Below are 57671 nucleotides of genomic sequence, written 5' to 3' on the forward strand. Positions count from 1 at the left end.
AACTAGAGCGTGATGGCTTTGATGTTACTGGTGCAAAAGTTCGTATTCATGCATTACACAACAGCGCCAAACAAGCAGTACAAATTGAAGAGCTGTTTATGGACACAAAGAAAATGCTACACCGATTGAAAGATAACTTTGATATTGGCTCAAGACTGGGAGGTGCAAACGTAGTATTTGAAGGTAAAGACAAAGGAGTGATGATTAGTGGTAACAAAAAAAGAAATATCGGATGTCATTAAAACAGAAAAGCCAACAGTTCGCACCTGTTGGCCAATCCCAAACTAAACCAGAAGGAAAAGTTTCATGAGTCAAATTACATTAACAAATTATAATTCAGTTGTCACGCAGAACTCTTTTCAGGTGCCGGAGGTTTACTACCGTCAACAGAAGGTGATCACTACTGAATCATTAGCCATTGGTTACGGTGCAACAACCCAGCAGTTAATTAATAACTTCAATCGCAATAAAATGCGTTTTGATGAAGGTAAACACTATTATCTTATTGATGGTGAAGAACTAAAGCAAATGAAGAACCTAAACTCTTTAAGAGATGTGGTTAGTAAACATACAAGTCAATTAATTCTATGGACTGAGCGCGGAGCATCACGTCACGCTAAAATGTTAGAGACAGATCAGGCTTGGGATTATTTCGAACTGCTGGAAGAAACCTATTTTTCATCACGTAAAAATTCTGGCTTACCTGTTAACTATATCGAAGCTTTGGAAAACCTACTTCAATCTGAAAAAGAAAAAGCGTTAATTGCCGCCGAGCGTGACCGCGCAGTAGAAACCAAAGCGTGGATTGGTGATAAGCGCCAAGCAACAGCAATGGCTACTGCATCAAAGGCTGTTCGTGAAAAGAATGCGCTAGCTGAAAAAATTGGCGAAAGTAAAAAGCATGCCACTGTCTTATCTGTAGAGAAGAAGCTCGATAAAAAGTTTAAATGGCAACCACTACGTAAATGGTGCAAGGAAAATGACGTTACACCAATGGAAGTACATGACGATAGGTACGGATCAGTAAAATCATGGCCTGCCGAAGCTTGGAAAGCTGTTCATGATGTTAACTTAGCTAAGTTATTCTAGTCTCACATAGCCCAAGGATGGGCTTGTAATCCAGATCACACATTGCGCCTCTTGATTGAGGTTTTTACCGTTCATATAACAAGGCAAGTTATTATAAATAATAATGAAGTGATATAGTGATTTCATTGCATGGTGCGATGATGGGTTTTTGCCAAGGACTTAATTATTGTGATTTATAGCTAAAGGGCTTATTATTTGGCTAACTATATTTTCATTTAATTCTATATTTTCCATTTATGAGGCTCGTATGGTCAATCCTGTGCCGTTGAAGTCTAGCAGCAAAGTGATCAAAATAATCAATAAGGCCATAGAAGAAGGTCGGATGCTTTCTGAGTTTGAGATGGCGCAGACTATTCAATTGATTGATTCTATGAATAAATCTCATGATGATAGAAGTGATATAGTGTTAACATGTTATTACTCAATCATGTCAGATATTGATGGCTTGCTTTATCATGCTAATAAAGCCATAAAAGATTTAATGAGCTACCAAGACAGCGTGCCTTTGCCTTTGGTAGGAAATATAATTACGGCTTTAGGAAACTCACTTAGGTTTGGAGAAATTCATAACTTATTGGAGAAGTATGACATTCCTTTATTTAACGAAATTATGATTTCGTTAGGTATTAAATCGTACTTATTTTCTGGTGATTTAAAAGGCTACGAAAGAATCAAAGAAGAGTACAGCAAAAACAGTATCATAGAAGATAATGTGGAAAAAACATTTAGGTTCTTGTGCAATAATAAAAATGATTTAACCAGCATATCATCATACATCATTGATTCGCTGGATATTATCTCAAGAAAAATATCAAAAAGATTAATTGAAGATTTTGGTGTGCTTCCGATATCTGTATTTGATGTTGAGAATTATATTGATGATGGTCATGAGTTCATTTCATTTGTTTTCTTTTTGTCAGAAAATATTAGTGTAGATGATGCTATTTGTCTTGAGGATGAGTTAATAGAGGAGATATCTAACCTTAATTATCCGTCAAGAATAAAAACTCTAGTCACATATAGCTTATTCGTAGATGAAGGTGATCAGTAATGATAACTCCTTTTGAGATATTAAATTTTGCATCCATATTGCATGATGGAAATTCTGATGTTGCATGTATAAATGGAAATCCTGAATTAGCTTATAGAAATTGCGCAAGGATGGCATATTACTCTATGCTGCATCTATCAAAAGAAATAGTAGATGATGAGCATGTTGACATTGACTGCTCTGGGATCGTTGGTACGCATGAAATTATTATACAAAAACTATTAGCTATAGATTCTGAGTTATCAAAATCTCTAGCAGATTACCTTATATCTTCAAGAAGCATCAGGGTGAAGGCTGATTATTTTATTAACAAAAAATTCACGAAGCAAGAAGCGTATAAGGTATTAAGAAAAGCAGAAAAAGCATTTAGTAAAATAAATGACAATCAAAAAGTTAAAGAAAATTAACCTGCCACGGCAGGTTTTTTTACACCTAATGTTTGCTAGGAATTGCAACGCTGATTAGCTACCATGAATTAAACGAACTAATCGATAGGTAACATAGTGAAAAGAACATTAGCAGCAATAGCGCTGGCTGTATTGATTACAGGCTGTGACAGCAAGCCAGAAGCCCCGTTCGGCTTGAAGTGGGGGCAGAGCATGGAGAGTGTCAGTTTTATTAATGATGGTGATTGTGAGAAGAAGCGAGACGAAACAGTTTGTGTATTCGGTGGTGAACAACCATTTAGTGAGCTTTCTTATTACAATTCATTAAAGTTTAACAAAGATGGGTTATTTGAAGTGGAGTCGATGTTTGTTGGTGGGCAGGATTATCTGCCTGATTTTAAAGACTTTGAAAATAAGCTTAATCAAGAAATAAATTATTTAAAATCTATAGGTTTTAACCAAGATGTACTAACTAGTATCTCCGATAAATGTAAATCATCAGATAGTTGCAATAGTATAAAAGAAGAATCAGAAAGTAGTCATGGAAAATCAGAAGTATGGATATGGGTAGAACCTAGTAGAAATATTCACCAACTAACAGTTATTTTTAATAAATAACCAACCAACAAACAAATCAAATAAACCCTGCCAATTGGCGGGGTTTTTTCGTTCTAGGAGATAGTAAATGGCAGAGCAGACATCAAGGCTAGCAATAATTTTAGATAGCACAGGCGCAAAGCGTAGTGCAGACACACTCGCAACATCGTTAGAGCGACTGACCACTCAAGGTGAAAAAGCCACTGGCTCTACTGATGAACTAGGGTTCTCATTTAAACGATTAGCAACATCAGCCGCAGGGGCTTTATCGGTTGGAATAGTGATTAAAACAGTTGATGAGTGGGGGCAGGTTGCGGCTCGTATGAAAAACGCCTTGAGATCAGTTGAAGGCGATATTAAAAACTACTCAGCTATCCAAGAGCGATTTTTAACGATAAGCAATCGCAATGGTAAAAATATTGCTGATACGCAATTGTTATATATTGGCGCGGCTTCTTCAATGCAGGAGCTGGGATATAGTACAACACAAACAGTTGATTATATTGAATCACTTTCATCTGCAATGACTGCCAATGCGTCTAGTGTAAATGAAGTTTTATCGATGCAGAACGCATTAAATAAAGCTCAAATTGCGGGTAAAGTTGCTGGCGAAAACTGGAATTCTATAATGAACGCTACGCCTACCTTGTTGGGTGACATTGCTAAACAGTTAGAAAAGCAAAACGGCGGCATTAAAGTAACCGAGATGGAAGTCAAGAAGCTTGCAGCAGACGGTAAAATCTCATTTAAGTTATTTGCTGATGCTGTTATGGCAGCTAAAGATGCCAACAATGCACTAGCTGATTCAATGGATAACACCGTTGCTGATGGTCTTACTCGTGTTACAAACTCGGCAAAAGCTTATTATGGTGAGCTTAATCAGAGCTTAGGAATAACTCGTGCCATATCGGCTAGTCTGGCAACGGTCAGTGATAACTTTGGTTCGGTTTCTACGGTATTAACTGGCATTGTTGGTATTGGCGCAGCTCGTTACTTTGGTAATCTGTCTAACAGTATTTATGATTCAACCAAAAAAGCCGCTGAGAATGCATTAACGAATCGTAAGCTGGCTGTTGATAAAGTTAATACCGCAAGAGCCACACTGATACAGGCGCAAAATGAAAGAGCGGCAGCGATTGCAGCAGTTGAATCTACAAAAGCGCAACAATCGGCCGCGACTACAGAAGTTCAGCGAATTTCACTGAAAACTCAATTAGCTAATCAAACAGCAGCGCTTACAGCAGCAACCAAAGCAGAAACAGTTGCAACTACTGAGTTAGCAGCAGCGCAGGGCAGGTTGAGTGTTGCCAATAATCTAGTTAAGGGCGGTTTGGCGTTAGTTGGTGGCCCTGTTGGATTAGCTATGTTGGCGGCAGGTGGCATGTATGCATTTGCAACAAGCATGCAGCAGGCAAAAGCTGATGCAATAGATTTATCGCGTGGGCTTAGTGGGTTAATTGAAAAGCTCAAGGAGATGACTCGTGAGCAAAAGCTTATCAAGATTGGTGATCTTGAAAACTCCTATGTCGCTTTAGAGTCTGCAATAAGAAAGGCAGAGCAAGCAAAGGCGGAGGCTTTCAGGGGAACTTTTGGTAAGGCTCAAGCGATAGAGAAAGAGACCGCTGGCACTAGAGAGCACACAAAGGCTGTTGAGGAAGCCGAACGAGCGCAAAGGAAATATGAGGCCGCATCTGCAAGTCTTTCTGTGGCTAAGGATGATCTAAGCCGAGCACAAAATACAGCAAAAGTAATCCAAGCTGATTTGAATGGCACGCTACAACAAGGTGCTGACCTATTAAGAGCCCATACACAAACAACTCTCCCAAATGGCGCTGCAGCATTCAAAAGCTTTGGTTTCGATGTAAATACAGCCGCTAATGCTTTAGGCAAATTCAATGCTGCATCATTACAGATTAATTTTAGTGATGGGGGTGCAAGGCTTAAGAAGCAATTAGAACGTGATTTAGCACTAGCGAAGAAAACAGGTGAAGAACGCGCTAGGTTACAAGCGAAGTATGCGGCAGAAGATGCAGGCGAAACAGACGAAAGAGCTATAGGCAATTTACAGGATTTAGCCGCATTAGTTTATAGCCAGAATGAAGCTCAAAAAGAGCTAAACAAAACCACTACTTACTCAGAATCAGCCGCTCAGAAAATGCTTTCAAGCCTCAAAGAACAGCAGGTGGTATTAATTCAGCAGAGAGATACCAGCGGCAGTCTAGGTAGCCAGCAACAAGCATTAGTTAAATGGGAGCAGCAACTCGCCGATATAAAGTCTAAGAAAACCCTCACCGCAGATCAGAAATCGCTACTTGCGAATGCCGAACTGATCACCCTTGAGATGAAGCGCAATGCGGAAATTGAGAAAACAATTCAGCATCGTGAAGCCGAAGTCAAAATTGCCGCTTATAACAAGCAACTTATGGAAGAAACCGCGCAAGCACAAAAAGCTTATAACATGGAGCTTCAAGGTGCCGGTATGGGTAATTTGGCACGTAGTAGGATGCAGGAAAAGTTACGAGTAGAGGATGAGTTTCAGAAAAAACAAGCAGCACTTACAGCTCAATATAATGATGCCTCATCTGGCATCACAAAAGAAATGTACGCAAAAGAAACTCAGACTATTAAGAATGAACTTGATAAGCGCATTCTCATGATGCAGGGCTATCACGCAGAACAGGATACTTTGCGTGAAAACTGGCAAATGGGCATGAAGGAATCTTTATTAAATTATATTGATGAGGCGACTAACTACAACCAAATTGCCGCTGATTCAGTAACCAATATTCTGAACAGTACCACGAGTACAATTAGTGCTGGCTTTGCAGATATGATTAATGGCACCAAGTCGGTCGGTGACGCATTCCGGGATATGGCGACTGGCATGGGACAGGCAGTTATTCAACAATTAACCCAGATGGCGGCTCAGTGGCTTGTCTATCAAGCGGTTCAGCTACTAGTATCAAAAACCACGCAATCAAGTGAGACGACAGCTATTGGAGCCAATGCTCAGGCTGCGAGTCAAATGGCTGGGCTTAATGCTTACGCATCCACCGCCGCAATTCCACTAATAGGACCTGCTCTAGCTCCAACGGCTATGGCAACTGCACTGGCAGCAACTCAACCTATTGCCATGTCAATAATGGCAACGTCAGCGGCCGGAATGGCGGGGTTTGCAACGGGTGGTTACACGGGAAATGGCAGTAAATATGATCCGCGAGGAATTGTTCATGCTGGCGAATTCGTTTTCACCAAAGAAGCAACAAGCAGAATTGGCGTTGAAAATCTCAATAGAATGATGAGCGAAGGAGAGATCCCTCAGAATGCATTAAAAAGTGACCAGATAGCCATGAAGTATATAAACCCTGCAAACAGCACTAGCGGTGGCTTAAATAAGGTCACAATTACTAATACATTTATTATTGGCGGCAAAGAGCAGACAGAAAGCTCAACGCATGACGCAACAAGCGGCGCTAATGCTATTAAGAATGAAATTATTCAAATTGTATCTGAGCAACTGGATAAAGCCCTTCGGCAATCTGGCAAAATCTCAAATTTTGTAACTGCTAAAATCGGACGTTAATCACAATGAAAACATTTATATGGGCGGCGCTCACTGAAGCCCCAGCTGACGTATCGTTTCGCGTGCGTAAAGCTCAATTCGGTGACGGATACACGCAAGTATCTGGCGATGGCCTTAATAATCGGTCGCAGAACTGGAGCTTGTCATTTGAGGGAACAGAAGCAGAAATGAAGCCGATTAAGGATTTTTTTGACGAGCACGAAGGCTGGAAGTCATTTATCTGGAAGCCCCCGCTAGAGGAAAACGGATTATGGCGATGCGAGGAATATAAGGTGATAGCTCAAGCAGCAGCGAGATTTTCGATAAATGCAACATTTGTACAGGCCTTTAATTCATGAGTTTACATTCAGATTATCAAAAACTAGAAGCAGGCAGCGGGGTACGACTGATCGAGGTGGACGGCTCGTCGTTTGGGGTGCCTGAAATTCTGAGATTTCATGCTTACAATATCCCTCACTCGCACGAAGAAATAACGGCAGCAAATGGTGATGACTCAAAGTTGTTGGCTAAGTCTATTTGGTGGCAAGGCGTTGAATATAAAGCATGGCCATATCAAGTTACCGGCATTGACACCTCAACGGATGGCAGTAGTGCAGCGCCAAAGTTATCAGTTGCTAATATCGACTCATCTATCACGGCATTATGCTTAGCTTATGATGACTTACTAAAAGCAAAGGTAACGATACATGACACGCTAGCTCACTATCTAGACGCTAGAAACTTTATCGAAGGGAATCAGAAGGCCGATCCTCTGCAAGAGAAGATCAAGGTTTACTACATCGATGCTAAGAGCGCGGAAAGTAACACTGAAATCGAGTTCACCTTATCCTCGCCGATGAATCTTGATGGACTTAAATTACCAACAAGACAAATGCACTCAATGTGCACTTGGTGTATTCGCGGCAAATATCGATCTGGTGATGGCTGTGATTATGCCGGTGACAAATACTTCGATAAATTCGGTAACCCAGTCGATGATCCATCAAAGGATGAGTGCTCCGGCTTACTATCAACCGGATGCAAAGTACGATTTGGTGAAAATGAGCAGCTGCCATTCGGTGGTTTTCCCGGAACAAGCTTAATCAGGAGTTAACCATGAGACAAAAAACACTTGATGCAATTATGCGTCATGCTGAATCGGAATATCCTAACGAATCATGCGGTGTTATCGCCCAAAAATCACGAGTAGAAAAGTATTTCCCTTGTCGAAACTTATCATTAAACCCAACTGAGCAATTTAGCTTATCCCCTGAAGATTACGCACTTGCTGAAGACTGGGGAACTGTTATAGGGATTGTTCATAGCCATCCTGACGCGACAACTCAGCCCAGTGAATTAGATTTAGCTCAATGTGATACTACCTCAGTACCTTGGCATATTGTTAGCTGGCCTGATGGCGACATAAGAACAATTCAGCCGCGCGGTGATCTGCCACTTATAGGGCGCCCTTTTGTGCTCGGACATACTGACTGCTGGGGCTTGGTGATGACTTACTTTAAGCAAAAGCACAATATTGAGCTGAAAGATTATCGAGTTGATTATAAGTGGTGGGAGTCCGGCGAAGAAAATTTCTATTTTGACAATTGGTATGAGTGCGGTTTTCGTGAGTTCAACGGCAATTCTAAGTCTGGCGATATGGTCATTATGCAAGTATCCGCGCCCGTAGCTAATCACGCCGGAATCATCCTTGAGGGAAACATGTTACTTCATCACATGTATGGTCAGCTTAGTAATAGGGTTCCATATGGTGGGTACTGGCGCGACCGAACAATAAAAATACTTAGACATAAGGATCTACCATGACTGAAATAATGACTCGCATTGAGCTTGGCGGTGTACTAGGTCGCACATTCGGCAAAGTCCATCATAGGCAAATAAGTAAAACAAGCGAAGCCGCACACGCATTAAGCAAGACGATTAAAGGTTTTGAGCAATATCTAAATACGAGCAAGCAACGCGGGCTAACGTATGCTGTATTTAGAGGTAAAAAGAATATAGGGCTAGAGGAACTTGGTTTTCCCGTGAGTGGCGAAGTGGTGCGCATTGTTCCTGTAATAATTGGAAGCAAAGCTGGAGTGCTACAAACGATTCTCGGCGCTGTTCTCGTTTCGGTCGGGGCTATCGCAATGCTTGGCTTTGGTCAGTCATGGGGGGCGTATGCAATGCTTGCTGGCGGAACTATGATGCTCGGTGGTGTTATTCAGATGCTTTCGCCGCAACCCGCTGGCCTCGCTATGAATCAAGACCCTGATAATAAACCATCTTATGCATTTGGCGGGGTAACTAATACAACTGCACAGGGATTACCTGTTCCCTTGCTGTATGGGAAAAGGCGAATAGGCGGCGCTGTCATCTCAGCAGGAATATACGTAGAAGATCAGCAATAAATCCAAATAAATGACTATGCCGCTTAATTGCGGTTTTTTTGTGGGTGAAAAATGGCAAAGATTAAAGGCGGTAAAGGCGGAAGCTCGAAGCCACGGACACCGGTCGAGCAGAGAGACAACTTACTATCAACAGCTAAAGCTAAAATTTTACTGGCTTTGGGGGAGGGAGAGTTCGCGGGTGAGGTTAACGCAAGAAACATCTTTTTAGACGGAACGCCACTTGAGAATGATGATGGGTCGTCTAACTTTGAGGGCGTGAAATTTGAGTTCAGATCGGGCACTCAGTCACAAGATTATATTCAAGGAATGCCAAGTAGTGAGAATGAAATAACGGTAGGAAATGAGATAAAAAGCGGGTCACCATGGACGCGTACAATTACAAACACTCAGTTGTCAGCTATTCGCCTGCGCTTGAAGTTTCCATCGCTATTTAAGCAAGAGGATAACGGTGATCTAAACGGCTACGTAGTTAAGTATAAAATTGAACTGCAAACTAATGGCGGGCGATGGGAAGTCGCAGTCGATGATGATGCACCCGGAAAGTCAACAGCAGGCTATGAAAAAAGCCACAGAATAAACTTACCGCAAGATGGTAAGGTCTGGAATGTTCGAGTTACAAAGATAACACCAGATGCCAACAGCGCTAAAATCGGCGATAAGATGGTTATTGAGAGCTTCGCTGAAGTTATCGACGCAAAGTTACGTTATCCACATACCGCATTGCTTTATATTGAATTTGACTCTAGTCAGTTCGGTGGCTCCATTCCTCAGATCTCATGTGAGCCAAAAGGCCGCGTTATTCGCGTACCATCAAATTACAATCCAGAAACACGTATATATTCTGGCGTATGGGATGGATCATTTAAATGGGCTTGGACTGATAATCCCGCGTGGATATTTTACGATATTAACATAGAGGACAGATTTGGGCTGGGTGATAGAATCAAGCCGTTCAATATCGACAAATGGACGCTATATGAAATATCACAATACTGTGATCAGCTAGTTCCTGATGGAAAGGGAGGGGATGAGTTAGAGCCACGCTATATTTGCAATATCTACGTGCAAGATAGAAATGATGCATTTGCCGTTCTTCGTGATTTTGCGGCAATTTTCAGAGGAATGACATATTGGGGAGGGGATCAGTTAGTCGCTTTAGCTGATATGCCGCGTGATGTTGATTACGCATACACTGCTGCAAATGTCATTGATGGTAAGTTCGTCTATTCAAACAGTGGCAGTAAGAGTCGCTACACTACTGCATTGGTCTCTTATTCAGATCCAGACAATGCCTACTCTGACGCGATGGAGCCTGTTTTTGAACATGATTTAGTGTCTAGACATGGCTTTAATCAGCTAGAGATAACGGCTATCGGCTGCACTCGGCAATCTGAGGCAAATAGAAAAGGGCGTTGGGGGATACTGACTAACAGTAAAGATAGAATGGTCTCTTTTAGTGTAGGGCTGGATGGCAATATACCTCAACCGGGGTACATAGTTTCTGTAGCTGATGAGCTGATATCAGGCCGAATCATGGGTGGAAGAATTAGCTCTGTAAGTGGTCGAGTGTTGACTCTAGATAGAAAGCCTAACGCCAAAGAAGGCGATCGACTGGTTATTAACTTACCATCTGGCAAGTCACAAAGTCGAACAATTCAGGCTATCAATGACAATAAAGTCACAGTTACAACTGAGTATAAAGAGACTCCTCAAGCTGAATTAGTGTGGGTTATTGATGCTGATGAACTATACGCACAGCAATATCGGGTAATCGGCATCACGGAAAATGACGACGGCAGTTTTTCTATAACGGGAGCTCAGCATGATCCGGATAAGTACGCTCGAATAGACACGGGCGCGATGATAGAGCAGCGTCCAATCAGCGTTGTACCTCCAAGCGTACAAGGCACGCCTAAAGATGTTGTTATTAGCTCTTATTCATCAGTTAATCAAGGGATTAGCGTAGAAACCCTATTGTGTCAGTGGGAGCCCACAGACAATGCAATATCATATGAATCACAATGGAGAAGAAACGATGGCAACTGGGTTAATGTGCCCCGGTCATCAGTAACCTCATTTGAAATTCAGGGCGTTTATACCGGGCGTTATCTTAGTCGAGTTAGAGCCATTAATGCTGCTGAAATATCAAGCGGATGGGCGTACTCACAAGAAACTGCGTTAACAGGAAAGCAAGGCAACCCTCCTAAGCCATTAAATTTACGTGCAACCACAGAAATTTGGGGCATTACATTAGACTGGGGCTTTGCTGCAAATACGAGCGACACGTTAAAAACTGAGCTGCAATATTCGTCCGAAAGTACGCCTGACTCCATGCAGCTGCTAGCTGATGTTCCTTATCCTCTTAAGTCATACCGCATGTCTGGATTGAAGGCAGGGATCCGTTTTTACTTTAGAGCTAGGCTTGTTGATAAAACCGGAAATCAGTCACCTTGGTCGGATATTATTCTTGGTGAATCAAGCGCTGATACTCAGGCGATTTTAGATGCCGTGGGCGATAAGTTTTTATCAACCGAAGCCGGCAAGGAGATGCAAAAAGACATCGATTTCAGTCGCGATAAAGTTGATGCGCTTGAAATTGAGCAGCAGGAAACTAGTCAGAAAGTTATTGATATTGATAGCAAAACGGTTGAGTTAGATAATCGAGTGGTTCAAATCAATACCGATGTTGGCATAGCTAATGAAGCTATTTTGCAGAATACGCTTTTTACCACGCAATTAAGTTACAAAATTAGCGAAGAAAAGGCCGATCGCAAAGCTGAAATATTTGAACTTAAGCAAGTGCAGGTCACTGATAGAGAAGCTGCTGCGCGTTGGCAGACGCAAACGAGCGCGGTTATTGCATCAAATACCTCATCAATACTCGCAGTGAAAGAAGCACAAGCAACATATGAAGAAGCCAGTGCGAAGCAAATTAATCAAGTAAAAGCGGATGTTGAGGGCGTCACTGGGCGTGTCACCGAAGTTGAATCCGCAACAGCAACGCTAACTGAGGCACAAGCTAAGTTTGAACGCAGCACTGTCGCGCAATTTGAAGAGCACATGGGTTACATCACTCGCATTGAAACCGCAGTGTCTAATGACTTATTTTCTTTGTCTGAATCTGTGATGCAAACCGCCGCGCAGTTTACATCACAGAGTGATAAACAGCTTAAGTCAGAAGCTAGGATCACCAAGAATGAGAAGGCTGTTGCGACTGAGACCGAAGCCCGTGCTGTGATGGGGGTGCAGATTGATGCGCGATTGAATGATACAGAAAGTGCGATTACTGATATCAAAGAAGTTCAGTCCGAGCAAGATAAAGCCCTCGCTAAAACGACGGAGCAACTCCGCGCTGAAATCAAAATCGGTGACGATAAGCTACAAGAAAATATAGACGAGAAAGGACGTGAATTATCGAAAGTCAGTAGCAGCATAGGCGAGCAAAAAATTGCTATTGCTGAGCTCGATAAAACACAAACGGAGATAAAGCAAACCCAGCAAAGTCAGTATAAAGACACTCAAGCATCGATTGCAGACTTGAAGCAAACCCAAGCGTCAGATAACGCTGTGTTATCTGAGTCTATCCTCCAGAATACTGCCAGTATTAATCAGCAAGGTGCTGAATTAACTAAGACCAATGCGGAAGTTAAGCGCATATCAACAGCAACAGCGAATAATGAGAAATCTACGGCGGCATTAGCTGAAAGCGTGAAAACGCAATTTGAAGATTCGGAAGCCGCGATTGTTGATGTTCGTAAATCTGTTGCTGAAGTTGATAAAGCACAGTCCGAACGCACGGAGCAAGTCCGTGCCGAGCTAGGAAAAGGTATTACCGATAACAAAGGAGAAATTGATAAAACCAAGGGGGATTTAGCCAATGTTAGCGCTGCCGTCACGTCGAACGCGAAAGCGATTGCAGCGACAGATAAAACACTGACTGAAAAGACAGAGCAAGCTGCATCTCGCTTTGAAGATAATGAAGCATCAATTAGTAATATTCAGCAATCGCAAAGCAACATTGAATCGTCTCAGGCTGAAACTTCAATGCAGATAACCGCTCAGCAGAATAAGCTGAACTCTGAGCTATTACATGCGAAAGCATCCATTACCGAAACTAACAAAGTTGTTGCTGATAATCATCAGGCCTTTGTACAAAAAGGCGTTCAGCTCGATGCACAGTTTGAGAATGTTAATTCGCGATTAGTACGGGTTGATACCGCGATTGCTGATAATGAAAAGGCGCTCACTCAGACGCAAGAGCAATTACGTGCCGAGTTCAAATCTGACTTTGACGACACAAATTCACTGATTAATGAGAATAAATCTGCGATTGCAGAGACAAATAAGTCGATTGCAAAAGTGGATAGGGATCTCAATGCACGAGTAGGGAAAGCCGAGGGCTCAATCGGTGAAACGCAAAAAGCGGTGGCGGACAATGAGCGGGCACAGGCGGAAACTAATGCGCTGATAAAATCAGAACTCGGTGAAAATAAAGCGGCGATTGAGAAGCGCGCGGAAACATCGGTTGATCAGCTGGGTAACTCACGTTCTTATTTTAGTATTAAATCCGGAGTGTTACATAACGGTCAATATTATGATGCAAAATTCATCATTGGCGCGGAGGTTAAAAATGGCCAAGTCACAACGCAAATCGGTTTTAGCGCGGATACCTTTGGTATTTTAAATCCATCCAGCGGTAAGCTAGAACCTGTTTTCTTTGTCGAAAATGGACAGGTGTTTATCAATGAGGCGTTTATTAATCAAGCGACAATTGAAAAGCTATTGATTGGCTCGACTATCAAGTCGAAGCATTGGGATCCGGTGACTAAAAAGGGGCTAATGCTGGATTTTGAGAGCGGGAAAATTATTGCGAGCGATGCAGAAATAACGGGGGAGATTAACGCGACAAGCGGAACATTTAGCAATGTAACAATTGATGAGAACTGTGATGTAAAGGGGACTATTTACGCGAACAAAATCGTGGGTGATGTGATTAGAGTGCATTCTATTCCCTTCGATGGCTCAATCACACTACCTGCCGAAGCGTTCGATCGTACCTTAGTTATTCCCGCATTAACTGTATCAACAATGGAATCCGCTGATTTCATGAACATAACTTGGCATGTAGAGGTGAAAATAAACGATAGAATTATAATCTCGTTCTCTCCGTTATCTTCAGTCACAGGTTCAAGAAGTGCAGGCGGGGATAAGTATGACGTTTACGCTATAACATCTGGGTCAACTTCTGGCGCGGGTGTTCTTTATGCCAACGAGACTGCCACAATTTCATATAAAATTGTCGGTCATGTAAGTAGTTATAAACTTATCCATAAAATCCCCGCGCAATGTCTAGTATTCAAAAGTTAATGCAATCAATTCAATCAATGCCGCTTAATTGCGGTTTTTTTTCGTCTAAATTTAAGGAAATAGCATGTACAGCACAGGTAAAATCACAACCACAGCAAATACGGCGAAAGTAGTCGGCACTAATACAAAGTGGAAAGATAACAACTCACTCATTTCGCCTGAGCAAGTTATCTTAATTCAGAACGGTGCCACAATTTACATTAACAGTATTGCCTCTATTCAAAGCAACACAGAAATGACGCTGAGCTTTCCGGTACCGGCAACCGTCAAAGAGGCGACATATAACATCTTAACTACGATGGTGCACTCCGTATCAGATGCAGCAAACAAGATTGTGGCAATGAACAATGCTAACGTCCAGTTTAGCGACATATTGAATCGCTGGGCTACGGAAACCGGCACAATTACCGTCACGTTACCCGACGGCACCAAGCAGCAACTGCGGACAGCGAAAGAAATGGATAAGCAGTTGGATGGGAAGTTTGATAAGGCGGGGGGGGTTATTGGGGGAAATTCCAATGTGTTAACTTTGCAAAATACAATCGATTTGGGTGCTGTATATTTAAGCTTCGCCAGAAAAAATGGCGTTTCACGTGGTTGGGTTGGTGCGGGCGGCGCAGGAGATGACGTATCTTTAGCGAACACAAAAACGGGGAAATCGCTTGCTTTAAAGTCTGATGGTTCATTATGTCATAATGATAAAGAATTAATGCACTTGGGTGATTTTGGCTGGGGCGGTAGTGGCAGCTTTATAGCAATGAATGAAATTGAGCTTTCTAGTTTTATGAGAAGTCAAAGTACTGTAACAAGGGTAATTAGAAACTCGACATTAACGCCAATGTCGGAAACGAATGCAACTATTGCATATTTTCGTGCTGGCGATACGTTTACCGCAATTTCTGCGGCGCATAATGGAACATCTGTCACTGTCACTGGTGGGAATCCCGGGAATGTTTACGAACACAAATTGTATACAAATAGGAATACCACAAAAGACTCAAACGGCAACTTAAAGGCCGCATCGCCGATCGTTAAGGTGTTTGCTGACTACATCGAGCTTAACGAAGAATCCGAAGGCGTCGAGCTTAAATGCTTACACACGGGTATTTATCAACTGAAACACGTTCTTGGGCTCAACTCGGACGCGAGCTGGGGCGGGATTAATGGCGGCATTACTATTCCGTCGGGCATCAATCAATTACCGCTTATTTATGTTGACTACGATGTATTAGTCGCCGGCGAACAACATCCGTTTAACGGCGAGCCGGTACCGCAAGAAGAACACGGCGATATCGTTATCTATACTTCCTATCGCAAGCACTTTGATTTACCGCAGAATGTTCAACGTGCGCGTTTAAAAACCTATCCTGAGTTCACTAAATTAGTCGGTGATGAACGTGTTGAACTAGAAAACGGTGCGCCGGTAGATATCCCAGCAGGTCACTGGATCGATGTGCGGGTAAATATGCCGAGTAACTCTATCTATAATCAAAAGCAAGCAGAAGCCGAGGCGTATGCGAAAGAAGAGGCGGAACGAGTGGCAAGAGAGGAGGCGGGTAAGTCGGAAGGTGAGATTGCTGTATTGGAAAGTCAGAAGGATTTGGCCTAGTTTTTATATATTCAGCTTCGGATATAGTTAAGTTTATTGCTATATCCGAGGTTGATATATTCCAAGAAACATACAAGCATTAAAAAATCAATTAAGATTCATGTTGTATATATTGCTTTCTGGCGCTGGCTTTTATTAATGATAGATGAAGATAAGTTTCAATGAAGTGAAGCACTTTTTGAGTATCATGCCCATCAGTAAGTGGCCAGTCTTGGTTAAGTATAAATTCATTAATCGAAATGTTTTTATTTTCTATCTCAGCTCTATAAAAAACATAAATTTTTGATAGCTCAGTGTGAGATGGTTCTCTATTTTCATTGATGGAATTTAAGGCAATTAAAAATAATTGAGTGGCATTCATGTGACCTCCTATTATGAGGCTGCATGATATTTGAGATATGTAGCTGATGATATCAATATTGGTCGACTTTATATTAATAATTGCCAGCAAGGTGACTGTGACAAACTGTGCCGAAATTGTGACACAAAAATGAGAGGAATAAGTAAAAATAGGCAAAAATTAGCAAATCGCAAAAATGCTGGCTGGCTTGTAGTGCGGCTTTGCAAGCTATAAATCGTTAATCAATATTTGCACATCCTGTGATTCATAATCCAATGCGGAAGTCGCTTCATCGAGAATTAAAATATCTGGCTTGGTTAGTAAGGCTCGAGCTAGAGCAATCCGCTGACGTTGACCACCCGATAAATTTAATCCTCGCTCAGAAAGTTGATAATTAAAACCGCCCTTCAACTCCTCGATAAAAGGCAATGCACCAGCCAGTGTTGCCGCATGAATCACCTCTTCATCACTGGCATCAGGTTGGCTTAATCGAATATTTTCACTTACTGAGCCGACAAACAAGATACTCTCTTGTAGAACCACGCTCATGCGCCGACGTAATGTCACAGTATCTGCGACAGCTAAATCCATGCCATCAACAATCACTTGACCATGTTGTGGGATATATAATCGCTGTAGCAATTTGGTGAGGGTACTTTTCCCTGAGCCAGAAGGGCCGGTAATTCCAATAAACTCGCCGGCTTTTATCGATAAGGAGAGATTTTTTAGTACTTCGGGAGTATCCGGTTGATAGCGAAAACGAATATTCTGAAAATCAATTTTACCTTGTACAGCAGCTGCGCTGACAATACCTTGACGTTCATTTTCTATAGGTTCATCTAGAATATCACCGACGCGTCGAAGAGAAATTAAGGTATGCTGAAAATCTTGCCAAATTTGAGCTAATCGTAATATAGGCTGAGTAACATGTGCACTGAGCATATTATAAGCAATTAACTCACCGGCGGTCATTCTATTTTCCAATACCTCTTTCACACCGACCCATAATAAAAGAGCCACGGTAATTTTGCTGATCAACATCATAAGTTGAGAAGCGGTAATCCCGCGTGTTGAGACTTTAAAGTTTTGGACTAGTTGGTGGCTTAATAGTTTTTCCCAACGGCGAATAAAATATTTTTCTGTAGCTGTGGTCTTGATTGTTTCTATACCGGTAATAGATTCGGTTAAAAACGAGGTAGTATTTTCATCAGATTGATAGGCTTTTTCTGTTTGCTGGCGAATAATAGGCCCTAGGATTAGCCATAATATAAAAAATATTACCAATGAACCGACTAATATTCCTGACATGACAACGCTGTAGGAAAATAAAATGGCCACAAATAAAATCACAAAAATTAAATCAATAAATAGCATTAATGTCGAACCCGTCAGGAATTGACGAATTTGAGCCATTTCTCGGATGCGCGAAATAATTTTACCCGTTTGACGCTGAGCAAAATAGGATATAGGTAATGCCATTAAATGTTGATATAAGCGACCAGAAAGCTCTGCATTAATTTGTACACTCATGTAACCGAAAATTTTATTACGAATAAAACTGTATAATGGCTCGGCAATAGCAATACCTACCATGGCAATAGCAAGAACATGTAGGCTAGAAATACTTCGCCCAACCAGTACTTTATCGATAATATTTTCGAATAGTAGTGGGTTTATTAAGGCAAAAACTTGAACTACAGCTGCAAGAATAAAAATATCTCGTAATTGAAAGCGCTGACGAAATATTGAGGGGATAAACCAAGATAAACCAAAAGGTTGTTTTTTAGGTTTCTCTATTTTGTCTTTAATTAATAAAACAGAATAATCTTCATTATTTGGATTAAATAGGTTCGTTTCTGGTTGGTTATTGCTAGTAAATTTAATCAGAATTAATTGCGCGGCATCATTCTTAATTAAGATCTGCCAGCTATGATCAATTTTTATTACGGCTGGAAGCGGTAAATGTTCAAATTGATGTTGATTAATAAGCGCATATTCTGTTTCTAAACCGATGAGATCTGCACATTCGCGTAATTGCCAGTCAGTCGGAATATCACTATTCATACCGAGAGCATGTATCAACTGATCTTCAGTGATACTTTTTTTATAATAGTCAGCAACCCAGATAAGTACTTTAAGTCCCTGATTATGAATCAATGTATCATCCATGTTACTCATTGATTATTTCTCCCTCATGGCTTCGGACATATATTCTCTGACGGGGCTTAATACATAATCGATCACTCGACGCTGATCGGTCTTTATTTCTGCCACAATCGATAGCCCTGGAGTTAATTCTACCTTTGTACCTTCAACATTTAAGCTATTTTTATCCAAACTGATTTGACCAATAAAAACTAAGCCTAATTTTTCATCGTGGGTACTATCTCGAGAAATAGACAGTATTTTTCCATCAATGGTGCCATAACGGGTATAAGGGAAGGTATCTACTTTTACTGTTACGGTTTGTCCTTCACGAATAAAACCAATATCTTTATTTAGAATTTTCACTTCGGCGATTTGAACATCGTTATCGGGGACAATAACCATGAGTTTTTGCGCCGGTTGTAATACGGCACCAATGGTATAAATGGATAACTCTTGAATCGTTCCGGTAACCGGAGAACGTATAATTTCTAGTTGTTCTCTTTCTTCAGTTTTATAAAACTCTTGCTCTAGCTTAATAATCTGAAATTCAGATTGTTTATGTTTTTCATACCATTCTTGGGCTTTCTGAATGCGTATTGAATTAAGTTTTTCGATTAAACCTTCTTTTTGTGCATTTAAAATCATTTTTTCAGATTTTTTCTGGGTGATCTCTTTTTGAGTTAGCAATAGCTCCTTTTCTTTTTCCAGATATTCATTTTGACTAATAATTTTCTTTTGACTTAATTGCTTATGTGCATCCAAGCGCTGTTGGATATTATGCAGTAATGAGGACAGAATTTTAAGTTCATTATTTTTAGTATTAATATTTGTATCGGCTATATTTATTTCAATATCAATACCAGTTATGGCTGAATCAAACTCATTTTTTATACTTTGATAATTACTTGATAGTTTTTGCTGTTGCTCTAATGATAATATATTAAATGCAGATTGAGTTTCAGGTGGCGATTTTTGTAATAATGCCGAATACAATAGACTTTCGTTAGTATAAAAATCAATTTGATGACCTAAACTTAATATGTCCTGACTAACACCCAGGACATTCATGCCTAATAAAGGTTCGCCTTGTTCGACATGCTGTCCTTCTTTTATATATAAATGTATCAAACGACTCTGTTCGACAGCTTGAATAACTTGAGAATGGCCGGAAACAATTAATCGACCCATTGTGGTGGCTTGTACATCCAATTTACCAATATACGCCCATAATAATGTGGCAATAATTCCAACGCTTAATGTAACAGCGGTGATAATAGCAAAAAGAGATGGTGGGCTTTTTATCAGCGCTAAATGAGAGGGTAGAAACTCATAATGTTTAGCATGATTTATCTTCTTTAATTTAGCTTTAATACGTTGTAACCATGATGTAGATTTAATATCCATTATTTATTTCCATATTTTTATTTCAGCGACTGCTGAAGAGTCCATAAATGTTTATATTGTTTATTCAGCATGAGTAATTCATCATGACTTCCTTGTTCTATTATTTTACCCTGCTGCATGACAATAATGCGTTGATGGTTACGGATAGTCGATAATCGATGGGCGATAGTAATAATGGTTCGACCTTGCGCTATCTGGTGCATATTGGCTTGAATAATAGCCTGAGATTCATCATCTAATGCGCTGGTGGCTTCATCAAAAATAATAATTTTAGGATTAGATAATAAGGTACGAGCAATCGCAACTCTTTGTCGTTGTCCACCGGATAAAGACGAGCCGCCTTCAGAAATTAAGGTGTCGTAACCTAACGGTAATTTAAGAATAAAATCGTGAGCTCCTGCCATTTTTGCTGCATTAATGACCTCATCTAACGACGCATTTGGTTTAGATTGCGCGATATTGTCAAACACCGATTGATGAAATAAAAAGTTCTCTTGCAAAACAATGCCAATTTGTTGGCGCAATGTGGTCATATTAATGGTTGAAAGAGGCTGATTATCAATTGTAATTTGCCCTTGTTCTGGCGCATAAAGTCTTAATAACAATCGTGCCAAGGTGCTTTTCCCTGATCCCGAAGTACCGACAATGCCTAGGGTTTCTCCTTGTGGAATAGATAAATTAAAATTTTGTAGAATATAGGGCATATCAGGTTGATAACGGAATGACAGATTATTAAATAAAATATCTCCATTCGATGGATTTTTGAGTCCCGATTGATGTTGCTCAGTCGGTAAGTTAATAATTTGAGCCAGTTTTTCGATGGCTACACGGGTACGAATATAATCACCCCATAATTGAACCATTTTTACTAACGGCTGGCTGGCATGATTGGCCATCATTTGAAAAGCAATTAACTGTCCAATGGTCATATTTAACGCCAGTACTTCAGATGCGCCCATCCATAAAATAATTGCCAATACTATTTTCTGAATAAACATGACCCAATGTTCAGAGCGCGAATGAATTTGCTGAGCAACAAAAGAACTTTGGCTCATGTCAGAGGTTTGTTGCTCCCAACGACGTTTAAAATGTGGCTCAATAGATAAGCTTTTAACTGTTTCAACACCATTGAGACTCTCAGTTAAAAATGAAGTATTAATCGCCGTATGCATAAATTGTTGATGTGCCGCGGCTTCTATTTTGGGGGTAAGTAACCATGCGACCAATAAATAAGCTGGAATTGATAGGATAAATACTAGGGTTAATACACCTGATAGCAGATTCATAACGTAAATAAATACGAATAAGAATAAGACATCTACACACAGAGTAAATAAACTGCCAGTTAAAAACTCTCGAATGGTTTCAAGCTCTTTAACTCGAGTAACTATAGCTCCTATTTGTCGTGATTTAAAAAATGATACCGGTAAATACAATAAATGAGAGACTAATTTTAATCCAAGAATAATATCAATTCGGTTGGCGGTATGATGATAAATATATTCTCGGAAGCCCTTTAAAATAACCTCGGCAAAAGCAGCAACAACCAATGCGATGATTAAAACATCGAGAGTCGTTAGGCTGTTATGGACCATTACTTTATCCATAATAACTTGCATAACGATAGGAGATATTAAGGCTAATATTTGTAAAATAAATGAAAATAATAAAATGAGTCCAATTATTTTTTTATGTTTAACAAATTCAGGATAAAACCAACTAATATCAAATTTACTTTGTTGTTGTTTTACATAAAGCCACTTTCCGCTCCAACGTGATTTAAATTCTTGCATCTCCCAAATCTCTGGGGGAGCATTACCTGCGGGCTGAATAAGTACCTGTTCATTATTAAAATTAGCTAATAACCATGAGGTTCCATCAGTATCGTAAATAATACATGGAGCTGATAATTTTTTTATATCCTTATTGGTACTTTGTTTGGTTTGGCACTTAACGTGATAATGATGATTAATGTTTTTTAAATTAAAATTGAAATTTTCACTCTCTGATATCACTGAATTAAACTGATTTATATCAATATCTTTAGTGAGTTTTATAATTATCCCGATTAAGCTAAGGGTATCTGACTGTTGTTTATCTATCATATTGTATGCCGATGAGTTATTTATAATTAATAACAATATATATAATAATTAATTAGGAGCCTCATGCTACAATAGTTATTGTTTTTAAATATATTGAATTTTATCCTATTTTATTGTTTTTTATGCTTAGATTAATAATATATTTAATATTAAATTGGTTATATATTCGAAATTTATATTTATGAAGTTTTATTTATGTAATTAGTCATATAAAATAATAGACAAATATCATCATATATTTGTCTATTGTTAGTTTTTATCAGAGAAAAATTTTATAGACTAATTAAGCGGCTAAAAAACGGTGGATCGCGCGTAAAACGGTCTCAGGTTTTTCAGCATGTACCCAGTGATCGGCTCCAGCAACAACCCAAGCCGATGCATTAGGAAATTGTTCGGCAATAATATCGCGATATTCTGGTTTAACATAAGACGAATTTCCCCCGGGAATAAATAAAATTTTGCCTGACCAAGAGGGTAATTGCTGCCAACCAATAATATTGTCGTATTGTTGAATTAACACGGGAAGATTGAATTTCCATTCACCCTGACGAAACGATTTTAATAAGAATTGAATAACGCCTTCTTCGGATAAATATTCGCGCATGATGACGGCCGCAGTTTGCCTACTGGTGGCATGATTATCTAGTACTGCTTGCAGAGCAGAAAATATATGCTGATGGCGATGCTGCTGATATGCCACAGGAGCCATATCGATAACGACAATATTTTCAATCAGTTCAGGCTTAATTGCGCTAGCCGCCATGGCAATTTTTCCCCCCATGGAATGGCCAATAAGTATAACTTTTGAATAGCCCAATCCAGTGACTAAATCGATAATATCTTGAGCCATTTCAGCATAATTCATGCTTTCTGAGCGAAATGAATCGCCATGATTACGGACATCAACCTGCAAAGTGATATAGTGATTTTTAAGATCCCGCGCTAGTACGCCAAGATTATTAAGATCACCAAACAGTCCATGGATTAGAATAATTGGTGTCGAGGAGGCAGGGGAAGTAGGCTGATGAATAATATAATTTAATAATGTCTTCATAAATGAGTGCTTCAATCAATTAATGAAATATGGGATATCATGACATGGGCAAGCTCAGAAACCAAATAGCTGCTTGTTGTATAATGTCTTATTGCGGTGGATTATTTGCAATCTAATCTGCCAGTTAGCATGATAGCGCAATTTAATATGCGCTATAGAATCAATAGATTCTGGCTAAAATATCAATAATTTATAACGGATTGTTTTTTTAATACTCAAAAAATTCATGGGTACTATTGATCTAAATCACTTTAAGTTATTGAAATTTTAATTGTTTTGTTTTATTTAAAACTATCCTATAATTCGTAAGAAAATTTTAGTCAAATACAGTACTGGAACGAAATGAAAATTATTGAGGTTGATGAAGAGCTTTACCGCTATATTGCCAGTCATACACAACATATCGGTGAAAGTGCATCGGATATTTTACGTCGTATGCTAGATTTTAAATCCGGGCAGCCGGTTAAAGCACTGGCTCCTGAGACTGAATCAGTAGTTTTGGCTGCACCAGTGATCTCTACGTCGGCTGAGTCGTTAAATCCCGTTCGAGTGATCCGTGAATTATTACTTTCAGACGCTTATGCAGAAAAAAATAAAGCAATAGATCGCTTTATGCTAATTTTATCGACGTTATATCGCTTAGATGCTGCCAGCTTTGCTGCTGCAACCGAATCGATGCATGGTCGTACACGAATTTATTTTGCTGGTGATGAGCAGACATTATTGTCAGCGGGTAAGCAGTCTAAACCGCGCCATATTCCTGGAACCCCCTATTGGGTGATTACCAATACTAATACGGGTCGTAAGCGTAATATGGTGGAGCTGATCATGCAAGAAATGCGGTTTCCAACTAATGTAATCGAAAAAGTCTGTAGTACTATCTAACCGGCTTATGCAGCTCTGTATTTGACAGTAGCTGTCATTCTCAGGAGAGAACCAGTGACAATACATGAACGTGCGGGCCAGCGTCCGCATCAGAGCGATTTGATCAATGTTGCTCAATTAACTGCTCAATATTATGCTTTACAGCCCGATGCTAATAATCCTGCGCATAGCGTAAAATTTGGTACTTCTGGGCACCGTGGTAGCGCCGAACGTAAAAGCTTTAATCAAAATCATATTTTGGCGATTGCCCAAGCTATTGCAGAAGTGCGTCAGCAGCAAGGTAATACTGGCCCATGTTATATCGGTAAAGATACTCATGCATTGTCAGAAGCTGCGTTTATTTCTGTCGTTGAAGTTTTAGCTGCGAATCAAGTTGCTGTTATTATTCAAGAAAATAATGGCTTCACACCAACACCATCAATTTCACATGCTATTTTAACTCACAATCGTTCTCATAATGAGCAGGCCGACGGTATTGTTATTACCCCTTCTCATAATCCTCCAGAGGATGGTGGGATTAAATATAACCCATCCAATGGCGGGCCTGCCGATGCGGATTTAACCCAAGTGATTGAACAACGTGCTAATGAATTATTAGCGAATAACTTGCTTGGTGTTAATCGTATTAGTTATGAGCAAGCGTTAGAGAGTGGTTATGTGAGCGCACACGATCTGATTACACCATATATTGCTGCTTTAGCTGAAGTAGTTGATATGAAAGCTATCCAGAAAGCGGGATTAAAAATAGGTGTCGATCCATTAGGTGGTTCGGGTATTGAATACTGGAAACGTATTGCTGAATATTATCAGTTAGATATTGAATTAGTAAATGAACAGCTTGATCAAACATTTCGTTTTATGCCACTCGATCATGATGGTGTGATCCGTATGGACTGCTCTTCGCCTTGGGCAATGGCTGGTCTATTAGAAATGAAAGAAAAATTTGATTTAGCATTTGCCAATGATCCTGATTATGACCGTCACGGAATTGTTACTCCTGCGGGCCTGATGAACCCTAATCATTATTTAGCGGTTGCGATTGATTATTTATTCCGCCATCGTCCACAGTGGAATGAGAAAGTCGCTGTCGGTAAAACGTTAGTTTCCAGTGCTATGATTGATCGCGTCGTAAATGATTTGGGGCGTGATTTAGTTGAAGTTCCTGTCGGTTTTAAATGGTTTGTTGATGGCTTATTCACCGGTTCGCTTGGTTTTGGCGGTGAAGAAAGCGCTGGAGCATCTTTCTTAAAATTTGATGGTACACCGTGGTCAACGGATAAAGACGGCATTATCTTATGCTTACTTGCGGCGGAAATCACAGCAGTGACAGGGGAAGATCCTCAACAGCGTTATAATAAATTAGCCGAAAAATTTGGCGCACCATGCTATAGCCGTATTCAAGCTAAGGCATCGCATCCGCAAAAAGCTCGTCTTAGTAAACTGTCTCCTGAAATGGTTGCTGCTGACACCTTAGCGGGTGATAAAATTACTCAACGATTAACTAAAGCTTCAGGTAATGGGGCAGCGATTGGTGGATTAAAAATCATGACAGATTTTGGTTGGTTTGCTGCTCGTCCATCTGGAACAGAAGAAGCCTATAAAATTTATTGCGAAAGTTTTCGTGGGCCAGAGCATTTAAAACAAATTGAAAGCGAAGCTATTGATATTGTTAATAGTGTTATTGCTGATTAATTATTTTCACGGTCAACTCATAGGTAGGCGAAAGCCTACCTATTGCATATTTTAAAAACTGAAGTCTGCATTAAAACATCCACCTTTATTAAATAAATTTAGCTTTTATTGTAAGATATAATTAATCAATTTATTTCTTTAATTGAAATTTATATTTATTTAAAATATCTATTGTTATTTCTAAATCATATTAAATTAAAAGCATTTAATGTATTAATCATATTTTTATTGGTATGGATTAAATATGTACATATGTTTTAATTTATATATATAAACTAATGAATTAATAATGTTATCTAAATAATTAATAGAAATTAGATTAAAAGTTGATTTATTTTATCTTTTCAATAAAAATTAAAATAAACATTGAAAGCATGCTAATTATTATCTAGGATAATAATCGCTATCAGGGAGTCTTCATTAATTACGATTAATTGATAGAACGATAGCCATAAATAATATTAAATATACATGTAGTAAATACAAGGATGTAATAATGAATAAGTCAAAAGTGATCTTAACGGCAGTCATCGCATCGATAATATCTGTTTCAGCCATGGCCAATCAGCTGACAGGAACAGTAAATTTTACTGGAACCTTAATTGCTGCGCCATGTAATATTACCGCAGGAACAAAAGATATCCAGATTGATTTTGGTGATATATCTATGGGACATGAGAGTATGGACCAGATTAAATCAGCAAAAATCAGTTTAGAAAATTGTAATTTTGCGGATTATTCAAAATTACCAAAGCAAGTATCGCGTGCTGTCGTAGAATTTAAGGGAACTTCTGACCAAGATAAACCCGAATTGTTAGCGGTAAGAGGTGCTGCTTCAGGTATTGGTATTAGATTATTAGATAGTTTAAAAAATGATTTAGATATTCGTACGGGAGTGATTGCAGCAGCTGTTAATAGCGCAACAACCAATAATATTGATATTAATTTTAATACTAAAATTGAATTAACGGGTAAAGAATTAACTTATGGTAACTTTACCTCTACAGCCACTTATGAAATAGCCTACAAGTAACACTCTAGGTGGCAAATATTGCCACCTTTTTTATTTCTTGCTTATTCTGAAATTATGAAAAAAATAAAAAACTATTTGCTGTTTTTTCCGAGTCTATTTATATCAATTAATAGTTATTCTCTTGAGTTTAATATTGAGCATTTGAATTTGAAAGAAAAAAATAATATTGACTTAAGTTTGTTTTCTAATAAGGAATATAATCAACCAGGTGATTATTATTTAACAGTGAAAATTAATGGGGATATTATAAATAAAAAAGAATTTATTAAATATAAAGAGAAATCAAATGGAAACACTTATCCATGTATTACTGAAGAATTAATTAATAAACTTAGGTTGAAAGATGATATTATTACATCACTACTAAAGATGAAAATCAAGCATTGCTATGATTTATCGATGCACCATGAAATAAAAATAAATTTTGATAAATTATTACATCAATTAGATATTACAGTTCCTCAAGCATGGTTAATTAATCAAGAAAAAAATTGGATTAATTATCATCAGTGGGATAATGGAATACCAGGCATCATGATTGATTATGATTGGCATTTTAATTATCTAGATACTAAATCAGCTAATGAACAGTATAAATTAAGTAATTTTGGTACATTAGGGGCTAATTTTTCTGCTTGGCGTCTGCGTGGAGATTATCAATTTTATTATTCACGGCAATATTATAAACAAGGTGAGAGTGATAGATATAATCTGCAGTTAACACAAGTATATGCTTATCGAGCTATTCCTGAGATAAGTGCCAAATTAATTCTAGGAGAGAGTCATCTTAGCAGTGAATTATTAGATTCATTTCGTTTTACGGGAATGAGTATATCTAGTGATGAGAGAATGTTACCGCCTTCAGGACGTGGTTATGCCCCTAAAATAGAGGGAATAGCATCGACAAATTCAATCATTACAATTGAAAAAAATAATATTATTATTCAACGTATTCAAGTGCCTGCGGGACCCTTTAGTCTTGATAGCCTGCCGGCGAATATTAACGGCAACATTAAAGTAATTATTGAAGCTGAAAATGGTAGCAAAGATGTTCGTGATATTTATATCTCTGGGGTAACTACTATGCTGAGGCCCGGGCAATGGCGCTATTCGTTATCTTCAGGAAAAACAAATTTATTTAATAAAACCTCCGAAAGAAATATTTATTTTTTAAACGGAGAAATATTTTTTGGCTTAAATAATAGAACAACCTTATATTCCGGGATTTTGTCTTCGATTAGTATCCAAAAATATGAGCATTTAACCTTAGGTATTAATCAAAGCTTAGATAGATTAGGTGGATTAAGCTTTGATGTGACAAATTTACAACATCAATTAAACGATGAAAAAAAATATAGTGGCAATCGCTATCGAGTTGGATATTTAAATCATTTAGATGTGACAAAAACAGATATTATTTTTAATGCTCAAATTTTTAGTGATCAAGATTATATCAATATGCATCAATATTTACAGGAGAGAACTAAAAATGGCGATAAAGAAAAACGAGTTTATTCAGCATCTGTTCGCCAATATCTAGAGTTTTTATCTTTATCAATGGCATTAACAGCATCACGTACTCAGTATTGGCAAAAAGATGAACAGCAGCGATATTCATTGAGCCTTAATAAAAGTTTTATATTAGGAAAAATAAAAAACATTTCAACTACGCTTAATTTTAATCATACCGAAGGGACAAAAAATAATCAGCAGCAACTATTTTTATCACTTTCATTACCATTAAGACAGCAAGAAAGAGTGAGTTATAACCAATATTATGATTTAACGAAAAATACACATACCAATAGTATTAATTACAGTAAAAATATAAATAATCATAGTAACTTTGGATTATCAATAAATAATACCAAGATTACCAAGAGAACATTAGAGCCATCAGTCAGTGGATATATCAATTATAACTCAGCTTATGGTGATATTTATACTAGCCTTTCAGAGAAACCAGAACAATATCGTTCATTTACAGCTAGCCTGAAAGGGGGATTAACTATAACTGGTCATGGTCTAGCATTACATCGTTATTCAGCCGGTCATTACCCACGATTGATGATAGATGCTAATGGTATACAGGGAATATCTGTCAATAACAATCAAACAGTAACTAATAAAAAAGGTTTTGGAGTAATAACATCAGCAAATAATTTCATGCCTTCTCAATTCAAAGTGGATATTAATAAACTTCCCAAGAATACTAATGTTAACGAAAGTATATTTTCAAAAACATTAACTGAGGGGGCTATTGGTTATTATAAATTAGATTCAGTAAGTGGCGAAAATATATTTTCTATGATTAAATTTATTTCTAATAAATCACCTCCATTAGGTAGTTTAGTTCTTGATGCTATCACTGGGCGTGAAGTAGGTATGATCGGAGATGAAGGAATGGTTTATTTAACAGGAATAAATAAAAACAAAAGATATATTATTAATTTAAACAAAAAGTCATGCCAATTGAAATTCACAGAAGATAACTCCTCTATAGTTTATTGCCAATGAGATTTTTATGATAATAAGAACTGTTATTTTATTTTTATTTTCTAGTATAGTCAGTTATTGCTATGCATCAATTAATGTCGATCGAACTCGGATTGTTTTTGAACAGAAGACAGATGCTATAAGCATGACATTAAGTAATAATGCTGAACATCCATATTTGGCTCAGGCTTGGATTGAAAATGAAAAAGGAGAAAAATCATCAGAATACTTTGTAGTTATTCCGCCTATTCAAAGAATTGAAGCTAATAGTAAAAATCAAATTAAAATACTAAAGTCAGTTAGTCATAAATTACTTTCAGAAGATCAAGAATCTTTATTTTATTTAAAAATAAAGGAAATCCCCCCTAAACCTATAGAAGGTAATATTATTCAAATTGCATTACAGAGCCAATTGAAAATTTTTTATCGACCGACAAACATCTTAACTCAACAAGAACAGTCATGGTTAAAAGAAATAACTGTTATTTATGCGAATAAAACACTTACACTGATTAACCCTACTGCGTACTATATTAATATTGCTGATGTTATAGATAAAAATGGAGAGATTATTATCGATGTTGGCTATAACATGCTCGCACCATTCTCTAGTAAGGAATTTATTCTTTCATCTCAATTAAGTGATAAATTTCAAATTGGCTATATTGATGATTATGGTGCACTAAGGTTATTTACTTATTTATATGAAAATAAAAGATACTCCTTACAAAATGAAGGCTAAGTAAATGAAACTTACAATGTATTTATGCCATATGAATAAGATAAAGAAAATATTATTTATATTTTTATTATTATTTTCTTCTTTCTCTCAGGCATTAACTTGCACCAGTCAAGAAGGGCAAAATATTTTAAAGCGTGATGTATTTACTAGTTTTTTTTATCCAGATACTTTAATTGGCAGAGATCTCTTTCGTTCAGATAAAGTTAATATCAGCATCATATGTACCAATAATTCAACTGTGCCTAAAAATGTTTACATAAGATATGATAAAAATATTATTGATAACTATAATCCTAATGTAGATAAAGTCGATTTTATATTACAGATGAAAAATCAACAATATATAGCAGGTATGGATAGTTTGATTCCTCAAGCATCTATTTTACCCGGAGAAACACACACTATTGATTTAAACTATCTCTATATCATGCGTATGACAAATTTCCCTCACCAAATACTGAGTAACCATCCATCGATGGTGGAAATTAAATTATCTATTGGTGAATTAGATGATATTAGTGCGGGAGTAACGGAAAAAATAGTCGTTATTCGTAATATGAAATTGATTAGTTTTCCACATTGTGAACTTGGTTTAAGTATGAGGATATTACCGGCAAACATTGATTTTGGAGTGATTACTTTTAGTGGAGATCACCCGATTGAAAAAATAAAAAACTTTTCGCTGGAATTTACTCGCGATATTACATCGGGTTGTTCACTGAACCAGTTGCCAGATTATAATGTTGATATCTATTTTTCTACGCCGAATAGGTTGGATTATGATAATGCGTTTAGCCTTGATAACGGTTTAAGTATCGCATTAACACCGATGGATGGTTATGCTCAATCGGTTAAATTTAATCAACCGCATAAAGTTCATCGAATTATTATGAATAGAAACGGAAAATATAAGAGTTTCGCTTCATTTAGTGCTCGACTATATAATAATAATGCGGTTATTCGACCGGGGGCTTTTTCTGCACCAGTTACAATTAATGTTTATTATCATTAAGTTTATCAGTATTAATCTAAATCTTTGACGATAGGCTTACGATGATAGTTTAGAGAGCATGCTTCGAATACATCTCGGGAACATAACAGTGGGAAATTAGTAAGAAAAGAAACTTTAATCTGAGCCGATATAACCATTGCAGCAAATTGCGCCTGATGATACAACTTTAATGACATGAGTTAAATTTAACGAACATTGTGAAGATAGGGTGAGGTCAATGAGTCAGGTATTTAATTTCAGTGCAGGTCCCGCCATGCTACCGATAGAGGTTATGCGTCGTGCAGAACAAGAACTTTGTAACTGGAATAGTTTAGGTGTTTCAGTCATGGAAATTAGTCATCGTAGTAAAGAATTTATTGCGGTGGCAGAAACAGCAGAACAAGATTTGCGCCATCTTTTAGCTATACCCGATAACTATAAAGTATTGTTTTGTCATGGAGGTGCGCGTGGGCATTTTTCAGCGTTACCTCTAAATTTATTGGGAGATAAAACCACTGCGGATTATATTGTTGGTGGATATTGGGCAGAGTGTGCAGCAGAAGAAGCAAAAAAATATTGCACGCCGAATATTATCCAAGTTAAAACTGAGAAAGATGGCGTTGTTGGTATCAAGCCAATGAGTGAATGGCAATTAAGTGATGATGCAGCTTACGTGCATTATTGTCCAAATGAGACCATTGATGGTATCGCGATTCATGAAGAACCTAATTTCCCTGAAGATAAGATTGTAGTCGCCGATTATTCTTCATCTATCTTATCTAAACCTATCGATATTACTCGCTATGGTATGATTTATGCGGGTGCACAGAAGAATATTGGCCCGGCCGGTTTAACATTGGTGATTATTCGCGAAGACTTATTAGGCAAAGCTGCTAAACAGACACCGTCGATTCTTGATTATACTGTATTAGCTAAATATGACTCTATGTTTAATACTCCCCCAACATTTGCTTGGTATTTGTCAGGCATGGTATTTAAATGGCTAAAAGAGCAGGGGGGAATGCAAGAAATGGCGCAACGTAATTTTGAGAAATCAGAATTATTATATCGTGCTATTGATAATAGCGATTTCTATATTAACCGTGTTACTGGCGAAAATCGTTCTTGGATGAATATTCCTTTCCAAATGACTGATCCATCATTGGATGCTAAATTTTTGGAAGAAGCTAAAGCACTTGGTTTATTATCCTTAAAAGGCCACCGTGTTTCTGGTGGGATGCGCGCCTCGATTTATAATGCTATGCCATTAGCTGGCGTACAAGCATTGGTTGATTTTATGGCAGATTTCGAGCGCCGTAATAGTTAAATCGTTATTATATAGCGTATTAATGTTACGCTTTTGATAAATTACTATTAGCCAGAAACATCTCTGGCTAATTTTTACTTTTTATTTTTCGGCTATTAATTATTAATTTTAAAACAATAAATAACTATTTTTTAAATATAATCCGAGTTGGTTCCAAAATAGCTAGTTCTAAAATAGTTGGCTCCAAATATTGAGTCATTCGAGCTTATTTACAGAAAATTAACTCACTGATGTATTGTTTGTAATAGCTATAATTTATTGGGCTTATTACACCGAGTATTAGGATTATTGAGATCTAAAAAATTAGGTATATAAATAACAATTTGGAGAGACTGCTTTTTATGCAATCGCTGACACTACAACCCATTACTTATATTAATGGCTGCGTTAACTTACCCGGCTCTAAAAGTGTTTCTAACCGTGCGTTATTATTAGCGGCGATGGCACAGGGTACTACGCATCTAACTAACTTATTAGATAGTGATGATATTCGCCATATGCTGAATGCATTAACTCAATTAGGCGTTAGTTATCAACTCTCTGAAGATAGAACGCGCTGTACCGTTGAGGGTATTGGACATGCTTTAGTGGCTGAAAATATGCTTGAAATCTTTTTGGGCAACGCTGGCACTGCAATGCGCCCATTAGCTGCTGCATTATCCTTAGGAAATAACCAGATTATTTTAACCGGCGAGCCACGAATGAAAGAGCGACCTATTGGACATTTGGTTGATTCTTTACGCGAAGGTGGTGCTAAGATTAATTATCTTGAGCAGGAAGGTTATCCCCCATTACAAATTTCTGGAGGATTTACTGGCGGTAATATCCAAGTTGATGGTTCAGTATCCAGTCAGTTTTTAACCGCGTTATTAATGGCTGCGCCATTGGCGAACAACGATAGCAAAATTACGATCAATGGCGATTTAGTTTCTAAGCCTTATATTGATATTACATTGGCCCTGATGAAAACATTTGGAGTGAATGTTAAAAATCAAAATTATCAATCTTTTGAAATTAGAGGCCAGCAGCAATATCAATCACCAGGCGAATATTTAGTTGAAGGCGATGCATCTTCTGCCTCCTATTTTCTGGCAGCTGCAGCGATTAAGGGCGGAACTGTTCGTGTTACAGGTATCGGTAAAAATAGCTTACAAGGCGACACTAAATTTGCCAATGTGTTAGAAAAAATGGGCGCAATTATTCGTTGGGGCGAGGATTATATCGAATGTGAGCGCGGTAAATTGGTAGGTATTGATATGGATATGAATACTATTCCTGATGCAGCGATGACTATTGGTACGGTTGCACTGTTTGCTCAAGGCGAAACTATTATTCGGAATATTTATAACTGGCGAGTAAAAGAGACGGATCGTTTATATGCAATGGCGACAGAATTGCGTAAAGTCGGGGCCGAGGTAGAAGAAGGGCATGATTATATTCGTATAACTCCACCATTAAAGCTGCGGCATGCAGAGATAGAAACTTATAACGATCACCGAATTGCAATGTGTTTTTCATTAGTTGCACTATCAGATACGCCGGTAACTATCTTAGATCCAGGTTGTACAGCTAAAACGTTTCCGACTTATTTCCAACAACTGGAAAAATTAACGCATTAATGAAGTCAGTCAAGTGGTATGATTAACAGATAAATTCCGGTTTTTCGTTATCGATATATTGTTGATATAACTATAAGCCGGTTTTTTATTTTATAGCTAATAAATAGCGCTAACTTACAGTTAGTTAAATAGAAAATATTAAATTTTTTTGTCTCATTAAAACCTCTAGGTTTCACAAAATCTTGCAGTGAGTATAATACGGGGCACAGTATTGTTCGACGGAGAATAGATAAACTATTCTGCGTACAAAAGGAGACCCCTATGGCGGCGATAGCCCCTGTAATTACTGTAGATGGGCCAAGTGGAGCGGGTAAAGGGACACTTTGTCAGGCGCTGGCAAAAGAACTGGAGTGGCAACTTTTAGATTCCGGTGCAATTTATCGCGTTTTAGCGTTAGCTGCCCTCCATCATCATGTTGATATCCAGTCCGAGGATGCTTTAGTTCCATTAGCGGCAAATTTAGATGTACGTTTTGTGCCTGAAGGTGACCAACTGAAAGTTATCCTCGAAGGGGAGGATGTCAGTAACCAAATTAGAACCGAAACAGTCGGTAATACCGCGTCACAAGCCGCGACTTTTCCGCGAGTTAGAGAAGCTTTATTACGTCGTCAACGGGCTTTTCGTATTCTACCGGGATTGATTGCAGATGGTCGAGATATGGGCACAGTAGTTTTTCCTGATGCACCCGTAAAAATATTTTTGGATGCTTCAGCAGAAGAACGTGCTCATCGCCGGATGAGACAGTTGCAGGATAAAGGGTTTAATGTTAACTTTGAGCGTCTTTTAGTCGAAATTCAGGAACGTGATTACCGTGATAGGAATCGTGCTGTCGCGCCGTTAGTGGCGGCTAAAGATGCACTCATTCTGGATTCGACCAGTATGTCAATTGATGAAGTTATCGAAAAAACGCTGACATACGCAAAAAAAATTCTTAATTTATCTAAGTAATTGGCTTTGTTTTAGCTTATAATTAGATAATATACAACTCTATTAGTGCGTTCTCGAAATAGGAACCCGCTATAAATAACCCTTTGACAAGGAATGTTGCAGGGTATGTGAAACAACCCCATCTGGCAGGATGCTAAATGGACGTTAAAATATAAACTCTTGAAGATCATTAATATGACAGAATCTTTTGCTCAACTCTTTGAAGAATCCCTGCAGAATATTGAAACCCGTCCGGGTTCTATCGTACGCGGCACCGTTGTTGCTATCGATAAAGACGTTGTTCTGGTTGACGCAGGTCTGAAGTCTGAATCTGCAATTCCAGTAGAACAATTCAAAAATGCTCAGGGTGAGCTAGAAATCCAGGTTGGTGATGAGATTGACGTTGCTCTGGATGCAGTCGAAGACGGTTTCGGTGAAACTGTTCTGTCTCGTGAGAAAGCTAAACGCCATGAAGCATGGTTAATGCTGGAAAAAGCTTACGAAGAAGCAGAAACTGTAACTGGTGTTATCAACGGTAAAGTTAAAGGCGGTTTCACCGTAGAACTTAACGGTATCCGTGCGTTCTTACCTGGTTCTCTGGTTGATGTTCGTCCAGTGCGTGATACTACTCACCTGGAAGGCAAAGAGCTAGAGTTCAAAGTTATCAAGCTTGATCAGAAACGCAACAACGTCGTTGTTTCTCGTCGTGCTGTAATCGAGTCTGAAAACAGTGCAGAGCGCGATCAACTGCTAGAAAACCTGCAAGAAGGCATGGAAGTTAAAGGTATCGTTAAGAACCTTACTGACTACGGCGCATTCGTTGATCTTGGCGGTGTTGACGGCCTACTGCATATCACTGATATGGCTTGGAAACGTGTTAAACATCCAAGCGAAATCGTCAATGTTGGCGATGAAATCAACGTTAAAGTTCTGAAATTTGACCGTGAGCGCACTCGTGTTTCTCTGGGTCTGAAACAACTGGGCGAAGATCCTTGGGTCGCAATCGCTAAACGTTACCCAGAAAGCACTCGTCTGACTGGTCGCGTTACTAACCTGACTGATTACGGCTGCTTCGTAGAAATCGAAGAAGGCGTTGAAGGTCTGGTTCACGTTTCAGAAATGGATTGGACTAACAAAAACATTCACCCATCTAAAGTTGTTAATGTTGGTGATGTTGTTGAAGTTATGGTTCTGGATATCGACGAAGAACGTCGTCGTATCTCACTGGGCCTGAAACAGTGCAAATCTAACCCATGGCAGCAGTTTGCAGAAACTCACAACAAAAACGATCGCGTTGAAGGTAAAATCAAGTCTATCACTGACTTTGGTATCTTCATCGGTCTGGAAGGCGGAATCGATGGCCTGGTTCACCTGTCAGACATTTCTTGGAACGTTACTGGCGAAGAAGCTGTACGTGAATACAAGAAAGGCGACGAAATCGCTGCAGTAGTACTGCAAGTCGATGCAGAACGTGAGCGTATCTCTCTGGGCGTTAAACAATTAGCTGAAGATCCATTCAATAACTACCTGGCTGTTAACAAGAAAGGTGCTATTGTAAACGGTAAAGTAACTGCTGTTGATGCTAAAGGTGCAACTATTGAGTTGGCTGACGGTGTTGAAGGTTACTTACGTGCTTCTGAAGCAACTCGTGACCGCATTGAAGATGCAACCCAAGTTCTGAACGTTGGTGATGCAGTTGAAGCTAAATACACTGGTGTTGATCGCAAAAACCGCGTAATCAACCTGTCTGTTCGCGCAAAAGACGAAGCTGATGAAAAAGATGCTATCGCTACTGTGAACAACAAACAGGAAGATACTAACTTTGCAAACAACGCTATGGCTGAAGCTTTCAAAGCAGCTAAAGGCGAGTAATTAAGTGATATTAGGGTAGTCGATGATTACCCTTGTTATAACGGTAGTTTAGGGAGGTACTATGACCAAGTCGGAATTAATCGAAAGACTTGCTAGCCATCAATCTCATCTTTCAGCTAAAACCGTCGAGGATGCTGTAAAGGAAATGCTTGAGCACATGGCAGATACATTGGCTAGTGGAGAGCGTATTGAAGTTCGTGGATTCGGCAGTTTTTCTCTTCACTACCGTGCTCCACGTGTTGGTCGTAATCCAAAGACGGGTGATAAAGTTGAGCTGGAAGGTAAATACGTTCCACACTTTAAGCCTGGCAAAGAATTACGTGACCGTGTGAATGAGTGCTTTCAAGAATCAAATAGCTAGCACGCATTATGGCTTAATTATGTAAATTAAAACGACACTTTGATTTTTATTAATCGGTGTCGTTTATTTTTTCTTTTTTCTGGCATTATTCATCCCTTCTATTTTCTGTTTAGCAGTAATTTTTATTATTTTATTATTTCATTAGTGTATTTAGCCTTAGTTCCATTATTAATTGCTCTATCAGTTATTATTTATTATCTTCTTAGTTATGATTTCATTTTGTATAGTGATATTGTTGATAGTATAAATAATCAATTCATTTTATATATTATTGTGTGTTTTTTATTTAGATTAAATTAATTGTGAACCACTTTGCAAAAATAAAAATCATTTTTGTTTGTTACATTTAATATTATAATCCATAATCTAAAAATAACTTTTATTCTGTCTGTTCCCCCCAAAACTATCGTATTATCAATACCTAAGGTAAAAATTAAACAGCAAGGATGCTGATGGCGATAATTAATAACGTATTATTACTAGTGAAATCAAAAAGTGAGTTAAATATAAATTATGCATCAGTAGCATTATTTATTGGATTATTGCCATTGTTGTATTTAAATAATATCCCTAACATTACTACTTATATTTTCATTATATTATTGTTGATTGCAATATTACTATTTTATACGGTAAATAAATACGTTAAATTTTTTATATTTATTGCTATGTCTCTGTTATGGGGGGGGTGGCATGCGAGTGAACTACTTAATTATATAAATAAGTTTAGTATGGGAATGCATAATGCTCAGGTAACGGTAATTACTGTTCCTATCGAGAATAAAAAACAGCAAAGAATAAAAGTAAGAATAGATTCTCTCGATAGTGTAGATGTATTTCCAGCACTTTATGCTTATTGGTATCCAGCAAAAAAATCAGATATTAAAATTTGTGCGGGGCAACGATGGCAATTTCAGAGTAAATTATACCCGGTACATTCTTTGTTAAATGAAGGTGGATTTGATAGCCAGCGGCATTATATTGCTCAGCGTATATTAGGTCGATTGAAAAATTCCAGTGAAAAGCTGATTGATTCCTCGTGTTCTTGGCGTCAAAAAACAATTGATTATTATTTAATACATATTAATCAGCAAGTTAATCGCGGAGTTATTTACGCGCTGATGTTCGGTGAAAGAGGATTATTAGAGCCACAACAATCACAATGGTTACAAAAAACAGGCGTGAGCCATTTAATAGCTATTTCAGGATTACACATTGGAATTGCTTATTTTGTTGGTTTTTATTTAGCTCGATTTATACAGTTTTTCTTTGCTTATAAATATATTTATTTAGGTTTTTCGGTATCTATAGGATTATTAACAGCTGTAATTTACAGCTGGCTATCAGGTTTATCTATACCGGCTATTAGGGCTATATTCGCTCTTTCATTAGCTATTTATTTACGAAAACAGCCTTTTTATTGCTTTCCGTGGCAATGGGCAATTCTTAGTATGGGGCTGATCCTATTATTTGATCCACTGGCAATTCTCTCGGATAGTTTTTGGCTTTCATGCATTGCTGTATTAGCAATTCTCTATTGGGGATCGACAATTCAGCTCAATCGTAGTATTTATGTCGATTGGCGTTTGAAATGGATTAAATTATTACATTTGCAATTTGGCTTACTTTTATTATTAATTCCAATCCAATTAATTATTTTTAACGGGTTTAATCCTGCCGGATTATTGGCTAATTTATGGTTGGTCCCATTGATCTCTTGTTTAATCATTCCGTTATTATTACTAATTTTTTTATTACCGTTTGATTATCTTCAGTCGATAGTATTTGAGTTTATTGATACGATTTTATCAATTAGCTTATCCCCATTACCTTTTTTAGCGCAGTTTTGGTTAAATGGAGGATTTATTTCTCCGTGGTTAGTGGCTATCAGTGGGTTATTACCCATTATTTATATTTTTGGTTGGTACGGTTCATACTGCAGTTTAATTATCTGCTTTCTTTGTTTAGTTATTGGTATTTACCCGCAACCCGAAGCTAAAGGATGGCGCTTAACCATGCTTGATGTCGGTCACGGATTAGCTATTATTATGCAGCAAGGTCGCCAAGCTTTAATCTATGATACAGGAAAAAGTTGGCAAGGTGGTGACGTTGCACTGAGTCATATCATTCCTTTTTTGAGCTATCATCAATTAGAACCAATTGGCATTATTTTGAGTCACGACCATCTTGATCATACGGGCGGAGTAGTATCCTTACGGCGTCATTATCCGGGAGTTTCATTACGCAGTAATTTTGGTGATGGGGGGCATTTGCCTTGCCATCGCGGAACAAAATGGCGTTGGAAAGATCTCGTATTTACTGTGGTATGGCCAGTTAATGGGAAGAAATTATCACATAATAATGATTCTTGTGTTATTCAAATTACTGATGGATATAACAAAATATTATTAACTGGTGATATTGAAAAGCGAGGAGAAAGAGAGTTAGTGGCGTTAGATAAAGTGGCTTTAACTTCAAATATTATTCAAGTTCCACATCATGGTAGCAATACCTCATCTACCGGATTATTTTTACGCAATGTCATGCCAAATTTAGCTTTAGTTTCATCGGCTCGCTATAGTCAGTGGCAAATTCCCTCTCCTAAAGTGCGAGATAGGTACCAAAAAGCGAATATAGATTGGCTGAATACATCTCAGCAAGGACAGATAACTTTATGGTTTAATAGGGAAAAAATAGTAAAATCAAGTTATCGAGTTGAAATTCAACCGCGCTGGTTTCATCAGTGGTTTGGTGAAATAGCAATTCCCGAGTAGAATAGGGCGCTTATTTTAAGTTTTGGTAAAATTAGAATGAATGATAAAGATCTTTCAACGTGGCAAACGTTTCGTCGTTTATGGCCATCAATTGTGCCATTTAAAGCAGGTTTAATTGTTGCAGCAATCGCTTTAGTCATAAATGCGGCAGGCGATGCATTTATGATCTCCTTATTAAAACCTTTATTAGATGAAGGTTTTGGTAAGTCTAATATTGACACATTAAAATGGTTACCTTTAGCTGTTCTTGGGCTGATGCTAATTCGTGGTTTATCAAACTTTGTATCGACATATTGCGTTTCCTGGGTCTCAGGAAAAGTTGTTATGAACATGCGTCGGCGTCTATTTAGTCATATGATGGGGATGCCGGTAAGTTTCTTTGATCAGCAATCTACCGGAACGCTACTATCTCGTATTACTTATGATTCAGAGCAGGTAGCATCGTCTTCTTCTGGTGCACTGATTACTATTATTCGCGAAGGTGCTTATATTATAGGTTTGTTCAGCTTAATGTTTTATTACAGCTGGCAGTTATCACTGATCTTGATTGTAATTGCGCCTATTGTATCTATCGCTATTCGTATTGTTTCCAAACGTTTTAGGAATATTAGTAAGAATATGCAAAGCGGTATGGGGCTAGTCACTACCAGTGCTGAGCAAATGTTAAAAGGCCATAAAGAAGTTCTTATTTTTGGTGGTCAAAAAGTTGAAACTGAACGCTTCAACAAAGTTAGTAATAATATGCGTCGTCAAGCAATGAAAATGGTGACTGCATCGGCAATTTCTGATCCTATTATTCAGATGATCGCTTCGTTAGCATTGGCTTTTGTTCTGTATGCAGCTAGTTTTCCTGAAATTATGGATACTTTAACGGCAGGGACTATCGGTGTTGTCTTTTCTTCTATGTTTGCATTGATGCGTCCATTAAAATCATTAACTAACGTGAATGCACAGTTCCAGCGCGGTATGGCGGCATGTCAAACCTTGTTTGCCATTTTAGATATGGAACAAGAAAAAGACGATGGAAAACGGGTGTTGAAGAAAGCCAACGGTGATATTGAATTTAAAAATGTCACTTTTACTTATTCATCTAAAGACAGCCCAGCATTACAAAATATCTCATTTACTATTCCTGCGGGTAAGTCGGTCGCTCTCGTTGGTCGTTCAGGTTCAGGCAAATCGACCATTGCTAATTTGATCACTCGTTTTTATGACATCGATGAAGGCAGTATTACTATTGATAATCATGATATTCGTGAATATACGTTATCCTCATTACGTCAACAGGTCGCATTAGTCTCTCAGCACGTTTATTTATTTAATGACACCATTGCTAATAATATCGCCTATGCGACAGATGGCAGTTTTAGTCATGAACAAATAGAGAAAGCCGCAGAAATGGCCTATGCCATGGACTTTATCAATAAGCTGGATAATGGACTTGATACTGTCATCGGTGAAAACGGAGTGATGTTATCTGGTGGTCAGCGCCAACGTATCGCGATAGCCCGCGCATTATTGCGTGACTCACCTATTTTGATCCTTGATGAAGCCACATCTGCGTTAGATACTGAATCAGAACGTGCGATTCAGGCCGCATTAGATGAATTACAGAAAGATCGTACTTCACTGGTTATTGCCCATCGCTTATCTACAATTGAAAATGCAGATGAAATATTAGTGGTGCAGGATGGACAAATTATTGAACGCGGAAATCATAAAGTCTTGATTAATCAAGACGGTGCCTATGCACAGTTACACAAGATCCAGTTTAGCCAATGATTGAGCGTATATGGGCTGGCCGCTCATGGCTATATATCTTGCTAGTGCCGTTATCATTGCTGTATGGCATGATAACGACGCTGCGTCGACTGTGTTATAAGATTGGGATATTGCGTTCATGGAAGGCTCCAGTACCAGTGGTTATTGTTGGTAATTTAACCGCAGGGGGAAATGGCAAAACTCCCGTGGTTATTTGGCTGACGGAGAATTTGCAGCAAAAAGGTTATTCGGTCGGCGTGGTATCCCGCGGATATGGAGGCAAAGCGGCGCATTATCCTTTAGTTATTACCAATAAAACTGCCACCACAGAAGGCGGCGATGAGCCAGTTTTAATTCATCAGCGTACGGGTGTTCCTGTCGTAGTTGCTCCACGTCGTAGCGATGCTGTTAAAGAATTATTATCATTGTACGATATAGATATTATCATTACTGATGATGGCTTACAGCATTATGCTTTAGCTCGTGATTATGAAATTGTAGTTATCGATGGTCAGCGTCGTTTTGGTAATGGTTGGTGGTTGCCGGCTGGACCCATGCGCGAATACGAAGGGCGCTTAAATACAGTAAACGCATTAATTACAAATGGCGGTTCTCCCCAGAGTGGTGAAATATCGATGGTACTGGAAGGTGATCAAGCGATAAATATAGTTACTGGTGAAAAGCGTCTGGTTAGTGAGTTACAACAAGTAGTAGCTATGGCAGGAATTGGACATCCGCCACGATTTTATGCTTCATTAAAGAATAAAGGGGTTAACTTAATTGCAGAATATTCTTTTGCCGATCATCAAATGTATCAACAGCAGCAATTATCAGCATTAGTCTCACCTTCTCAAGTATTATTAATGACTGAAAAAGATGCGGTAAAATGCCATTCGTTCGCGCAGAAAAATTGGTGGTACTTACCGGTAAGCGCCTCTTTAGCCTCTCCGGGAGCGGAAAAAATGTTATCTGAGATTGAAAAAAAGATAGAATCATATAAAAAAACTTGAGTATTTTTTTTTACTATGATATTTATAACAACATCGTGTTCGCAGTATATTTGTTTTAAGGCTTGAAATTTAAGTTCTAGGACTTAAAATAACCATCTTAAATGATACTTTATTACTTTGGTTTACTTGCAATACTCGTTATCCAAAAGGTAAAACCTCGGTGACCAGTACAAGTAAATGTAATAATGTAATTTAGTCTAATAACATGTGAAACATAAAAACATTCCAGCATTACTCTTTGATACAGTCTGCATTGTCATATAAATGTCAAAATTTACTGTTAATATCTTAAGCAGTTATGCAAGAGCGTGGATTTTAACTAAGCTTAAAAAATAATAGCTTAAATAAAAAAATAAGAATAGTTATCTGATTATTATCAGAAACTATTGTTGAATAATAAATACAAAAACTACTCTATATATTAAATTTAAATCGGCAAAATAGTGGGGCTTAATGGAAGAGTAGTCACATCAAAGCAATAAAGAGAATTATTGCTAGATGCACAAAAGGAGCTTTATCATGAATTTACAATTACATCTCGGCCGCGTTAAATGGTTTGATCAGCAACAGGGTTATGGTTTTATTTCTCCATCTAATGGTGGTGATGATATATATGTAACTCGTAAATCAATTGCGAATACTAAAATCAAATCGTTAATGGAAGGTCAGAATGTCGAGTTTTCTGTAACTCGTGGATCAACAGGTATAACAGCAGCTGATGTTATCGCCTTTTAATTAAAACAGACCTCTCAAATGCTTTCTTTTCTTACCAACAAAATTTTTAGTAAATAAAAACTTTTGGGCAATAAAACAGAAAGGAAAGCCATTTCAAAAAGATTCAAAAAGATTAAAGTTAACGGTGATAGCACCTTGTGATATTCTGATCCCAAAATGAATTAAATCCATTTGGGAGAAAACATGGATCACCGTTTACTTGAAATCATTGCCTGCCCCGTTTGTCATGGTAAGTTAAGTTATAATAAAGACAACTTAGAGCTTATCTGCAAAATCGATCATCTTGCGTATCCAATTCGTGATGGGATCCCCGTGCTATTGCAAAATGAAGCCCGTGAATTACCGATGGATGAAGGTAAATAAACCGTGTTTACAGTTATTATTCCTGCTCGCTTTGCGTCGACACGTTTACCGGGCAAGCCACTAGCCGATATCCATGGTAAGCCAATGGTCGTTCGGGTGATGGAACAAGCATTAAAATCTGGGGCTTCACGGGTTATTATTGCTACTGATCATCAAGAGGTAGTTGATGCAGTTCAACGTGCGGGCGGTGAAGCCTGCATGACGGATTCAAATCATCATTCTGGTACTGAGCGTTTAGCTGAAGTTATTGAGAAATACCAATTCGCGGATGATGAGATTATTGTTAATGTTCAGGGGGATGAGCCTTTAATTCCTCCTATGATTATTAGCCAAGTAGCTAATAATTTAGCTACTAGTCAGGCTGAAATGGGCACCCTAGCGGTACCTATTAATAATGCAGAAGAAGCATTTAACCCGAATGCAGTAAAAGTAGTGATGGATCAATCGGGCTATGCGCTCTATTTTTCTCGTGCAGCAATCCCTTGGCAACGTGATCAGTTTGCGGTCAATAAACAGATTATTGGCGACCACTTTTTACGTCATATTGGGATTTATGCTTATCGTGCTGGCTTTATTCGTCGTTATGTTACTTGGCCGGCCAGTCCGTTAGAAAATATTGAAATGTTAGAGCAGTTAAGAGTGCTCTGGTATGGAGAGAAAATCCATGTCGCTGTCGCGGCCCAAGCGCCGGGGGCGGGTGTCGATACGCCAGAAGATTTAGACTCAGTACGTAAAATATTTGCTCAGTTATTGGCATTGTAATTTATCTGAATTTAAGTTTCTTGTGAGAGGATAGCTCGAGCGCTAGTGAGTTAGGTCTAGCTGATATTAGTTAGCTTAGATTATTGCTATAAAAACGTAACAGATAATGTGACCGATAGCGTTAATACAACCTCGAAAAAATAAAAAATAGCCAAAATAATCGACTAAAAAATAAAAAGGTGTGATTTTTATCACACCTTTTTTTGATCTAAATTTCAGCCGGCGACTGGAGAAAGAAGCATTTTTATAACAGTTACTTTGCAGAAGCTACTCCACAGAAGCTACTCCACAGAAGCTACTCCGCAGAAGCTACTCCGCAGTAATGGTTTCTGGTGTTGTTAATAACAGTTCAGGTGCAGATTTTTGGGTATTATCAGGTTTAAATCGTTGCCAAATATTGCCGAGAGTCTCATACCAAGCGCGCTCTGCATGGCCAAAATAATAGGCGGAGGGAAGATATTTCTCCCAAGCATTGAGTGGTGAATTGATGACTAACTGATTAGCTGGGGCGGCGATAGGCTGCATTTTTCGAGCCAGAAAAAAGCGTTCTGCCCGTGCCAGATGGCTGGCTGATGTAACCAGCAAAAATGGTTGCTTGCCGACTATTTTTTCTACTTCGTAGGCTTCTTCTTGAGTATCTTTAGGGCGAGTTAGCGCAATTGTATCTGATGCGGGGACGCCTAATGACTGAGCAACTTGTGCGGCGACTTCGGCGCTACTCAGGCTATTTTTACCCGAACCACCAGTGAAAATCAATTTACTACCAGGGTGTTGCAGATATAACCGAATACCTTCGGTAACACGGGGTAAGCTGTTATTGAATAAATTTGAGCTGGGTGCCCATTCAGGATTATAGGTAAACCCGCCACCTAAGACCACAATATAATTGATAGCGACGGGATGGTTATCTAATAACTCGTAACGTTTTTCATAACCTGATTCTATTGGGGCGAGCAACTTATCCGCTACTGGCTGTAATCCGAGCAATAAAATACACACTAAACTAAGGGTTACACAGCACTTTCCGCTTTTTTGCCAGTGGGTAAACCAGAGTAAAATCAGACCGATAAGCCCGATAATTAGTAACGAAGGTAATGGCATCAGCAGTGAGCCAAGGTATTTTTTTAGAATGAATAACATCAGTGTCCTTTATTTGTCGGAATTATCATCAGTCAGTCGGGTATCTAGCAGTAATCGGCGCTCGCCGGTGCCAAATGCACGTTATTATCTGTTATACTTGACATAATTCGAGCTGCCAATATGTCGAGAATTAACAATATATCCCGTCGTATTTTATCTATGTAGCTTGAACTCTCAACAGTTGATAATTTATCTTCCGCCATCGCGGTAATAATGACGATATATTGCGATTTACTTTCTGCTTATAGGCTGATTAATCAGTGTTCCTTGTTTGCTGGGATTCAATGACAATGATAGAGGCAGGGAGACATTGACCCGAGCTTATAATTTAAGTTTATTATTGCAGAGAGATAAGCATAGTTAGTAAGCTAATTGACTGTTTGGATTGACTTAAATAATAATCTCTGTAAATAAAATTATCCTGAATTAGCGTTGTAAAGAGCGAATAAATATTGCCAGCATGCTGATAACATGAAATATAACAGAGATAGATGATACCGAAAAAGTATCGAGAGAATAATAATTAGGTAGAACATGGCAGATCGCAATTTTGATGATATCGCGGAAAAATTTTCAAACAATATTTATGGCACTACCAAAGGTAAAATTCGTGAAGCGGTAGTGTGGCAGGATCTAGAACATTTGTTAGCTACTGAATTTCCTGCGCAGTCATTGCGTATTCTAGATGCTGGCGGTGGTGAAGGTCATTTTGCGCGAAAATTAGCCGCACTTGGTCATCAAGTAATACTTTGCGATTTATCCGAAGAGATGTTGGAACGGGCTAAACTGGCGGCAGATGAACAAGGTGTTAGCCAGAAAATGCGCTTTATTCATAGTGCGGTACAGGATATTCAACAACATCTTGATGCTCCGGTTGATCTGGTTTTGTTCCACGCAGTACTTGAATGGATAAGCGATCAAAAATATGCAATTCAAGTTCTGACAGATATAATTAAGCCCGAAGGCGCCTTGTCTATTATGTTTTATAATGCCAACGGTTTAGTGATGCGCAATGCTATTTTGGGTAATTTTCATTTAGCCACGCCGAATATCCAGCGCCGTCGTAAACGTTCGTTATCGCCGCAATATCCGCTGATGCCTGAACAGGTTTATCAGTGGTTAGAAGAGTTTACGCTAGAAATTACCGGCAAAAGTGGAGTACGGGTATTCCATGATTATTTACAGAGCCGCCAATTGCAGAATAAAGATTTTTCTGCGCTGCTCGAATTAGAGCAACGCTACTGTCGACAGGAGCCTTATATCAGCCTTGGGCGATATATCCATGTGATGGCAAAAAAAATAAATAGAAAGGACGAAATATGAGTGAATTTTCCCAGACCGTCCCCGAGCTCGTGTCCTGGGCACGCAAAAATGATTTTTCGCTTTCGCTTCCCCCAGAACGTTTAGCTTTTTTACTGTCGGTTGCGGTACTGAATAGCGAACGAATTAATGGTGAAATGACTGAAGCTGAATTGATCGACGCCTTTCGTGAAGTATGTAAAGGGTTCGAACAAACCACAGAATCATTAGCGGTTAGAGCCAATAATGCCATCAATGATATGGTGCGCCAAAAACTGTTTAATCGATTTAACAGTGACATTATTGAAGGTAATTCAATTTACCGATTAACGCCATTGGGTATGGGGATCAGTGATTACTATATTCGTCAGCGTGAATTTTCGACCTTACGTTTATCCATGCAGCTATCAATAGTCGCAGGTGAATTATTAAATGCGGCTGAGTCGGCAGAAGAAGGCGGAGATGATTATCATTGGCATCGCCATGTTTTTGCACCGCTAAAATATTCGGTTGCTGAAATATTCGACAGTATTGATATGTCTCAACGTATTATGGATGAGCAGCAAAATAGCGTTAAAAATGATATCGCAGCGCTGCTTGATCAAGACTGGCAGGCGGCGATTGCTAATTGCGAACAGTTACTTTCTGAAACCTCCATTACCTTGCGCGAGTTACAAGATACCTTAGAGGCCGCCGGTGATAAATTACAGGCTAATTTATTGCGTATTCAAGAAGCTAATATGAACGCGCCAAAATTCTCTGAGCCTGTCGATAAGTTAGTGTTTGATCTACAAAATAAACTCGACCGCATCGTAAGTTGGGGGCAACAATCCATCGATTTATGGATTGGTTACGACCGCCATGTTCACAAATTTATTCGTACCGCGATTGATATGGATAAAAACCGTATTTTCTCGCAGCGCTTAAGACAATCTGTCCAGCATTATTTTGATAGCCCGTGGGCATTAACTTATGCTAACGCAGATCGCTTGTTAGATATGCGCGATGAAGAACTAATGTTGCGAGATGAAGAGGTCACAGGTGAATTACCTGATGAGCTTGAGTTCGAAGAATTTAGCGAAGTAAATGAACAACTGGCTGCACTGATGGAAGCTGAATTGGCGGTGTATAAACGCACTCAGCAACCGCTGGATATTGGTAAGGTATTACAGGAATACCTACAACAATATCCTCAGAAACGGCATTTTGATGTTGCCCGTATTGTGATTGATCAGGCAGTCAAATTAGGTATAGCAGAGGCTGATCTGTCAGGAATATCGGCGGAATGGTTAGCGATTAATGATTACGGAGCCAAGGTACAGGCAAATGTCATCGACAAATATTGAACAATTTATGTCAGTAAAACTGGCACAGGCATTAGCTAATTCACTGTTTCCGGAATTAGATAGCCAACTTAGATCTGGGCGCCATATCAGCATTGATGATTTAGATAATCATGCTTTTTTGATGGATTTTCAGGAGTCATTAGAGCATTTTTATAGCCGCTATAATGTTGAATTAATCCGAGCCCCTGAAGGCTTTTTCTATTTGCGTCCGCGCTCAACCACGCTTATCCCACGTTCGGTATTATCTGAACTAGATATGATGGTCGGAAAAATTCTTTGTTACCTTTATCTGAGCCCAGAGCGATTAGCCAATCAGGGAATATTTACTTCACAAGAACTTTTTGAAGAAGTTATTTCGTTGGCTGATGAAAATAAATTACTCAAGTTCATTAATCAGCGTTCAACAGGCTCTGATCTCGATAAACAAAAATTACAGGAAAAGTTACGTACCTCATTGAATCGCTTACGGCGGTTAGGTATGGTGCATTTCCTACAAAATGACAGCAGCAAATTTACTATCATGGAATCAGTTTTTCGTTTTGGTGCCGATGTTCGCAGTGGTGATAATCCACTCGATGCTCAATTACGTCTGATCCGTGACGGCGAAGCGATATCGTTAGAAAGTAAATTATCGCTAGATATTGATGAAGATGAAGACCAAAACCATGAAGCGGCAGGTGCGGAGGATGAACAGTTATGATTGAACGCGGAAAATTTCGCTCACTGACGCTGATTAACTGGAATGGTTTTTTTGCCAGAACATTTGATTTAGACGAGATGGTCACCACCCTTTCTGGCGGCAATGGTGCCGGTAAATCAACCACTATGGCCGCCTTTATTACGGCAATGATCCCCGATTTAACATTGTTACATTTCCGCAATACCACCGAAGCTGGGGCAACCTCGGGCTCCCGCGATAAAGGCTTGCACGGTAAACTGCGTCCGGGCGTTTGTTATGCCATCCTAGATGTGGTCAATTCTAAGCATCAACGTGTGCTGGTGGGGGTTCGTCTACAGCAAGTCGCGGGACGTGATAAAAAAGTCGATATTAAACCTTTCATGATCCAAGGGTTACCGACTGCCGTGGTACCAACGGAAATTCTAACCGAACTGCTTGAAGGGCGTCAGGCGCGAGTTATTGCCTTAAATGAGCTAAAAGACCGCTTTGATGATACCGAAGGCGTGCAATTCAAACAGTTTAACTCGATTGCAGATTACCATTCTACCTTATTTGATTTAGGGGTTATTCCACGTAAACTGCGCTCGGCCAGTGATCGTAGTAAATATTATCGGCTGATTGAAGCCTCATTATACGGTGGGATTTCCAGTGCGATCACCCGTTCATTGCGCGACTATTTATTGCCAGAAAATAGCGGTGTACGTAAAGCCTTTCAGGATATGGAATCCGCATTACGTGAAAATCGGATGACCCTTGAGGCCATTCGCGTCACCCAGTCCGATCGAAATTTATTTAAACATTTAATTAGTGAGGCAACAGATTATGTCTCTGCTGATTATATGCGCCATGCTAATGAACGCCGTATTCATTTAGATGCTGCGATAGCGGCACGTAGTGAATTATTTATTAGCCGCAAACAGTTAGCACATGAACAAATCCGTCATATCGAAATGGCGCGTGAATTGAATGAACAAAGCGCCGTTTCGAGTGATTTAGAAACCGATTATCAAGGCGCTTGTGATCATTTAGGGCTGGTACAAACGGCAATACGCCAGCAAGAAAAAATCGACCGCTATCAATCTGATATCGAAGAACTGACATACCGACTTGAAGAGCAAGCTGAAGTTGTTGAAGAGGCAAACTCACTGCATGCTGAATTTGAAGCTAGATCAGAAGCGGCAGAAGCCGAAGTTGATGAATTAAAAAATCAATTGGCGGATTATCAACAAGCATTGGATGTTCAACAGACGCGTGCTATTCAATACCAACAAGCGTTACAGGCGCTTGAACGTGCCCGTGAGTTGTGTGGATTAGCTGATTTATCAGTAGATAATGCGGCTGAGTGGCTAGAAACCTTTGAAGCCAAAGAACAGCAAGCGACTGACGCATTATTAGCCTTAGAACAAAAAATGAGTGTAGCTAATGCTGCACATAGCCAATTTGAACAGGCATACCAGCTAGTAAAAAGTATTGTGGGGGAAGTAACCCGCGGTGAAGCTTATCAACAAGCCCGTGAATTATTGCGTGATTGGTCATCTCAGACCCATTTAGCTGAACGTATCCAACCGCTACGTATGCAGTTATCTGAGCTTGAACAACGGTTGAATAGTCAACAAAATGCCGAGCGCTTACTTAATGAGTTTTGTAAACGCCATGGCCAACGCTATCAGCCGGATGAATTAGATCAGTTGATGGCTGAGCTCGAAGCACAGCAAGAAGAGTTAAGCTTACAGGTCAGTGACAGTGGCGAGCATCGAATGCAAATGCGCCAAGAGATTGAACAAATTAGTTTGCGAGTGCAGCAATTAACGGCAAAAGCGCCTATTTGGTTAGCGGCACAGGATGCATTGAGTCAACTCAGCGAACAAACGCAACAATATTTTAGTGATGGTCATGAAGTCACTGAATATATGCAGCAATTGCTTGAACGTGAGCGTGAAATTACCGTTGATCGCGATGAAATTGCCGCACAAAAACGCCAGCTGGAACAACAAATTGAACGTTTAAGCCAACCAAGCGGTGCTGATGATAGCCGCATGCTGTCTTTGGCCGAGCGCTTTGGTGGTGTTTTATTGTCTGAGATTTATGACGATATTACCATTGATGATGCGCCTTATTTCTCGGCATTATATGGTCCTGCCCGTCATGGTATTGTGGTTCCCGATCTCTCGGTTGTTCGCCCATTACTCGATACATTGCAAGATTGCCCAGAAGATATCTATTTTATTGAAGGCGATCCGCAATCATTTGATGACAGTGTATTTAATGCCGAAGAGTTTGATAATGCGGTATTAGTGCAGTCATCAGAGCGTCAATGGCGTTTTTCTCGCTATCCTGAAGTCCCTCTGTTTGGTCGTGCTGCGCGTGAAAATCAGCTAGAAACGTTAAGTTTACAACGAGATAGCTTGGCTGAACGTTATGCTACCTTGTCATTTGATGTACAAAAAATTCAGCGTTTACATCAATTATTTAGCCGCTTTATTGGTAAACACATTTCTGTAGCTTTTGAGGATGATCCTGAAGCCGCATTGCGGGAACTAAATCAAAAACGTACTGAATTAGAACGTGCATTTACCCAGTTTGACCAACAAACACAGCAGCAGCGTCAACAGTTTACGCAAGGTAAAGAGAATCTGGCGGCACTGAATAGACTGATCCCACTGATCGGCCTATTGATGGATGAAACTTTGGTTGATCGCACAGAAGAAGTACGAGACGAGTTAGCCGAAGCTGAAGAAGCCGCTGATTTCTTAAATAAACATGCGCGTTCACTGGCTAAACTTGAACCTATTGTATCCGTGTTACAGAGTGACCCAGAACAATATGAACAATTAAAGCATGATTATGAAGGGGCTAAACACAGTCAGCAATTAGCTAAACAGCAGGCATTTTCTTTAATTGAAGTGGTGCAGCGTAGAGCGCATTTCAGTTACAGCGACTCAACAGGTATGGTTAATGAGAATACTGATTTAAATGAAAAATTACGCCAGCGTCTGGAACATGCCGAAGCAGATAGAAGCCGAGCGCGTGAGCAATTACGCCATCATCAATCTCAGGCAGCGCAGTTTAATCAAGTTTTAGCCTCATTACGTAGCTCGTATGAAACTAAGCAAGATATGCTGAAAGAGCTGATGGACGAGATGTCGGCTATCGGTGCTAAATCTGACCCTGAAACAGAAACGCGAGCGCGTCAGCGTCGTGATGAGTTACATCAAGCGGTGATGAGTAACCGTACACGGATAAATCAGTTGGAAAAACAACTGACTCTGTGTGAAGCCGAGATGGATAATTTACAGAAACGTATCCGTAAAGCTGAACGCGATTATTATCAGTTACGCCAACAAGTTGTTACTGCCAAGGCGGGCTGGTGTGCAGTAATGCGTTTAGTTAAAGATAACGGTGTAGAACGTCGCTTGCATCGTCGCGAGTTGGCTTATCAAGATGGCGATAGCCTGCGTTCGATGTCGGATAAAGCGTTAGGAGCACTGCGTCAAGCGGTTGCGGATAACGAACATTTACGCGATGTCTTGCGTTTGTCCGAAGATCCAAAGCGTCCGGAACGCAAAATTCAGTTCTTTATCGCTGTTTATCAGCATCTGCGTGAGCGTATCCGTCAGGATATTATTCGTACTGATGACCCTATTGATGCCATCGAGCAGATGGAAATTGAGTTGGCGCGGTTAACAGAAGAGCTAACGGCCCGTGAGCAAAAACTGGCGATTAGCGCGAAAAGTGTGGCTAATATTATTCGCAAAACTATTCAACGCGAACAAAACCGTATTCGACTGCTGAATCAGGGATTACAGTCAGTATCCTTCGGTCAGGTCAAAGGGGTACGCTTGAATGTTAATGTGCGCGATAGCCACGCTTTACTGCTGGATGTGTTATCTGAAGATCATGAACAGCATCAGGATTTATTTACTAGCCAACGCCTCACTTTCTCTGAAGCCATGGCGAAGCTGTATCAACGTTTAAATCCTCAGGTCGATATGGGGCAACGTTTACCGCAGACTATTGGTGAAGAATTACTGGATTACCGTAACTATTTGGAGCTAGATGTTGAAGTTAATCGTGGCTCAGAAGGTTGGTTAAAAGCTGAAAGTGGTGCATTATCCACCGGTGAAGCGATTGGTACCGGTATGTCAATCTTGGTTATGGTTGTTCAAAGTTGGGAAGAAGAATCTCGTCGCTTACGAGCGAAAGATATTATTCCATGCCGTTTATTGTTCCTCGATGAAGCCGCGCGTCTGGATGCTAAATCTATTGCCACGTTATTTGAACTTTGTGAACGTTTACAGATGCAATTAATTATTGCGGCACCAGAAAATATTAGCCCAGAGAAAGGGACCACTTATAAATTGGTGCGTAAAGTTTTCGGTAATCATGAACATGTGCATGTTGTAGGCTTAAAAGGTTTTGGTCAAGAAAATGCATCTATTGTTAATGACGATAATTTAGATATTATTTCGCAAGTTGAGGAATAATAAACAGCTAAAATAGCTATTTGATAGCATAATAAATTGACCGATATTATGAATAATAATATCGGTTTTTTTATGTTAAATATTTCACTTAGCATTGATTTAAATTACGTATCATAAATAGTAATTATTTAACTCATTATTCTGTGCAGTTAATCTCATTTTTATGAAAATGAAAACTATATGATTCAATATATTGTGAACTAATTATAATGTAAGGTTTAAAATGAAAAAAATAACTCTGACCCTCAGCGCTCTCGTCTTAGCATTAAGTTTTACTGCTCCCTCACAGGCCAAAGTTCCGTTGCCAGAAACTGTTAGCTCAGGCGTCACAGTGGTTGAATTGGCTCAGCAACAGCCAGTACATTGGGTTTCGATTCAACAAATTGAACAAAGTTTAGCTGGGCAGCCACCGATGGCGGTTGGATTTGATATCGATGATACCGTGATGTTTTCTAGTCCAGGTTTCTACCGCGGTAAATTAGAATATTCACCAAATGATTACAGCTATTTGAAAAATGCTGAGTTTTGGGAAAAAATGAATAATGAATGGGATAAGTTTAGTATGCCGAAAAAAGTCGGCATTGAACTAGTTCATATGCATTTAAAGCGTGGTGATAATGTTTACTTTATCACTGGGCGTACCAAGACCAAAACTGAAACTGTCACACAATATTTGCAACAAGGTTTGGCTATCCCGGCGGATAAAATGAACCCGGTTATTTTCGCTGGCGATGATGCCAGTAAAAACAATAAAGTCAGTTGGATGCGTGATCATCAATTGAAAATCTATTATGGTGATGCCGATGCTGATATTGCAGCAGCTCATGAATTAAATATTCGTGGTATTCGTATTTTGCGTGCGGCGAATTCATCTTATCAACCATTGCCGAAAGCCGGTCAATTTGGTGAAGAAGTAGTGATTAATTCTCAATATTAAATATAAATATTTTGGGTTACCTATATAAAATAGATTATTGATTGATAATAATTCTTAATTAAGGCGCAATGGCGCCTTTTTTTATTTTTTGCATATTCATTTTAATTATTTAAAAAAAATCTGCTATCCTGTTTTAATCAAATTATTGATTAATTTTGATAACAATTTGTCACTAATTTTATACACTGTATTATAAACTATAAAACTACCATATCTCAGGTGGCTGATTGATAGAATAGTAATGATTGTTGCAACTAATATTGCAGTAACTGATATGCAATAACTCGCATGTAGGCAGTAAAGAGATTTACAGCAAAGAATATAGCAGTGGATGATAAAGTCCAGTGGCGTATTTAGGATAAATCAGTAACAAGCGACCTGAATATTGACCACGAAAATAATAAAAATGAATGAATAAAGGTGGATGTATGGCGAAGGGAAGAGTGAAAACTCTGTATGTCTCGGTTGTTTTTAGTGCATTACTGTTACAATTTCCAGCTCTAGCACAGCTAGAGAGTGCTAAAATAACCCATTCTGATAGCGTGAGTTTAACTCAAACAGAGGCCAATCAAACACAGCCTGTCGAGGCTAAAAAATCAGTTGTTAGCACCAAAGAGAGCTTAGAACAACTGCAAGCCGCGTTGTCGTCTGGAGCAAAACCGGTGTTTGCTGGGCAATTATCCAAAATTTATGCTGATCGCCAAATGCAGTTAATTTGGCAAGATGAAACCGCCATTCAACAATTTCAGCAGCAGTTAGCTGAGCTAGCATTGGCCGGTTTTCAGCCACAGTTTGGTGAATGGTTAGTGGCGCTGGAAAATAATCAACTCAGCGAATTAGGCCGTGATGCACTGCTTTCTGATGCCATGCTGGGGTATTTACATTATTTATCTGGCGTGAAACAAAATGGCGAATATTGGTTATACAGAAAGCAGCCTTATAAAATATCCGCACCGACGGATGCCCAAATTAAACCATGGTTAACTGCCGCTAAAGAGGGGCATCTTAGTGAATGGGTAAGTGGCCTGACGCCGGTACATCCTTTATATCAGCCAATGCACAAGGCTTTATTGAAACAGTTGGCTGATGAGCGCGAATGGCCAGTACTGACGAGTACTTCTACGCTGAAGCCGGGGCAATCATCAGATGATATTATTGCGTTAAGAGAAATTTTGACTCGTTATAATTTATTGTCTGCTTCACAACCTAGTTCTACGGTAGCGGTTAAAGCAAATACGGATGCGATAGATAATGATGTAATAAATACGTCGGAAGCAGCAAATAGCCCGAGTAGTAAAGAAGCTAATCGTTATGATCCCGAGCTAGTGGCGGCAGTGAAAAAATTTCAGACCATGTTTGGTTTAGAGCCTGATGGCTTGATAGGGCGTGGAACAAAAGTGTGGTTAAATACCACGCCGCAACAAAAAGCCGGTTTAATGGCATTAAATATTCAACGTTTACGGATTATTCCAGCCAGTGAAGGTACTGGGATTTTAGTCAATATTCCCGCATTTACGCTTAATTTTTATTTAAATGATCAATCAATATTATCTTCAAAAGTGATTGTAGGTCGTCCTGACCGTAAAACGCCGATTATGAGCAGTGCATTAAATAATGTGGTTATTAATCCGCCATGGAATGTGCCTACCAGCATGACACGTAAGGATATTGCACCACGAGGTAAGCAAGACCCGAGCTATTTTAGTCGCCGCGGATACACGGTTTATTCGGGGTGGGGCAACGATGCTTCGGTGATTGATCCCTATTCGATTAATTGGGATGAGATTTCACCGTCAAACTTTCCTTATCGTATCCGTCAGGCTCCGGGACCCACTAATTCATTAGGACGCTATAAATTTAATATGCCAAGTTCTGATGCAATTTATCTGCATGATACGCCAAATCATAGCTTGTTTAATCTCAATGCTCGGGCTATCAGCTCAGGATGTGTTCGAGTGAATAAAGCCAGCGAATTGGCCTCAATATTATTGGGCGATGCAGGTTGGGATCAACAACGAATTGACGGTAAACTTAAACAAGGCGATACCGGTTACGTTAATATCCCTGACCGCATACCGGTTTATTTGTATTATCAAACGGCTTGGGTTGAAGGTGAACAGCCGCAATATCGTGCAGATATTTATCAATATGATACCAGTATTGGTGCCGCTGAGAAGTATTTACCCGCGATAAAAATGGCATTACATTAAGAGCTGGTATGAATAATATTTTTTATAAAGGAGCCTGATGGCTCCTTTATTTTTAGTATTTTCATAAAAATAAACAGAGTGAATTATGGCGAAAAGATGCGTGGCTTCAAGCTTATGTGTAAAGAAGGCTAAGGGCGCTTGCACTGAAGATAGTTTGTGATAAACACAGTTATGTGCTTATTTTGAGCCATTGAATGAATATATTGTGAGTATTATTGAGCATAATTATTTTATGGTGATAAATAAGCGTATGGCTTATTTATAGCTGTTTATTTACATAATTATACAATCAAATCTACAAGTTTTTGTTAAACTAAGTGGAATATGTTGTCGTTTTTTGGTCGCAATTAAACCCCGGATCACTCACTATGGATATCATTGATAAAAACCGGCGTAATTTTCTCGGTTTCGGCGCGGCTGCGCTGGGACTAAGCTTATTACCGCATCAAGCTTTAGCTGCATTAACTACGCCACGTCCGAGAATTCTGCGTTTTGAAAATCTCCACACCGGGGAATTTTTAAAGACAGAATTTTTTGATGGTCGTCGTTATAATAAAGAAGAACTCGCCCGCCTAAATAAAATTTTCCGCGATCACCGTAATAACCAAGTTAAAACAATCGATCCAGCACTATTTGATCAAATTTATATGTTGCAGCTGATGATGGGCATTAATAAGCCGGTTCAGTTGATCTCCGGTTATCGTTCGCTGGAAAGCAATAATGAATTGCGACGTAAAAGCTCGGGTGTGGCGAAAAAAAGTTATCATACCCGAGGCCAAGCAATGGACTTCCATATTCAAGGTATCCAACTCAGTCAAATTCGCAAAGCGGCGTTAAAAATGAAAGCGGGTGGCGTGGGGTATTATCCGAAGAGTAATTTTGTCCATATCGATACAGGTCCGGCGAGAACATGGTAACCTGTTGAGATGTAACATTGAATTCGGAGTTATCGTGAGATGAAATACCAAATTGTTCCTGTCACCGGTTTTATGCAAAATTGCACTATCCTGTGGGATGAAGACTCGTTAGAGGCGGTTATTGTCGATCCGGGCGGCGAAGCAGAAAAACTAATTTCTACGATTGAAAAACAAGGTCTAAAACTGACT

At 39.0% G+C, this 57671-nt stretch carries 41 protein-coding genes and 1 pseudogene (1 of these 42 cut by a window edge); 36 read left to right on the forward strand and 6 right to left on the reverse strand.

What is annotated here, in order from left to right; genetic code table 11:
- The first annotated feature begins 306 nt into the window (after nucleotides 1-306).
- From MNY66_RS04870 to MNY66_RS04925, 11 genes and pseudogenes are all read left to right on the forward strand, one after another.
- On the forward strand, nucleotides 307-1089 hold the full coding sequence (locus MNY66_RS04870) for an ORF6N domain-containing protein (RefSeq protein WP_241501555.1): 783 nt from the start codon (nucleotides 307-309) through the stop codon (nucleotides 1087-1089).
- A gap of 247 nt (nucleotides 1090-1336) precedes the next feature.
- Nucleotides 1337-2140 (forward strand): hypothetical protein, encoded by an 804-nt coding sequence (locus MNY66_RS04875; RefSeq protein ID WP_241501556.1) that lies wholly within the window; start codon nucleotides 1337-1339, stop codon nucleotides 2138-2140.
- On the forward strand, nucleotides 2140-2547 hold the full coding sequence (locus tag MNY66_RS04880) for a hypothetical protein (RefSeq protein ID WP_241501557.1): 408 nt from the start codon (nucleotides 2140-2142) through the stop codon (nucleotides 2545-2547). Before MNY66_RS04875 ends, MNY66_RS04880 begins: the two co-directional genes overlap by 1 nt.
- 96 nt (nucleotides 2548-2643) lie before the next feature.
- Nucleotides 2644-3144 (forward strand): hypothetical protein, encoded by a 501-nt coding sequence (locus tag MNY66_RS04885; protein ID WP_241501558.1) that lies wholly within the window; start codon nucleotides 2644-2646, stop codon nucleotides 3142-3144.
- A 67-nt stretch (nucleotides 3145-3211) separates the two neighbouring features.
- The gene (locus MNY66_RS04890; protein ID WP_241501559.1) at nucleotides 3212-6706 is read left to right on the forward strand and encodes a tape measure protein; all 3495 of its coding nucleotides are present in this window, start codon (nucleotides 3212-3214) and stop codon (nucleotides 6704-6706) included.
- Entirely contained in the window at nucleotides 6706-7044 is a 339-nt protein-coding gene (locus tag MNY66_RS04895) for a phage tail protein (protein ID WP_420915522.1), read from the forward strand. Before MNY66_RS04890 ends, MNY66_RS04895 begins: the two co-directional genes overlap by 1 nt.
- Nucleotides 7041-7799: a phage minor tail protein L gene (locus tag MNY66_RS04900; protein ID WP_241501561.1), complete on the forward strand. Its 759-nt coding sequence runs from the start codon at nucleotides 7041-7043 to the stop codon at nucleotides 7797-7799. The genes MNY66_RS04895 and MNY66_RS04900 overlap by 4 nt, the downstream gene beginning before the upstream one ends.
- Nucleotides 7800-7801: 2 nt before the next feature.
- Nucleotides 7802-8509, forward strand: coding sequence for a C40 family peptidase (locus tag MNY66_RS04905; protein WP_241501562.1), 708 nt, complete (start codon nucleotides 7802-7804; stop codon nucleotides 8507-8509).
- Nucleotides 8506-9093 (forward strand): tail assembly protein, encoded by a 588-nt coding sequence (locus MNY66_RS04910; RefSeq protein ID WP_241501563.1) that lies wholly within the window; start codon nucleotides 8506-8508, stop codon nucleotides 9091-9093. Before MNY66_RS04905 ends, MNY66_RS04910 begins: the two co-directional genes overlap by 4 nt.
- Before the next feature lie 51 nt (nucleotides 9094-9144).
- Nucleotides 9145-13950, forward strand: a pseudogene (gene gpJ, locus MNY66_RS18030) (TipJ family phage tail tip protein); the annotation flags it as partial.
- Between the two features lie 883 nt (nucleotides 13951-14833).
- Complete coding sequence (locus tag MNY66_RS04925) at nucleotides 14834-16069, forward strand: phage tail fiber protein (RefSeq protein ID WP_241501564.1); 1236 nt, start codon at nucleotides 14834-14836, stop codon at nucleotides 16067-16069.
- A gap of 91 nt (nucleotides 16070-16160) precedes the next feature.
- Here MNY66_RS04925 and MNY66_RS04930 read toward each other — a convergent pair whose 3' ends face one another.
- The 5 genes from MNY66_RS04930 to MNY66_RS04950 form a co-directional block, all read right to left on the reverse strand.
- The gene (locus MNY66_RS04930) at nucleotides 16161-16430 is read right to left on the reverse strand and encodes a hypothetical protein (RefSeq protein WP_241501565.1); all 270 of its coding nucleotides are present in this window, start codon (nucleotides 16428-16430) and stop codon (nucleotides 16161-16163) included.
- A 207-nt stretch (nucleotides 16431-16637) separates the two neighbouring features.
- The gene (locus MNY66_RS04935) at nucleotides 16638-18587 is read right to left on the reverse strand and encodes a type I secretion system permease/ATPase (protein WP_420915507.1); all 1950 of its coding nucleotides are present in this window, start codon (nucleotides 18585-18587) and stop codon (nucleotides 16638-16640) included.
- A 3-nt stretch (nucleotides 18588-18590) separates the two neighbouring features.
- On the reverse strand, nucleotides 18591-19961 hold the full coding sequence (locus MNY66_RS04940) for an HlyD family type I secretion periplasmic adaptor subunit (RefSeq protein ID WP_082120827.1): 1371 nt from the start codon (nucleotides 19959-19961) through the stop codon (nucleotides 18591-18593).
- A 17-nt stretch (nucleotides 19962-19978) separates the two neighbouring features.
- A complete protein-coding gene (locus tag MNY66_RS04945) occupies nucleotides 19979-22066 on the reverse strand; it encodes a peptidase domain-containing ABC transporter (RefSeq protein ID WP_047256782.1) in 2088 nt (695 codons plus the stop codon).
- A gap of 283 nt (nucleotides 22067-22349) precedes the next feature.
- Nucleotides 22350-23120, reverse strand: a complete 771-nt coding sequence (locus MNY66_RS04950; protein WP_047256783.1) for an alpha/beta fold hydrolase — start codon at nucleotides 23118-23120, stop codon at nucleotides 22350-22352.
- Between the two features lie 342 nt (nucleotides 23121-23462).
- On the opposite strand from MNY66_RS04950, the gene seqA reads away from it, so the two are divergent.
- From seqA to kdsB, 17 genes are all read left to right on the forward strand, one after another.
- Nucleotides 23463-24005, forward strand: a complete 543-nt coding sequence (gene seqA, locus MNY66_RS04955) for a replication initiation negative regulator SeqA (protein ID WP_241501566.1) — start codon at nucleotides 23463-23465, stop codon at nucleotides 24003-24005.
- 54 nt (nucleotides 24006-24059) lie between these two features.
- Nucleotides 24060-25697, forward strand: a complete 1638-nt coding sequence (pgm, locus tag MNY66_RS04960) for a phosphoglucomutase (alpha-D-glucose-1,6-bisphosphate-dependent) (protein WP_241501567.1) — start codon at nucleotides 24060-24062, stop codon at nucleotides 25695-25697.
- A gap of 496 nt (nucleotides 25698-26193) precedes the next feature.
- Nucleotides 26194-26730 (forward strand): fimbrial protein, encoded by a 537-nt coding sequence (locus tag MNY66_RS04965; protein WP_053908849.1) that lies wholly within the window; start codon nucleotides 26194-26196, stop codon nucleotides 26728-26730.
- Between the two features lie 18 nt (nucleotides 26731-26748).
- Complete coding sequence (locus tag MNY66_RS04970; RefSeq protein ID WP_241501568.1) at nucleotides 26749-29247, forward strand: fimbria/pilus outer membrane usher protein; 2499 nt, start codon at nucleotides 26749-26751, stop codon at nucleotides 29245-29247.
- 7 nt (nucleotides 29248-29254) lie between these two features.
- Nucleotides 29255-29968 (forward strand): fimbrial biogenesis chaperone, encoded by a 714-nt coding sequence (locus tag MNY66_RS04975; RefSeq protein ID WP_241501569.1) that lies wholly within the window; start codon nucleotides 29255-29257, stop codon nucleotides 29966-29968.
- 4 nt (nucleotides 29969-29972) lie between these two features.
- Nucleotides 29973-30980: a fimbrial protein gene (locus tag MNY66_RS04980; protein WP_047255495.1), complete on the forward strand. Its 1008-nt coding sequence runs from the start codon at nucleotides 29973-29975 to the stop codon at nucleotides 30978-30980.
- A 217-nt stretch (nucleotides 30981-31197) separates the two neighbouring features.
- Nucleotides 31198-32286, forward strand: a complete 1089-nt coding sequence (gene serC, locus MNY66_RS04985) for a 3-phosphoserine/phosphohydroxythreonine transaminase (protein ID WP_047255494.1) — start codon at nucleotides 31198-31200, stop codon at nucleotides 32284-32286.
- Nucleotides 32287-32627: 341 nt separating this feature from the next.
- Nucleotides 32628-33905, forward strand: coding sequence for a 3-phosphoshikimate 1-carboxyvinyltransferase (gene aroA / locus MNY66_RS04990; protein ID WP_047255493.1), 1278 nt, complete (start codon nucleotides 32628-32630; stop codon nucleotides 33903-33905).
- A gap of 261 nt (nucleotides 33906-34166) precedes the next feature.
- Nucleotides 34167-34853 (forward strand): (d)CMP kinase, encoded by a 687-nt coding sequence (cmk, locus tag MNY66_RS04995; protein WP_047255492.1) that lies wholly within the window; start codon nucleotides 34167-34169, stop codon nucleotides 34851-34853.
- A gap of 174 nt (nucleotides 34854-35027) precedes the next feature.
- Nucleotides 35028-36704: a 30S ribosomal protein S1 gene (rpsA, locus tag MNY66_RS05000; RefSeq protein ID WP_047255491.1), complete on the forward strand. Its 1677-nt coding sequence runs from the start codon at nucleotides 35028-35030 to the stop codon at nucleotides 36702-36704.
- 61 nt (nucleotides 36705-36765) lie between these two features.
- Nucleotides 36766-37065: an integration host factor subunit beta gene (gene ihfB / locus MNY66_RS05005; protein ID WP_047255490.1), complete on the forward strand. Its 300-nt coding sequence runs from the start codon at nucleotides 36766-36768 to the stop codon at nucleotides 37063-37065.
- 452 nt (nucleotides 37066-37517) lie between these two features.
- On the forward strand, nucleotides 37518-39839 hold the full coding sequence (locus MNY66_RS05010; protein ID WP_339389451.1) for a DNA internalization-related competence protein ComEC/Rec2: 2322 nt from the start codon (nucleotides 37518-37520) through the stop codon (nucleotides 39837-39839).
- Nucleotides 39840-39875: 36 nt separating this feature from the next.
- Nucleotides 39876-41621, forward strand: a complete 1746-nt coding sequence (msbA, locus tag MNY66_RS05015) for a lipid A ABC transporter ATP-binding protein/permease MsbA (RefSeq protein ID WP_047255488.1) — start codon at nucleotides 39876-39878, stop codon at nucleotides 41619-41621.
- On the forward strand, nucleotides 41618-42610 hold the full coding sequence (gene lpxK / locus MNY66_RS05020) for a tetraacyldisaccharide 4'-kinase (RefSeq protein ID WP_241501570.1): 993 nt from the start codon (nucleotides 41618-41620) through the stop codon (nucleotides 42608-42610). Before msbA ends, lpxK begins: the two co-directional genes overlap by 4 nt.
- 519 nt (nucleotides 42611-43129) lie before the next feature.
- Complete coding sequence (locus MNY66_RS05025) at nucleotides 43130-43345, forward strand: cold-shock protein (protein WP_047255486.1); 216 nt, start codon at nucleotides 43130-43132, stop codon at nucleotides 43343-43345.
- Between the two features lie 183 nt (nucleotides 43346-43528).
- Nucleotides 43529-43708 carry a Trm112 family protein gene (locus tag MNY66_RS05030; protein ID WP_047255485.1) on the forward strand — a complete coding sequence of 60 codons (180 nt, stop codon included), beginning with the start codon at nucleotides 43529-43531 and terminating at the stop codon, nucleotides 43706-43708.
- Nucleotides 43709-43711: 3 nt separating this feature from the next.
- On the forward strand, nucleotides 43712-44470 hold the full coding sequence (kdsB, locus tag MNY66_RS05035) for a 3-deoxy-manno-octulosonate cytidylyltransferase (protein ID WP_047255484.1): 759 nt from the start codon (nucleotides 43712-43714) through the stop codon (nucleotides 44468-44470).
- A 309-nt stretch (nucleotides 44471-44779) separates the two neighbouring features.
- Here kdsB and elyC read toward each other — a convergent pair whose 3' ends face one another.
- On the reverse strand, nucleotides 44780-45610 hold the full coding sequence (gene elyC, locus MNY66_RS05040; RefSeq protein ID WP_241501571.1) for an envelope biogenesis factor ElyC: 831 nt from the start codon (nucleotides 45608-45610) through the stop codon (nucleotides 44780-44782).
- A gap of 534 nt (nucleotides 45611-46144) precedes the next feature.
- Between elyC and cmoM the strand changes: the two genes are divergently transcribed.
- The 8 genes from cmoM to MNY66_RS05080 all read left to right on the forward strand — a co-directional run.
- Nucleotides 46145-46933: a tRNA uridine 5-oxyacetic acid(34) methyltransferase CmoM gene (gene cmoM, locus MNY66_RS05045; RefSeq protein WP_241501572.1), complete on the forward strand. Its 789-nt coding sequence runs from the start codon at nucleotides 46145-46147 to the stop codon at nucleotides 46931-46933.
- Nucleotides 46930-48255 (forward strand): chromosome partition protein MukF, encoded by a 1326-nt coding sequence (mukF, locus tag MNY66_RS05050; protein ID WP_241501573.1) that lies wholly within the window; start codon nucleotides 46930-46932, stop codon nucleotides 48253-48255. Before cmoM ends, mukF begins: the two co-directional genes overlap by 4 nt.
- Nucleotides 48236-48955, forward strand: coding sequence for a chromosome partition protein MukE (gene mukE / locus MNY66_RS05055; RefSeq protein ID WP_047255480.1), 720 nt, complete (start codon nucleotides 48236-48238; stop codon nucleotides 48953-48955). The genes mukF and mukE overlap by 20 nt, the downstream gene beginning before the upstream one ends.
- A complete protein-coding gene (gene mukB / locus MNY66_RS05060) occupies nucleotides 48952-53418 on the forward strand; it encodes a chromosome partition protein MukB (protein WP_241501574.1) in 4467 nt (1488 codons plus the stop codon). The genes mukE and mukB overlap by 4 nt, the downstream gene beginning before the upstream one ends.
- A gap of 223 nt (nucleotides 53419-53641) precedes the next feature.
- Nucleotides 53642-54355, forward strand: coding sequence for an acid phosphatase AphA (gene aphA, locus MNY66_RS05065; RefSeq protein WP_241501575.1), 714 nt, complete (start codon nucleotides 53642-53644; stop codon nucleotides 54353-54355).
- A gap of 428 nt (nucleotides 54356-54783) precedes the next feature.
- Nucleotides 54784-56565, forward strand: coding sequence for a L,D-transpeptidase (gene ldtD / locus MNY66_RS05070; protein WP_241501576.1), 1782 nt, complete (start codon nucleotides 54784-54786; stop codon nucleotides 56563-56565).
- Between the two features lie 368 nt (nucleotides 56566-56933).
- Complete coding sequence (mepK, locus tag MNY66_RS05075; RefSeq protein ID WP_047255476.1) at nucleotides 56934-57482, forward strand: peptidoglycan L,D-endopeptidase MepK; 549 nt, start codon at nucleotides 56934-56936, stop codon at nucleotides 57480-57482.
- A 39-nt stretch (nucleotides 57483-57521) separates the two neighbouring features.
- Nucleotides 57522-57671, forward strand: the beginning of a protein-coding gene (locus MNY66_RS05080; RefSeq protein ID WP_047255475.1) for an MBL fold metallo-hydrolase. It continues 498 nt past the right edge of the window; only the first 150 of its 648 coding nucleotides appear in the window; its start codon is at nucleotides 57522-57524; the stop codon falls past the right edge of the window.

This window comes from Moellerella wisconsensis (assembly GCF_022592395.1).
GTDB classification, from domain to species: Bacteria; Pseudomonadota; Gammaproteobacteria; order Enterobacterales; family Enterobacteriaceae; genus Moellerella; species Moellerella wisconsensis.

Excerpts from the sequence above, each read along its gene's own strand:
- seqA (WP_241501566.1), top strand. The coding sequence starts at position 23,463 with ATGAAAATTATTGAGGTTGATGAAGAGCTTTACCGCTATATTGCCAGT.
- MNY66_RS04935 (WP_420915507.1), bottom strand. The coding sequence starts at position 18,587 with ATGAGTAACATGGATGATACATTGATTCATAATCAGGGACTTAAAGTA.
- lpxK (WP_241501570.1), top strand. The coding sequence starts at position 41,618 with ATGATTGAGCGTATATGGGCTGGCCGCTCATGGCTATATATCTTGCTA.
- rpsA (WP_047255491.1), top strand. The coding sequence starts at position 35,028 with ATGACAGAATCTTTTGCTCAACTCTTTGAAGAATCCCTGCAGAATATT.
- MNY66_RS04875 (WP_241501556.1), top strand. The coding sequence starts at position 1,337 with ATGGTCAATCCTGTGCCGTTGAAGTCTAGCAGCAAAGTGATCAAAATA.
- MNY66_RS04905 (WP_241501562.1), top strand. The coding sequence starts at position 7,802 with ATGAGACAAAAAACACTTGATGCAATTATGCGTCATGCTGAATCGGAA.
- mukE (WP_047255480.1), top strand. The coding sequence starts at position 48,236 with ATGTCATCGACAAATATTGAACAATTTATGTCAGTAAAACTGGCACAG.
- elyC (WP_241501571.1), bottom strand. The coding sequence starts at position 45,610 with ATGTTATTCATTCTAAAAAAATACCTTGGCTCACTGCTGATGCCATTA.
- MNY66_RS04945 (WP_047256782.1), bottom strand. The coding sequence starts at position 22,066 with ATGATAGATAAACAACAGTCAGATACCCTTAGCTTAATCGGGATAATT.
- MNY66_RS04980 (WP_047255495.1), top strand. The coding sequence starts at position 29,973 with ATGAAACTTACAATGTATTTATGCCATATGAATAAGATAAAGAAAATA.
- MNY66_RS04975 (WP_241501569.1), top strand. The coding sequence starts at position 29,255 with ATGATAATAAGAACTGTTATTTTATTTTTATTTTCTAGTATAGTCAGT.
- MNY66_RS04930 (WP_241501565.1), bottom strand. The coding sequence starts at position 16,430 with ATGAATGCCACTCAATTATTTTTAATTGCCTTAAATTCCATCAATGAA.
- serC (WP_047255494.1), top strand. The coding sequence starts at position 31,198 with ATGAGTCAGGTATTTAATTTCAGTGCAGGTCCCGCCATGCTACCGATA.
- MNY66_RS04900 (WP_241501561.1), top strand. The coding sequence starts at position 7,041 with ATGAGTTTACATTCAGATTATCAAAAACTAGAAGCAGGCAGCGGGGTA.
- aroA (WP_047255493.1), top strand. The coding sequence starts at position 32,628 with ATGCAATCGCTGACACTACAACCCATTACTTATATTAATGGCTGCGTT.
- ihfB (WP_047255490.1), top strand. The coding sequence starts at position 36,766 with ATGACCAAGTCGGAATTAATCGAAAGACTTGCTAGCCATCAATCTCAT.
- mepK (WP_047255476.1), top strand. The coding sequence starts at position 56,934 with ATGGATATCATTGATAAAAACCGGCGTAATTTTCTCGGTTTCGGCGCG.
- MNY66_RS05030 (WP_047255485.1), top strand. The coding sequence starts at position 43,529 with ATGGATCACCGTTTACTTGAAATCATTGCCTGCCCCGTTTGTCATGGT.
- MNY66_RS05025 (WP_047255486.1), top strand. The coding sequence starts at position 43,130 with ATGAATTTACAATTACATCTCGGCCGCGTTAAATGGTTTGATCAGCAA.
- mukB (WP_241501574.1), top strand. The coding sequence starts at position 48,952 with ATGATTGAACGCGGAAAATTTCGCTCACTGACGCTGATTAACTGGAAT.
- mukF (WP_241501573.1), top strand. The coding sequence starts at position 46,930 with ATGAGTGAATTTTCCCAGACCGTCCCCGAGCTCGTGTCCTGGGCACGC.
- MNY66_RS04950 (WP_047256783.1), bottom strand. The coding sequence starts at position 23,120 with ATGAAGACATTATTAAATTATATTATTCATCAGCCTACTTCCCCTGCC.
- cmk (WP_047255492.1), top strand. The coding sequence starts at position 34,167 with ATGGCGGCGATAGCCCCTGTAATTACTGTAGATGGGCCAAGTGGAGCG.
- MNY66_RS04910 (WP_241501563.1), top strand. The coding sequence starts at position 8,506 with ATGACTGAAATAATGACTCGCATTGAGCTTGGCGGTGTACTAGGTCGC.
- MNY66_RS04890 (WP_241501559.1), top strand. The coding sequence starts at position 3,212 with ATGGCAGAGCAGACATCAAGGCTAGCAATAATTTTAGATAGCACAGGC.
- MNY66_RS04870 (WP_241501555.1), top strand. The coding sequence starts at position 307 with ATGAGTCAAATTACATTAACAAATTATAATTCAGTTGTCACGCAGAAC.
- MNY66_RS05010 (WP_339389451.1), top strand. The coding sequence starts at position 37,518 with ATGGCGATAATTAATAACGTATTATTACTAGTGAAATCAAAAAGTGAG.
- ldtD (WP_241501576.1), top strand. The coding sequence starts at position 54,784 with ATGGCGAAGGGAAGAGTGAAAACTCTGTATGTCTCGGTTGTTTTTAGT.
- cmoM (WP_241501572.1), top strand. The coding sequence starts at position 46,145 with ATGGCAGATCGCAATTTTGATGATATCGCGGAAAAATTTTCAAACAAT.
- MNY66_RS04940 (WP_082120827.1), bottom strand. The coding sequence starts at position 19,961 with ATGGATATTAAATCTACATCATGGTTACAACGTATTAAAGCTAAATTA.
- MNY66_RS04880 (WP_241501557.1), top strand. The coding sequence starts at position 2,140 with ATGATAACTCCTTTTGAGATATTAAATTTTGCATCCATATTGCATGAT.
- aphA (WP_241501575.1), top strand. The coding sequence starts at position 53,642 with ATGAAAAAAATAACTCTGACCCTCAGCGCTCTCGTCTTAGCATTAAGT.
- msbA (WP_047255488.1), top strand. The coding sequence starts at position 39,876 with ATGAATGATAAAGATCTTTCAACGTGGCAAACGTTTCGTCGTTTATGG.
- MNY66_RS04965 (WP_053908849.1), top strand. The coding sequence starts at position 26,194 with ATGAATAAGTCAAAAGTGATCTTAACGGCAGTCATCGCATCGATAATA.